The sequence below is a fragment of the Candidatus Krumholzibacteriota bacterium genome (assembly GCA_016931295.1).
Lineage (GTDB): Bacteria > Krumholzibacteriota > Krumholzibacteriia > Krumholzibacteriales > Krumholzibacteriaceae > JAFGEZ01.
Window position 1 is genome coordinate 1 of the sequence record JAFGEZ010000034.1, and the last position, 57,671, is coordinate 57,671.

The window sequence follows — 57,671 nt, forward strand, 5'->3', positions numbered from 1 at the left end:
AGGGAATGGGGCTGGGCGCCCCGATACGATCTCGAGCGGATGACCGCGGACATGCTGTCCACGCTCTCCGAGCGGCGGAAAAAGGGACTCATCGAATACGGAAGCGAGTGACCGAAAGGGAGGACGAGATGTTCACGATCAGAGAGGAACTGGCGAAGACGCTCGACGGCATCAGGGGCGAGGGCCTCTACAAGGTCGAGCGCGTGATCACCTCCGACCAGAAGGCGGACATCACCGTCGAGGGCGGCAGGCGGGTGATCAATTTCTGCGCCAACAACTATCTCGGTCTCGCGAACGATCCGTCCCTCATCGAAGCGGCGAAGAAGGCGATGGACACGCACGGACTCGGCCTCTCGTCCGTGCGCTTCATCTGCGGCACGCAGGACATCCACAAGGAGCTCGAGCGGAAGATCGCCGAATTCTTCGGCACGGACGACACGATCCTCTACGCCGCCTGCTTCGACGCGAACGGCGGTCTCTTCGAGCCGCTCCTCTCCGCCGAGGACGCCATCATCAGCGACGAGCTCAACCACGCATCCATCATCGACGGCGTCAGGCTCTGCAAGGCGAAGCGGTACCGCTACCGGAACAACGATATGGAGGACCTGCGCGCGCAGCTCGATCAGGCGAAGGCGGACGGCGCGAAACGGATCATGATCGCCACCGACGGCGTGTTCTCGATGGACGGTATCGTCGCCAGGATCGACGAGATCTGCGACATCGCGGAGGAAGGCGGCGCGATGGTCATGGTCGACGACTGCCACGGCACGGGCTTCTTCGGACCGACGGGGCGGGGCAGCGTCGAACACTGCGGCGCCCTCGGCAGGGTCGACGTCATCACCTCGACGCTCGGCAAGGCGATGGGCGGCGCCTCGGGAGGCTTCACGACGGGGCGGAAGGAGATCATCGATCTCCTTCGCCAGCGCTCCCGGCCCTATCTCTTCTCGAACACCGTCGCGCCCGCGATCGTCGGCGCCTCGATCAGGGCCTTCGAGATGCTCACCGAGGCGAGCGACCGACGCGAGACGCTCGTGAAGAACACGAGATACTTCCGCGAGAAAATGACCGCGGCCGGCTTCGACATCGTCCCCGGAGAGCATCCGATCGTTCCGGTGATGCTCGGCGACGCGAAACTGTCGCAGCGCATGGCCGACCGGCTGCTCGAGGAGGGGATCTACGTCATCGGGTTCTTCTTTCCCGTGGTGCCGAAGGGGAAGGCGCGCATCCGCGTCCAGGTGTCTGCCGCCCACTCGCAGGAGCACCTCGACCGGGCGATCGGGGCCTTCACGTCGGTCGGCAGGGAACTCGGCGTCGTCTCGTAGGGAGGGGGCGCATCCCGGCCGCGGGATACGCCCGTCCAACATGAATACCCTTGACTTTGGAGACTCGCGGAACAGTATGAATGTCCCTGGATGGAGCCGTTGCCGAACGACAAGGACGGCGGCGATACACCGCTCGAGGAGGTTTCGATGAGCGCCGAGTTCCTGACCACCCTGACCCGGATAATCCCCTGGGTCGGGATCGCCGGGCTGCTGATGGCCGTGATCACCTACTTCAACGTCAGACGGAAGCCCGCCGGATCGGAGTTGATGCAGAAGATCGCGGACAAGATTCACACGGGGGCGTTCGTGTTCCTGAAACGCGAATACTCGATCATCGCGGTCTTCGTGGTGGTCATCTTCGTCGTGCTGATGTTCGCGCTCAGCCTGCAGACCGCCGTCGCGTTCTTCTTCGGCGCCATCTGCTCGATGGCCGCGGGGCTGCTCGGCATGGAGGCGGCCACGAGAAGCAGCGTCCGCGCGTGCCAGGGGGCGAAGGACGGCGGGATCGGCCGCGCGCTCTCGATCGCGTTCAGCGGCGGTTCCGTCATGGGGATCAGCGTCGCGGCGCTCGGCGTCGTCGGACTCGGCTTCTATTTCCTGTTCACGAAGGATCCGCGGGTGATCAACGGGTTCGCGATGGGAGCGAGTTCGATCGCGCTCTTCGCGCGCGTCGGCGGCGGCGTCTACACGAAGAGCGCCGACGTCGGCGCGGACCTCGTCGGAAAGGTCGAGGCGGGGATACCCGAGGACGATCCGCGCAATCCCGGCGTCATCGCGGACAACGTCGGCGACAACGTCGGCGACACGGCCGGCATGGGCGCCGATCTCTTCGAGAGCTACGTGGGAAGCGTCGTCGCGACGATGGCCATAGCCGCGGCGATGAGCGGCGTCGACACGGTGAGGTGGATGGCCCTTCCCCTCGTGCTGATCGCGATCGGACTCGTCTGCTCGACGATCGGCATCTTCTCGATCTCGGTCCTCAAGAAGGCCGGTCCCCAGGCGGCCCTCCGCTACAGCGAATACTTCGCCGGCATCCTCTTCATCGGCGGGGCGTACATGGCGATCCGCCGGATCGTCGGGGTCATCGATCCCTTCTATGCGATCCTCGCGGGGATCGTGGCGGGTGTTCTGATCGGGATGGAGAGCGAGCACTACACCTCCGGCTCCCCGGTGCGGACGGTGGCGAGATCGAGCGAGACGGGGGCGGCCACGACGATCATCACCGGTCTCGCCGTCGGGTTCGAGAGCACCATCATGCCGATCATCACGCTCGTGGTGGCGATGTACGTGGCCTTCAACTACGGCGGCGGTCTCTACGGGATAGCGATCTCGGCGGTCGGCATGCTCTCGACGATCGGGATCGTCATGTCCACCGACTCCTACGGCCCGATCGCCGACAACGCCGGCGGTATCGCGGAGATGAGCAAGGCGGGGCCCGAGATCAGGAAGATCACCGACAAGCTCGACTCGATAGGCAACACGACCGCCGCGATCGGCAAGGGCTTCGCGATCGGCTCGGCCGCCCTGACCGCGCTCGCGCTCTTCAGCGCCTACACGCGCACGATCGGACAGGGGATGGGCGGCGATCAGCCGTTCGTCATCAATCTCACCGACGCGACCACGGTCATCGGTCTCTTTCTCGGCGCCGCGATGCCGTTCGTGATCGCCTCCTTGACGATCAAGGGAGTCGGCCGCGCGGCGAACAAGATGGTCATCGAGATCCGCAGGCAGTTCCGGGAGATCGCGGGGCTCATGGAAGGAACCGCCGAGCCCGACACGGAGACCTGCGTTGATATCGTCACCCGGTCGGCGCTCAGGGAGATGATCCTGCCGGGCGTCATCGCGATCGCCGCGCCGCTCTTCGTGGGGTTCGTCATCGGTCCGGCGGCCCTGGGCGGTTTCCTCGCCGGCGCGACGGCGACGGGCGTTTTGATGGGCATCTTCATGTCGAACGCCGGCGGCACCTGGGACAACGCGAAGAAATGGATCGAGGAGGGGAATCTCGGCGGCAAGGGAACGCCGGTGCACGCGGCCGCCGTCGTGGGCGACACGGTCGGCGATCCCCTGAAGGACACGACGGGACCGAGCATGAACATACTCATAAAGCTCATGTCGGTCGTCTCGCTCGTCTTCGCGCCGCTCCTGATCCGCTGAGGCGGGAAAGAGGCCCGGAAGGAATTCGAGGCGCCCCCGCGGAAATCTCTTGCGGGGGCGTTTCGCATACCCGATATTAGTTGAGTAAAAAGGTAGGTTATTGTCATGAGACAGGAGGCCCCATGAAGATCAGGACCATCTCATTGATGCTCATCGTCCTCGTTGCCGCCGCCGTGGGAGCGGTTGCCGGGGAGAAGGCGTCGTACTGCACGGTCTGCGGGTACGCGATCGACGCGAAGACGGCTGTCGAGAAAACTCGCGGCGACATGACGTTCCGCTTCTGCTGCGAGAGCTGCGCGGCGTGCTTCGACCGGCACGGCGACCGGATCGCCGCCGGCCGTTCCCTCGATCCCGTCTGCGGGATGGAGTTCGACCGGGCGAAGGGCGTTCGGGCGGTCGTCGGCGAGCGCGAGGTGTGGTTCTGCAGCGAGACGTGCCGCGATACCTTCGTCAAGACGCCGGAGAAGTACGCGAAGGCCTGTCTCGTCAAGTGCGAGAAGGGCGAGGCGTGCTGCGGCGCCACCGGCCCGAAGCGCGGATGCGGGGCCGATACGAAGAAGAAGGCGTCCGCAGGCTGCGGCGGATGCGCCGCCGACGGCTGCAAGCATCCCGGCTGACCGGGCGCACGATACGGCAGGACTCACACGGACCCCGGTCGCTCCGCCGGGGTCCTTTTTGCGTCTTGAACTCTCTCCGGGTGCTGGTATGATCGGTCCGGTCGGCAAGCGCTTCGCAGGCCCACCACGCGACGGATCGCCCTTCGAAAGGGGGAGATGACGATGGCGCTCACCGTCGGGATCGTCGGTTTGCCGAACGTCGGGAAGTCGACGCTGCTGAACGCCCTGGCGGACGCCGGGGCCGAGGCGTCGAACTATCCCTTCTGCACCATCGATTGCAACCGGGGGGTCGTGCCGGTGCCCGACGAGCGTCTCGAGACCCTCGCGTCGATCCTGCAGCCGAAAGAGGTGATTCCGGCGACGATCACCTTCGTCGACATCGCCGGCCTCGTCGAGGGGGCGAGCCGGGGCGAAGGACTCGGCAACCGCTTCCTGCACCACGTCCGCGAGGCGAACGCGCTGGCCCACGTCCTGCGGTGTTTCGCGGACGACGACGTCAGCCACGTGAGCGGGACCATCGACCCCCTTCGCGACCTGGACATCGTGGACACCGAGCTGTTCCTCGCCGATCTCGAGCGGGTGGAGAGCCGCATAGACAAGGAACTCGTCAAGGCGAAGGCGAAGAAGAAGGAGGAACTCCACGAGCTGGAATTCCTCAGGTCGGTCAGGGACCTGATCGCCGCCGGCGAACGCATCGACGAGACGGAGGTGAACGAATCGGTACGCCACGTCTGGGAGGATCTGCGGCTGTTGACCGCGAAACCCCGGATCATCGTGCTGAACGCGGGCGAAGAGGATCCGACAGGCGCGTCGAGCGAGGCCTGCAGGCGCGTCGCCGGTCGTTTCGGCGAGGGCGCCGTCTTCGTCGTCTCGGCGAAGCTCGAGAGGGAGATCGCCGCTCTTCCGCCGGGGGAACGAGGCGTCTTCATCGAGGAACTCGGTGTCGGCGCCGGCGCGCGCGAGCGCTTCATCCTGAAGTGCCACGACACCCTCGGCCTCGTCAGATACTACACCGCCGCCAACGACAAGCTCCAGGCGTGGTCCGTCCCCCGCGGCACGACAGCCCCGCGGGCGGCGGGGAAGATCCACACGGACATGGAGAGCGGATTCATCAGGGCGAAGGTGATGAGCTTCGAGGATCTCGTCGCATGCGGATCGGAGGCGGCCGTCCGCACGCACGGCCATCTCCGGACGGAAGGGCACGAGTACGTCGTCAAAGACGGCGACGTGATCGAATACCTCTTCAACCGGTAGGCGGCCGCGGTGGCTTCGCGAATGCACGGAACGATCGAACATCCCGCGGACATGGGCATCTTCGGCCGCGGCGATACCCTGGCCGTTTCCCTCGAGGAAGCGGCGCTGGCGATGTTCGAACTCGTCGTCGACGCCGAGGGCCTCGGAACGCCGACGGAACGGCTCCGCGTCTCCTGCGAGGCGGACGATCCAGCCGAACTGCTCCTCGAGTTCCTGAACACCCTCATCACGGCAGCCGACATCGCGGACCTGGTCTTCGTTTACGTCGAGATCCTTTCCATCGTGGAAGGGGAATCCGGGTGGCGCATGGAGGCGGATGCGTCCGGGATGCGGCGGAGCGCGTTCGAGGGGCGTCTTCTCGCGGAGGTCAAGGCGGCCACGCCGTGCGGGCTGCACGTCGGCCGGGATCGAAACGGAAGATGGGAATCGCGGTGCGTGCTCGATCTGTAGGAGGGACCCGGTGGGCCTGATCGACGTGAGGCAGATCAACGAATTCCTGTGGGAGATCCCGCGAAACGGTCCGATGCTCGTCCCCGGAAGGATCTACGCAAACCGGCGTTCGATGGAATTCCTTCTCGCCGAGAGCGGGCGGAACGCGTGGGACGCGTTGCGCCAGGTGAGGAACGTCGCCTGCCTGCCGGGCATCCAGACCGCTTCGCTCGCCATGGCCGACATCCATCCCGGATACGGGTTTCCGATCGGCGGCGTCGGCGCCTTCGACACGGGAACGGGCGTCGTGACGATCGCCGGCGTCGGGTTCGACATCAACTGCGGGGTCAGGGCGATGGCGGTGGACGTGGCGAGAAAGGAGGTCGAGCGGCGTCGGGAATCCCTTGCCGACGTGCTCTTCGCCCACGTGCCGGCCGGCGTCGGATCGACGGGGGACCTGCGACTCTCCGCCGCGGAAGTCGACGACGCGCTCGTGCGCGGAGCCCGGTTCTCCCTCGAACGGGGCTACGGGATTCCCGGGGACCTCGAGTACATCGAGGAGGGGGGCGTCGTCGACGGGGCGGACCCGGCCGCGGTAAGCGACCGCGCGAAAAAGCGCCAGCTCAGCCAGGTCGGAACGCTCGGCTCGGGCAATCACTACCTCGAGGTGCAGTACGTCGACGAGGTGTACGACGATCGGGCCGCGGCCGCCTTCAGACTGTCGTCCGGGACGGTCGTGGTGAGCATCCACACGGGGAGCCGGGCTCTCGGACACCAGATCGGCACGGATTACCTGAAGATCCTGCGACGTGCGAGCGAGAAGTACGGATTGCACGTTCGCGAGGCCGAGCTGGTGGGCGCGCCGATCGACAGCCCCGAGGGCCGGCGGTACATCTCTGCGGTCAATGCGGGGATCAACTGCGGATTCGCCAACAGGCAGGCGATCGCCGGTATCGTGCGGCGCGCCTTCCAGGGCTTCTTCTCGCTCGGCGACGAGGCGATCAGGACAATCTACGAGGTCGGTCACAACAACCTCAAGTTCGAGACGCATCTCGTCGACGGCGAAAGGAAGCGTCTTCTCGTCCATCGAAAGGGCGCGACGCGCGCCTTCGGGCCGGGTCGGCCCGAGGTGCCGGCGGCGTATCGCGAGGTCGGGCATCCGGTTCTCGTGGGGGGGACGATGGGGACCGCCTCCTTCGTTCTCGTGGGCACCGCGCGGGGGATGGAGGAGACCTTCGGCAGTTCCGTGCACGGCGCCGGGCGTCTCTTCTCGCGCAAGAAGGCGCTCGGGACGTGGCGGTCGGAACGGGTCATCGAGGATCTCGGACGCGAGGGGATCGTCGTCAGGACGCACGGCAAAAAGAGCGCCGCGGAGGAAGCGCCCGGCGCGTACAAGGACGTCGAAGATGTCGTCGCCGTGATGGAGGGGGCGGGTGTCAGCCGCCGCGTCGTCCGGTTGAGACCGATCATCTGCATCAAGGGCTAGGAAAGAACGCGGTTTCCCTCGACGCCGGGTTCCTTCCTATTCCAGGGGCTCCCACTCGGCCGTGCTTTCCAGGCGCAACCGGCACTTGCCAGACGAGACCCACCGGTTCTCGTGGTTGTAGCTCCAGCCCAGGTACTCTGAGTCGCCGCCGCCCTCGGTCGTCACGAGGAACCGGTTCGAGACGCCGCCGAAGGCCGCCGCCTGGTCGGCGGGCCATTCGCGGTCTCCCGCGTTCGCGTCGACCGGCACCCAGCCGTAGTTCGGCAGGTAGATCTCGTTCCACCGGTGGAAGACGTCGTCGTAGCTGGCGTCGTCTCCGCGGACGACGAGCGATCCGACGTAACGGGCAGGGACGCCCGCCGCGCGGCAGAGGGCGATGAAGCTGAAGGAGTACTCGGAACAGGAGCCGGTCTTCCTGCGGAGGACGGTAGGCGCCGTATTCCATCCGCCCGCGAGCTCGTATTCCATGTTGGCGATCAGGTACTGGTACAGCCTGCGCGCTTTCCAGTACGGGTTCGTTTCCCCGCCGACGATCGAATCGACGAGCGAGCGTATGAAGGGATGCCCGAGGTCGAATTTGGCGTCGTCCGCGAGATAGGCCTCGCGGATTTCCCGCGGCATCTCCTCTCCGACATCCCCGGGGAAGACGAACCAGCGGATCGCCGACGTCTCGATCTCGGCTTGCATGGCGACCTCGACCGACGAGGCGGCCGTCAGGTTCTCGAAGCGGAAGACGGCGACGCGCTGGCCCCAGCGGTCGGTCTCGAACCGGTCCGGCTCCGGAACGAAGCGGGGCGGCGAAAGGAGCGTCTGGTTCTCCCGATCGCGCGGCACCGCGTAGCAGACCTCGAGCGAGACGATCGTCCCCGGACCGAGGACGTCCGCCTCGGTGGTGAAATCGACGACGGCACGCCGGGGCGAGGAGATCGCGTATTGCCGGTCGTCGCGGACGACGAGACGGTAGAGGAGATCGTCCTCGTAATCCGCGCACACGAGTTCGCCGTCCATCCACGCGAGCCCCCAGGTGTACGGACCGGGGGCATCGAGCGTGACGAGCACGAGGCCGGAGGCCGGATCGACCAGGTATATCCGGTCGCGGATACGGTCGGAGCACCAGAGGCGCTCGCCGTCGAAGGCGAGCGAGCGGGAATCCGACGCCGGCGCCCGGAAGGACCGGATCGTCGTTCCGTCTCCCGGGTCGATACGGGCGATGACGTCGGTCCGGTTGTCGCAGATCCAGAGGTACGCTCCGTCCCATGCGATGCCGGTCGGGGACGGCGTGGGCGACTCGATGGACCGGACGGTGAATCCGTTCGACGGATCGGTCGCATAGATGCGGCCGTCGGCGGGATCGGTGCTCCAGAGGAGTTTGCCGTCCCATGCGAGACCGGAGGGGAAATAGCCGGGAGCGACGAGGGAGTCGAGAACGGCGCCGTTGGCCGGGTCGATCCCGTAGAAACGGTCCGTTGACCGGTCGGCGACCCACAGCCGGGAGCCGTCGAACGCGACCCCGGTCGGATGCGAGACGCGGAGGGGGATCGTTCCCGCCACGTCGCCCGGCGCCGCGGCGGCGGGAAGAGCGACCAGCAGGAGGGCCAGGAGAATGAATGACGGCGCGCCGGCGAGAAGCGCCGGACGAGAATCGATCTGTCCCATGTCCGCCTGTCCTTGTGAAGTTGGTTTTGACGATCCAATGACGATCGGGGAAATTGTATCGGAGAACGGTGCGGGCCGCAACCGGTTTCCGGCCGGCAGGTTCCTGACGCGGGAACTCCCGGTTTACACGGATTACCCTCTCTGCTAGAATGGGTTACGGAATGCGGCCCCGGGAGAGGAAGGCACGGCGGGAATGAAGAGACAAACGAGGGGATACGCGGCCGCGATCGTGGCGGTCGCGCTGTTGGCGAGGGGGGGCGTCGCGGCGGAGCGGGTCTGCGCCGCCGGCGGGATGGTCGTGTCCGCCTGTCCGATCGCGACGGCGGTCGGGGCGGAGGTCCTCGCGAACGGGGGAAACGCCGTCGATGCGGCCGTCGCCGTGGGATTCGCGCTCGCGGTCACCTGGCCGCCCGCAGGGAACGTCGGCGGTGGCGGCTTCATGGTGTTCCGCGGGGCCGGGGGAGAGACCGCCTTCTTCGATTTCAGGGAGACGGCGCCCCTCGGGGCGTCGAGAGACATGCACCTCGGTTTCGACGGAGAGCCGATCGACGCGGCGAGCCGCCTCGGGCACCGCGCGGGAGGCGTGCCGGGGACCGTCGCCGGGCTTGCCCTCGCGCACGAGCGCGCGGGGACGTTGCCCTGGAGTGAGCTTCTCGCCCCGGCCGTCCTGCTCGCGGAAGAGGGTTTCCGGGTGAGCGGGCATCTCGCCGCCTCTCTCCGAAGGCTCGATCCGTATATCGACCGGTTTCCCGGCCTCGCTCTCTTTCTCGGGCCGGACGGCCGTCTGCTGGACGAGGGATCGGTCCTCAGGAATCCCGATCTCGCAGCCGTGCTTCGCAGGATCGCCGACGGGGGCGCGGCGGGGTTCTACGACGGCGAGACGGCGCGGCTGATCGAGGAGGAGATGCTGCGGGGCGGCGGGCTCGTGACCCGGGAGGATCTTTGGCGATACCGGGCGATCGAACGTCGGCCGGTGGAGGGAACGTACCGCGGCAGACGGATCGTCTCGGCGCCGCCGCCGAGCGCCGGCGGGACAGCCCTCATCGAGATACTCAATATCCTCGAGGGTTTCGATCTCGCCGCCGACGGCCCTCTCTCCGACCGGGCAATCCACCGGATCGTCGAAGCGGAGAAGCGGGCCTTCGCCGACCGCGCAACGCACCTCGGCGACCCGGATTTCCGGCCGGTTCCCGTGGAGATGCTCTGTTCGAAGGAATACGCGGCAAGACTCCGGGAGGAAATCGGTCCAGAGGCGACGCCGTCGAGGCGGATCGCCGCGGCGGAAATCCCCGCCGGGGAGTCGCCGGAGACGACGCATTACTCCGTCCTCGACGCCGCGGGAAACGCCGTCGCCGTGACGACCACCCTGAACAGCTCCTTCGGATCGAAGACGGTCGTCGAGGGATGTGGGTTTCTCCTGAACAACGAGATGGACGACTTCTCGGTGAAACCGGGTGCGCCGAACCTCTACGGCCTGACGGGGGGGGAGGCGAACGCGATCGCCCCGGGAAAGCGGATGCTCTCCTCGATGACGCCGACGATACTCGTGGACGGCGACAGTGTCCTCGCCGTCCTCGGCACGCCGGGAGGATCGACGATCATCACGACCGTCGTCCAGCTCGTCGTCGATATCGTCGATTTCGGAATAAACGAGGCTGCCGCCGTCGCCGTGCCGAGATTTCACCACCAGTGGCTGCCCGATGTGATACAGTATGAGCGGGGCGCTTTCCCGCCCCCGATACGGACCGCACTCGAGGCCCGCGGACACAGCCTTCGCGAGCTCGACGATTCGATCGGCGACGCCCAGATCATCATCGCGGGAGACGGCTGCGCCTGCGGCGCGTCCGATCCGCGTGGCGGGGGCGCCGCGGAGGGTATCGACCCGATACGAAGGGAGACGACCAGATGAGAAAAGCGATCATAGTGACGACACTCGCGCTGCTCGTGGCCGCGACCGTGCCCGCTGCCGCCGCGGAACCGGATCCCTTCACCGTGCAACGCGTCTTCTGCCGTTTTCCGCTCGCCAGGGTGATTCCCCTCGACGACGGCAACGCCTGGGGAATGCTCTACGCGGACATCTACGGGAAGGTGCATCTGCGTCGCGCGACGACGGACGGCTGGAAAAGCGAATGGGAATGTCCCGGCCTCGGTTCCAAGGTGCGGAATTTCGTCCTGCGCGACATGGACATGGACGGATCCCCCGACATCGTCATCGCGACCTTCGGCGGGCGCATCCTCATCCACAACATGTACGACTACAGCGTCGACTGGGAGAACCTCGAGGACCGGTTCAACTCGATCGCCGCGTTCGAAGTCGCGAACATCGACGGAGATCCGCAGCCGGAAATGATCATTCTCGCCGACGGCCGGCTGCATATCCTCGACGGCAGGGACAAGAGCCGCCAGTGGATGAGCGAGCGGTCATTCGAGGCGACGGAGATCCTCGTCGAGAACGTCGACCAGGACGATCAGCTCGAGATCGTCTTCAACTCGGGGATCATACTCGATACCCGGTTCTTCAGCATCGAGCTCGAGTGGGGAAAGGCCTTCGGCGAACGGATCGCCGCCTACGACATGAACGATGACGGCGTGCCCGATATCGTCGGCGAATTCTCGGACTACTCCCTGCGCATCTTCGATGTACGAGCCAAGCGGGAGGTCTGGTGAGCATGGCCCTCTACGGCAAGATCCTGCGGATATTCGACGAAACGACGCTTCTCGCGGGCATCGGCGAACGCGACGGCCTGAAGCGTGGCGATCGCGTCGCCGTCGTCGAGCGGGGCGAGGAGATCGTCGAGCCGGAGACGGGGGAGTCCCTCGGCATGCTCGAGACGATCAAGGTCGAGCTCGTCGCCGTCGACGTCCAGGAGCGGATGAGCGTCCTTTGCACGACCGTCTCGGTCTCCGGCAGGGAGACGATGCCGCTGAGCGAGCGGATGGTCCGGGACTCGATGCCGGGAGACGCGCGCGAGCGGATGAATGTCGCGAGCGGCGCGAAAGCCGGACTGCCATCGGTTTCTGTCGTCCGTGCGGGGGACCTGCTGCGGGTCGTCGATACCGTCAACGGCCGTTGACGGTCCGGGGCGCGGCCGGGGATCGATCCCCGGCGGAATTTCCTGTTATTCGCTAAAATAGCACTTTATCGAGAGTGTTTCTTGTGATATACTACGCCCCATGTAAATAAGACAGTCGTACACCGTTGCAGGACAACAGGCAGATGACCGAAGGGGGGACACCTTGAAGAATACGCTAATGGCTGGTGTCGCCTGTGTTTTCGTGCTTGCCATGGTCGCGTCCGCGGATGCGATCACCTTCAAGCAGGAGAACTTTGCGCTGCTCGGGTCCGGTTCGTTGATGGATTCCCCCGTGCAGTTCAATGGCGACATTATCCAGGGAACGCTGGCTCCCGGGACGTTCTGGATCCGCCTCGACGATACGTCGTGGCCGTCGGACAATCCCGGTACGCCCGAGAACGAGCGTCTCGACTACGTATTGAGCCATTATTTCACCTATGACGCTACGCCGGGCAACGAGGGCTGGGACGGGTATTTCCCGCCGGCCGGGAGCGGCGAGCCCATGCCGAAATGGCGTTTCTATACCGTCGCCGGCGACACGCTCGGCGGGGACTGCAACAGTTTCGTCTTGACGATCCGCGACGTGGACGCCGACGGGATCGTCGACGAGGGTGAATACGCCAGGAAGGTGTTTTCCGCGAACTTCATCGCCTACATCAGTTACAGCGGGGGATGCTACAATTTCTTCTGCGGCGTCGGCAACTGCTCCGGCGCCCTCGACGTCACCGATCAGGAATCGCTGGAAGAGGAGCTGTACGTACCTTCGGCGACCTCGGCTTCCGGGAACATGATTCTCCGGGACGACAATTGTCACACCGCCACCGAGGCATCGAGCTGGGGCGGTATCAAGTCCATCTACAGGGACTGAGGACCGAGGCCGAAAGGACGTGATATGAGATGAAACATCTTCCTGCAATATTCCTGTTCTCCGCGATGCTGATCGCGCTGGTCGCGTGTCCGGCTTCTGCCCAGCTGCCCGACACGCTCCGGCTCGAATTCGACTTCGAGGGGATCGGAAATCTCGTCACCATGTCGCCTCCGGTCTACGCCGGGGACGTCACGTCGGGCGACCCCCTGGTCGCCGGCGGCACGTGGTGGGTCCAGATCGACGACGCCGGCTGGCCCGGAACCGCCGATCCCGCCGCCCGCTGGGAGTACATCTTCACGACCTTCTTCGTGTACGAGGGCTCGCCCTCGAACCACTGGAAGGCAACCTTCAACGACGTCACCCTTCCCGGGAAGCCCGTCTGGCAGATCGACGCGCCGAGCGGCACGCTCGGAGGCACGCTCGTCGTCGAGATCACGATTCCCGACTGGGACGTCGACGGGGTGCTCGATATCGACGAGCGCATGTTCTCGTTCTTTAACGGAACGATGATGGTGATGAAGTACGGGACGGGCGATTTCACGATTTACTGCGGCAGCGGATCCTACAACGGCACGGCGAGCAACGCCGATCCGGCGAACTTCGCGGACGATTTCGTGTCGGGCCACTGCCTGATGGACCTGGTCAATTGCGTGATCGGCGTCGAGCCGTCGTCGTGGAGCGCTCTAAAGACCCGTATGAGATAGCGGCGGTCAGTTCGGCTGGAACCCGATGGCGAGCCGCACCCACATCGCCGTCGGGGAGCCCTTTTCCAGCCCCGGCGAGAAGCGGATACGCCGGGCGGCCCTGACGGCCGCGCGGTTGAGGAGATCATGGGGAAGTCCGCGGGCGACATGCACCGCCTCGACTTCCCCTTTTTCATTCACGAAGACGAGCAGTTCCACCGTTCCCTCGATCCCGCGGGGAACGCCTTCCGGGTATTCGGGCCAGGGGATGTACAACGGTTTCGGTTCCACCGTCACGCGGCGGCGTCCGCCGCCGGCCCCGGGAGAACCGCCGCTGCTTCCTCCCTCGCGCGGCGCGATGTCGTCGGCCGGTTCCCCGAGCTCCGCGATGTCGAAGGTCTCGTCGACGGGATCCTCGGTGACGATCACGTTGTCGGTGATGACCGGTTCCGGCGTGTCGTCCGGCAGGGGGACGAGAGAGAAGGGACGGTCGAGGTAGCTGATGGACGTCGCATCCCCGTCGCCTGGAAGGTCGCGCCGGAAGACATCGAGCCACGCCGGCTTGAAGGAGACAACGAAGAGCAGGTGGATCAGCACGGCCGCGAGGACGATGACGAGCCAGGCGCCCCGGCTGCGCCGGGATCTCGGCCACCCCTGTCCTGTCCTCTCGGGCATGCCGTCCGGTCCCGTCTCCCGCGGCGTTTGCGCCGCGATCGAAAATAGTGTATTTTTCAACCGCCGTTACAGTATATAGTTTCATTCCGCCGAGTTCAAGTGGACGGAACGGGGTGAGCGCGTGACCCGGGGTACCGGCAGAAGGATGACCGTACCGAATCTCCTGACTTCTCTCCGCATTCTCATGGCGATAACGGCGGCCTGTCTGTTCGCCGGAACGGAGGCGACGGCGGTCGCCGCCCTGCTCTGCATCGCGGCCTCGATGCTCGACTGGCTCGACGGCTGGTACGCGCGGCGGTTCGGACAGACCACGGATCTCGGCGCCCATCTCGACCCCGCCGCCGACAAGATACTCGCCGGCGTGATCTACGTCGCGCTCGCGGCACGTTTCCGCTGGCCATGGTTCTCCTATCTCGTCGGCGTGATGGCTGTGAGGGAGGCGGCCGTCACCCTCTACCGGCTCGTCCGAAGGCGCCGCACGGGACATCTGATGCCGGCGAGCAGGCTCGGCAAGGCGAAGACGCTCGTCCAGTGCGTCGTCGGCGACGTTCTGCTCTTCTGGACCTTCGTGCGCCCCGGTACGACGCCGTTCTTCACGCGCGAGGTCTTCGCGTTGATGCTGCTGACGACAGTTCTCACCGTCGATTCCGGGCTTCGGTACCTGTTGCCGAGATGCCCGGACGGCAAGAAACGCTCGGTTACCGAACGGATCGCGCAGGCCGTCTTCGGCGTGCGCGCGAGGGAGTCGTGAGATGGATATCTACGAAGCGATACGGACGCGGACGAGCGTCAGATCCTATCTGCCGGATTCGATCGACGATGCCCGCCTCGGGCGCGTGCTCGACGCGGCGCGGCTCGCGCCATCCGGCAAGAACGGACAACCCTGGACCTTCATCGTCGTCCGGGATCCTTCGATCAGGCGTCGACTCGTCCCGGCATGCAAGGACCAGGCGTTCGTCGGGGAGGCTCCCGTCGTCGTCGTCGCCTGCGGGCGCGAGGAGCTGGCGTACCGGAAGATGGGGGGATACTGGAACAGCCTGCCCGTCGACATCGGGATCGCGTTCGAGCACCTGATGCTCGCCGCAGCGGCGGAGGGGCTCGGCACCTGCTGGATCGGGGCCTTCATCGAGGAGGATGTGCGGGAGATCCTCGGCGTGCCGGCGGACGTGAAGATCGTCGCGCTCACGCCCATCGGATATCCGGCCGCCGATCAAACGCCCCGGCCGCGGAAACCGATGGAAGAGATCCTCATGGAGAATCGCTGGGAGGAACGATGACCAGACCCATCGGCAGGACGATGTTCATCCTCTTGTTGATCGGAGCCTTCGTCTCCGCCCAGCAGGCGCGGGCGAACGAGTCCGTCTTCTCGAGGGCGCCGTCCCGGGCGCGAAACGACCTCTCCTCGCTCGTCGTGGACAACGGCCCGGACATGCAGGCCGTCGCGACGGCGACCTGGCGGGGGATGCCTCCCGACACGGTCGAGACGTACGACATCGAGCTCGAGGAGGACGAGGGGCCGGGATTGACGAAGGAAATCGTCATGTTCGCCATCATCGCCGCCGTGGTCGGCTACATGATCGTCACGCTCATCCAGCCCGACGACGACGAGACGTCGGTCGACGACGGAGGAAGCGGCAAGCCGACGCCGACCGCGACCCTCGCGATCCCGTTCGTTCGGTGACGACGAATTCCCCCGCTGCGTGCACGCTCTGATCAAAAACGGCGTCCTCCGCCGTCACGCCGGGAGCACGGGCGACCGGTTCGAGGCCGGGCGCATCTGTCCCCGAACCGTCGTTGACGTTTCGTTCCGTTTCCCCTCCCCCGAGAGAGAATGCAACCAGTCGTATGATTATGCGATGGTCGGCGCAGGTCAATTCGTTGTGGAATCGAGCGTTGCGCGTGAGGGAAGCACGGCACGATACTTGCGGAAGACCTGACGGGGCATTGCGTCCCGCACCGATCGGGCGAGGAGAAATGATGAACGTCGTCATCGAGGCGTTACCGGCGGAATACAGGGCGTTCAGCGAGGCCGTGCTCGCGTTCGGCAAGCTGTTGCTCCAGCGGCGGCTCTTTCCCGCCGGGCACCCGGCCGTCGACCGGACGGCCGAGGAGGCGCACCGGCGGATCGTCGAATTCATCGGGAACAGGGAGTCGGTATCCCTGAGGCTCGTCGATGGCACCGTCTGCTATCTCAACTTCGAACTGGGCGAGATCGACGGGCAGGACAAGGCGATCCACCTCCTCCGCGAGACGTTCAGGCGGCTTTCGGTCGGGGAGATGGAATTCAGCAGCGGTGTCCGGCCGGACGAACTCGTCGCGGTCGCGGAGATCTTCCTTGGATCGATACGACGGGACGCCGACGTCGAACTCCCCGAGGCCTGGTCGAAGGTGCGGCACGTCAAGATACGACACGGACGGGAGGGCGCGGCGTCGATGCTTCCCGTGCCCGCCGGACACGCGGCGCGGCGCGCAAGGCGGATCGCCGGACGGGAAACGCGGCCGAACGGGCGCGAGAGCAGGATGTCCCGCATCATCGACGGCGTGCTCGGCAGACTGGAGAAATTCCGCTCGCACGAGGGAAACATCGCCGGTCGGACGATCAGGGAACTCGTCGAGCGCGAGGGAGAAAACACGCCGGTCATCCTCCTTCTCAACTCGCTGAAGTCCTACGACGATTACACGTTCGCCCATTCCGTGAACGTCGCGGTCATCTCGGCGGCGGTCGCACGGCGGCTGGGAATGCCGCAGGCGGAGATCAGCAGCGTCGGCGTCGCCGCGCTGCTCCACGACATCGGGAAGCTCTACGTGCCGCGGTCCATCATCCACAAGGCGGGTCGCCTGACACCGGCCGAGTGGCAACTCGTGAAGAAGCATCCCGTCGACGGCGCGCGCATCCTCGCGGAAGAGGGCGTGGAGCAGAAGATACGCAGGGTCGCGTACGAACACCACCTGCGCTTCGATGGCCACGGTTATCCGACGGTCGGCGAAAACTACGAGCAGCTCACTGCGAGCCACATCGTCCGTATCGCCGATTCCTACGACGCACTGACGACGAAACGGGCCTACCGCAAACAGCTCAGCCCGTACGAGGCGATCAAGCTGATGGAACGGACGCGCGGCTCCGAGTTCCATCCCGATTGCATGGACATCTTCCTGAGGGTCCTCGGAAACCTGCCGATCGGCAGCATCGTGCGGCTGAATACGGGGGAAAGGGCCGTCGTCGTCGGCACGAACGCCGCACGGGGCGATCTGCCGATTGTTCGGCTCATCGCCGACGGCAATGGCGATACGGTGCACGACGGCGAACTCGTCGATCTCAACGACGGCTCGTCGGGAAAGAGGCGCCTCGCCGGGATCGACGAGAACGCCGTTCGCGACGTCGACGTGGGGCGGTATCTCGTGGAAGCGTAGAACGACCCAGGGCGGTCATCCTCACGTGTGTGCAGGCGATCACCCCGGGTCGAAGATGCGTCGCGCCCTACTTCAGCGTGCCGGGCGAACCGATCTGCTTCAGCGGGTCGTACACCGTCCAGGTGTACTGGATGTCCTTCGTTTTCGAATGAACGAGGAACTGCAGCTTCCCGCCGCTCTTGATCGGACGATCGCCGGTGCGGGCCGCGTAGTCCTCGCCGTCCGTGACGGCGACCCAGCCCTTCGGCGCGTAGACGTCGACGATCGAGGCGGACGGGTCGATGAGCTTGAGTCCGTAGATGCTCGTGCCCGTGGCGGCGACGTCGAGCCTGATCAGGTATGTGCCGTTCTCGAGCTCGGTCGTCGATCGGGCGATCGTGGCCGGGGCGGCGGAGAGGCTGGTGGCGGCGACGAGGGCAATGGCCATGATGAAAAGCACGCAGGGTTTGAGCTTAGCCATTTCCTTTCCCCCAATGATGTTACAAAGAATACCCGATGTAATTTACAAGAAAGCAGCTCTAGTGCGCTGTCGTTTACAGTGTTATTATACCACATTCCTTGCAACCGTGTCGAGGGCGAGAAGGATTTTCCCGGAAAAGAGGGCATCTCTGCCACGCGCCGTCGCCGCGCCGGGGCGCGCTTTTTCATAACATGCGGTAATGTATTATGTTACATGATCGCGCGCAGCGGTACGGCCGTTGCGACGCGATTTGGCCATACGCGTCGGGAGAGCGTTCGCATCTGCGCGGCCGACGCCGGTGGCATGTTCCTTTCATTCCTTGTCAGCCGTGTCGCGCGACGGGCGGCCGTCGCGCCGAAGGCAGCCGTAACGGACGTAACGACAGGAGCGCATGCATGTCTTCTTCCATCCTCATCGTGGACGACGAAGTGCATCTTGCACGGATACTGCAGTTCACGCTCGAACACGCGGGGTACGAGGTCCACACGGCCTTCGACGGCGAGGAGGCGCTTCATGCGGCGCGGAAGGAGAAACCGGATCTCGTCATCCTCGATCTCATGCTGCCGATCATCGACGGCTACGAGGTCTGCAATATCCTGAAGGGCGAAGAGGATTTCGCCCGGACGCCGGTGATCATTCTCTCCGCGCGCGATCTGTCGAGCGAAGAGATCGCCGGCGGGATACGCGCGGACCGTTTCATGGAGAAGCCGTTCAATTCGGTCGTGTTGATCGAGACGATCGAGGAGCTGCTGTCGGAAGCCGTCACCGGCGATTGATACCGATTCCCCCTACGCAGGCTGCATGAAGAGCGGATCCCCCGCGTCGTCCGCCGAAGCGCGCGCCCCGTCGGCGCCGGCGATCGACGAGCGCTTGCGCTCGATCATCTCGGCGATCCGTTCGTTTACCACCGAGGGATGCGCGTCCAGGAGGGCTTTGAGCGCCTCGTACTCCTCCCGCTCGCGATCGCGAAGCGCCTCGACCGTGTCGTCGAACCCGGCGGCGAATCCGGCGAAGGGCCCGTCGGCGTCGGCGGCCGTACGGGCGGGGAACTCGCCGCGTCCAAGCGCGTGGATTCCCCGTTCGACCGTCTCGAGCGGACGGAAGATCCTCGAGGTGACCAGGTGGGAGAGCAGGAAGAGGGAGGCCGCGAGGACGGCGCCGAACCCGAATGTGTTGACGATCAGCGATCCCTTGAGGCGGGATACGACCTCTTCGAGCTCGGGAATCTGGCTCGCGATGGCCGATTGTCCCGAGACGAGGCCGACGTAGAATGACATGCCGAAGGCGATCGCGACGACCAGCATGCTCCCCACGAGCAGGAAGCGGAAACGGGCGCGCAGGGCGGCGGCGAGGTCGCCGGAGGGCCGGCGGACGGGTCCGCGGGATTCGTCGATCATGTTCGTTTCCCCCTGGCGGTCGGCGATCGTCCGGTCGCCGGCCGATTTCCGTTCAGTTCGGGCGCGGCGGGCCGTTCCGTGGGCCCGCTGATCGAAGACCTACAACATCCGTGCCAGCGAGGGGGCTCACGGGCGGTCTGTGAAGAAATCGAGAGCCGAACGCAGTTCGTCGAGATCGATCTCGGTGTCCTTGCAGGGGCCCGCCGGGCGCGTGTTGGGCAGGCCGATCACGGGGATGACCGGTGCGATGTCCTGGATCCCCGAGACGAGATCGCGCTCGCAGGCGACGGCGACGATCGCTCGCGGTCGCGTCTCCTTGATGATCTTGCGGGCGATCGAGCCGCCGGGGGCCGTGTGGACGGCGACATCTTCGTATTCGCCGCAGATTCGCCGCGTCTCCAGAAGCAGATCCTTCCTGAGGCAGCGAGGGAGCAGGGTCAGCACGGGCCCGTCGCCGATCCCGCCGCGGACGAGCTGGTTGCTCACGCGGATGAAGGAATGGCTCAGGCGGTCGCGTGAGAGGCCGAACGGGGCGGCGAAACGAAGGGCGACGGGCAGGAGGAAGAAGAAGAGGTTCGCGCCCCTCGTGAGACAGATTCCCGTGTACACCGCCCGGCTTCGCAGCGCGGCGAGGAGAAGGAGATACCAGCAGAGCAGCAGCAGCGCCGCGGCGAAGACGAGGACCGTCAGGACGATCGGCCAGGGCCCGCCGAAGGCCTCGAACCGGGGAAGGACGAGATACCAGAACAGGAGGCCGAGGAGGATCAGGCCGATCAGTATGACGAGCGAGAGGAGCAGGAACGGCCGCTTGCCCGCCGACGCGTCGGCGTCGCCGGTACCGTCCCAGTCGGTCCATTCCTCGCCGAGGACCCGTTTGCGGTCGGTGCGCCTGTCGTCCGTGTCGCGTTCGTCGTTCATCGCATCGTTGTGGCGGCGATCTCCGCGCCGACGTGAAAAGAACCCTTGTGAATGTATCGGATCGGGCCGTAGTCTTCAACAGTTCTGTGCGGTATCGTCATGCCGAAACTTCGATCCGCGGGACGAGAAGGGAGCCGAGGATGAGCGACGGTCGGGCGCGAGCGTATCCTGCATTGGGGGCGGGTATCGTCGGCGTCTCGTTCGCCGCCATCTTCATCCGGCTCGCCGATGCGCCGCCGGCCGCGGTGGCGGCGCTGCGGCTCGTCTTCACCACGGTTCTCCTCGCCCCGGCGGCTGCCTTCGATCCGTCCTTCCGGCAGGAGATCGCCCGGCTCGACGGACGCGATCGCCTGCTGATCGCGTTCTCCGGACTGATGCTCGCACTCCATTTCGCGCTCTGGATCACCTCCCTGGCGATGACCGGCGTGGCGAGCAGCGTCGTCTTCGTGACGACGAATCCGCTCTTCGTCACCCTCTTCTCGATCATGTTCTTCGAGGAACACGTGCCGCGCGTCTTCTGGGCGGGACTGGCGCTGGCCGCGGCGGGGGCGGCCGTCATCGGCTGGGGCGACATCCCCGGCGCGCGCGTGACGGGGGACCTGCTCGCGATCGGCGGCGCAATCGCCGCGGCGGCCTATTTCCTCGTCGGCGGGCGCGTTCGGCGGCGCGTATCGCTTCTCACCTATGTCGTGCCCGTCTACGCGGTGGCCGCCGTCTGCCTGGTCGTCTTCGCCGCAGCGATGTCGACGCCGCTCGTCGGGCATGAACCGCGTGTCTACGTGTACTGCCTCCTGATGGCCGTCGTCAGCCAGATCGGCGGGCACACCCTCTTCAACTGGGCGCTCGGACGCCTCGGGACACGGATCGTGGCGGCCGCCACGATCGGCGAACCCGTCGGGGCGAGCCTGCTCGCGTTCCTCTTCCTGAAGGAAGTCCCGGGAGCGGCGGGATTCATCGGGGGTGGGCTGATCCTCGCGGGGCTCTACGTCTCCATCGCGCTCGGCGGGGCTGCGCCGGATCCCGCGATCACAGGCCGTCGATGATCGCGTTCACTTCCTGCACGAGACGGGGATCTCCCTGCCATGAGCGGGCGAATTCGACGAACCGCCGTTTCGCGGTTTCCATGTCGCCGCAGCGCATCAGCGCATGACCGAGGTAATAGAGGGTTCGGGGCGGCGTGTCTCCGCGGTCGGCGATCCCCGTCAAACTGGCGACGGCCTGCTCGTGCCGCCCCGTGGAGAGGTAGACGTAGCCGAGCTGGAGGATGAAGTCGGGATTTCCCGGTTCGAGCGCGAGCGCCCGCTCGAGGGCCTTCTCCGCCTCCGTCCAGCGGCCGAGCGCGATGTACGTATCGGCGAGGCCCTTCCACGCCCCGGGCAGCGAATCGTTCTTGTAGACGGCCAGGCGCAGGTTCCGTTCGGCCTCGCGGTAGTTTTCGACGGCATAGTGGGTCAGGCCGAGATGGAGAAAGAGGTCGTCGGAGGCGAGGCCCTGTTCCCGGGCCGATTGCAGCGTGACGAGGGCGTCCTCGTACATGTGCCGGGCGTACTGGACCTTGCCGAGGAGCACGAGGATCCGGGGATCTCCCGGCGCATACGTCATTGCCGAGACGAGTTGCCCGTAGGCTTCCTGGAAGTTCTCCTGGCGGTAATAGGCCTCGGCGAGGAAGAGATTGCCGTCGATATCGTTCGGCGACAGGCGAAGGGCGCGGGTCGCCCAGTTCTGCGCGGATTCGTAGTGCCCCGCTCCGAGCGTGACCGCAGCGAGGCCGAGGAGAGGCTCGAGGAAGTCGGGGTTCCTGTTGATCGCGCGTTCGTAGGATTGCTTTGCCTCGATGAATCTGCCCTGCAACTCGAGGCTCTTGCCGAGGCCGTAGTGGGTTTCCGGATCCTCCGGCGCGTTCGCCACCGCGGTGCGGAAATACGGTTCGGCGCCCGCGGGGTCGCCGAGGTCGATGAGAGCCATGCCGAGATTGTAGTTCGCGTCGGGATCCTCGGGCCGGTACTCGATGGCCTTTCTCCACATGTCGGCGGCGAGCTGCCAGTCCTCGTGCTCGGCTGCGTCGATGCCGAGGTTGTAGTACTCGATCGCCGGATCGGCGCACGAGGCGAAAAGAAGCACGATCGGGAGGAGGAGCGCGGCTCGGAGACCCTTCATGGAACTGACCCCTTTCGGCGGGGAAGACCCGGAACGCGGCACGATGTATTTGTAAGTGAATATTGTCAAACCGGGGGACGTGCTACAAGGGAAAAGAGCGGGAGCACTATGTCGCAACAATTACGACATCACGATATGCGAAGCGCTGACATAGTGACCCGAACGGAATGGATATCGGAAACAGGTAAATCACAACTCCAATTCAGGCTATGAGTTAATCATACTTTATCATTGACAATCGGGGTGATTCCTGTAGACTGGTTCACCAAACTTGCGTCCGCACCGGCCATGAAGAACGGCCCGACGGGCCGAAAAACAGGTGAGGGTGGCGACCTTATGATTGAAAACGAAACGGTTTACGAATCCAGCCTCGATCACGATTTCCTCGACGAGATCTATGCGCTTCCCGGCGGCCAGCAGATCAAGAAATGCATCCAGTGCGGCACCTGCAGCGGTTCCTGCCCGATGGGCTCGGTGATGGATCACGCGCCCCGGAAGATCTTCTCGCTCATCCGGGCCGGGTTCCGCGACGAGGTGCTCGATTCGAACACGATCTGGCTCTGCTCCTCCTGTTACACCTGCGCCGTCAGGTGCCCCAAGGAGATCAAGATCACCGACGTCATGTACGCGCTGAAGCGGCTCGCCGTGAAAGAGGGACGGACGCGCGGCAGGAAGGCCGTTGCACTGTCGCGGAATTTCGTCAGGATGGTCGACAAGTACGGTCGGAACCACGAGACGGAGCTCATGACGAGATACATCCTCGAAGCGGAGCTCTTCGGGGCCTTCCACTTCGTCTACCAGGGATGGGCGCTCTTCTCGAACGGGCGCCTTCCCCTGATGCCCAACCGGATGAAGAATATCGATCAACTCCGGAAGATACTGAAACGGGTCGACGAGCTGGGGGAGATCTAGATGAAGTACACGTACTATCCCGGTTGTTCAGTCCACGCGACGGCGAAGCACTACCAGGAGTCGATCGACGCGACGGCGCCGGCGCTCGGGATCGATCTCGAGACGCTCGACGACTGGAACTGCTGCGGCGCGACCGCCTACATGTCGGTCAGGGAGCTGATGAGCTTCGCGATCTCGGCGCGGAACCTCGCGCTCGCCGAGCCCTTCCACCGCGACGTGGTCACGCCCTGCAGCGCGTGTTACCTCGTGCTCAACAAGACGAACCACTATTTCGCGGATTACCCGGACCTCCGCAAGAAGATCGGCCAGGCGCTCGAGGCGGGGGGGTTGAGCTACAGCGGCAACATCCGCGTGCGGCATCTCCTCGACGTCTTCGTCAACGACGTCGGCGCCGAGACGATCGCCGGGCGGGCCGTGCGCCCGCTCGAGGGTCTCAAAGTGGCTCCCTACTACGGGTGCCAGATCGTCCGCCCCGAGGAGGGATTCGATGACCCCGACGATCCGCAGTCGATGGATCGCCTGATCGAGGCGTGCGGCGCGGAGTGCTCGCCCTTCCGGATGAAGACGAAGTGCTGCGGCGCGTCCCTGATGGGTACGGAGGAGAAACTCGCGCTGAAACTCTGCCGCGAGCTCCTCGAGGAGGCCGAGCGTTCGGGCGCGAACTGCATCGTCACGACGTGCCCCCTGTGCCAGATGAACCTGGACGTCTACCAGGGCAAGGTCAACAGGCTCTTCAAGACGAAATTCCGCCTGCCGGTCATCTATTTCACACAGATCGTCGGGCTGGCGCTCGGCATCGACGCGAAGAGGCTCGGCCTGCAACGCCTCGCCGTGAAGCCGACCGGGAACGTGAAGCGCATCTTCGAGGGAGCGTGAGATGTCAGAACGAATCGGTGTCTATATCTGCCATTGCGGGACGAATATCGCCGGAAAGGTCGACATCGGGACGCTCGTCGAACACACGAAGGGCCTCGCCGGCGTCCGGCTCGTCCGCGAGTACAAGTTCATGTGTTCGGATCCGGGCCAGGCGTTGATCCAGAAGGATCTCGAGGCGGGCACGATCGACCGCGTCGTCGTCGCCTCCTGTTCGCCCCTCATGCACGAGAACACGTTCCGAAAGGTCTGCGAGCGCTCCGGGCTCAATCCCTATCTCTTCACGATGGCGAACATCCGCGAGCAGTGCTCGTGGGTGCATCTCGACGGGGGATTGTCCACGGAGAAGGCGAGGGATCTCATCTCGGCCGCCGTGCACCGCGCCCGGTTCCTCGAGCCGCTCGAGAAGCGCGAGGTCTCGATCAACCCCCGGACGCTCGTCATCGGCGGAGGCATCGCCGGCATCCAGACGGCGCTCGATCTCGCCGACGCAGGCAAGCCGGTCGTCCTCGTGGAGAAGGAGCCCTCGATCGGCGGCCACATGGCTCAGTTCGACAAGACCTTTCCGACACTCGACTGCTCGGCGTGCATCCTCACGCCGCGCATGGTCTCCGTGGGGCAGCACGCGAACATCGATCTGCTCACCTGGGCGGAGGTCGAGGAGGTCAAGGGCTTCGTGGGCAACTTCACCGTGAAGGTGCGGAAGAAGGCCAGGTACGTCGATCCCCAACTCTGCAACGGATGCGGGACCTGCTGGGAGAAATGCCCCGGCACGCGCGTTCCGCGCAAGGGCAGCGTCCACGAGAAGCTCTCGCTCGGTCCGACGACCTCGATCTACATGCCCTTCATGCAGGCCGTTCCTCCCGTCCCCGTCATAGACACCGAGACCTGCATCCATTTCACGAAGGGCAAGTGCGGGATCTGCAAGGAGCAATGCGAGCGCGGTGCGATCGACTACGACATGAAGGACGAGATCGTCGAGTACGAGGTCGGCAACATCGTGATCGCCACGGGACACCAGGTCTTCGACCCCACCATCATCAAGCGGTACGGATACGGTTCCGTTCCGAACGTGCTCACCGCCCTCGAATTCGAGGTGCTGAACTGCGCGTCCGGATCGACGGGCGGCAGGATACTCATGGCCGACGGCTCGGAGCCGAAGTCGATAGGGATCGTCCACTGCGTGGGGAGCCGCGACCGCCACTATCACGAGTACTGTTCGCGCGTGTGCTGCATGTACGCGCTGAAATATGCCCACCTGATCAAGGAAAAGACCAACGCCGAGGTCTACGATTTCTACATCGACATGCGTTGCTTCGGCAAGGGCTACGAGGAGTTCTACGATCGCCTGCTCGGCGAGGACGTGCGCTTCATCCGCGGCAAGGTCGCCGAGGTCACCGAAGTGCCCGAGCGCTCGGCCGAGGAGGGAAAGCTGATCGTCTCGGTCGAGGACACGCTGCTCGGACTCGTCCGGCGCGTGCCCGTCGACATGGTCGTGCTCTGCACCGCCCTCGAGGCTCATGACACGCTGCCAGCCGTCGCGAAGATGTGCAGCGTGAGCATCGGCAGGGACGGTTTCATCATCGAGAAGCATCCGAAGCTCGGCCCGGTCGCCACGGCCACCGACGGCGTCTTCGTCTGCGGGACGAGCCAGGGCGCGAAGGACATCCCCGACACGGTGGCGCAGGCATCGGCCGTCTCGGCGGCCGTTTTGTCGATGATCACGAGGGAGAAGATCGAGATCGAGTCGGCGACGGCGGAGATCGACGAGGAGCGGTGTTCGGGGTGCCGCATCTGCAACAACCTCTGTCCGTATCTCGCCATCGAGTACGACGACGAAAAGGGCGTATCGAGGATCAACGAGGCGCTCTGCAAGGGATGCGGGACCTGCGTCGCCGCGTGCCCGAGCAACGCGATCACGGCGAAACACTTCTCGAACCGGCAGATCCTCGCGGAGATCGAGGGGATCCTGTCCGTTTCATGACGGAAGGGCGAGTGTGAGCGAGAACAGCTTCGAACCCAGGATCGTCGGTTTTCTCTGCAACTGGTGTTCGTACACCGGGGCAGACCTGGCCGGGACCGCGCGCGTCAAGTACGCGCCGAACATCCGCTCGGTCCGCGTGATGTGCAGCGGCAGGATCGAGCCGACATTCATCATCAAGGCCCTCTTCGAAGGGGCCGACGGCGTGCTCATCGCGGGGTGTCATCCCGGCGACTGCCACTACCAGGAGGGAAACTACAAGGCTCTCCGGCGGTACCGTCTTCTCAGGCGGATTCTCCCCGAATACGGCATCGATCCGGAGCGCATCCGTCTCGAGTGGGTCGCGGCGTCCGAGGGGGAGAAATTCGGACGGATCGTCGATGAATTCACCGAGCAGATCAGGTCACTCGGTCCCCTGCGCATCAAGGATGCCGTCTTCGAGAGCATGAAGGACGACGTCGTCGAGCACGAGGGGGAGGGCGCGGAGAATACGGGAGAGGGCGCATGAAGCTGAAAACCGGCATCTACTGGGGGGCCGCCTGCGGCGGCTGCGACGTGGCCGTGCTCGATACGCACGAGAAGCTCCTCGACATCGCGGACCACATGGAGTTCTTCCTCTGGCCGTGCGCGATGGATTTCAAGTACGAGGATGTCAAGGCGCTCGATGACGACTTTCTCGACATCGTCCTGTACAACGGCGCGATCCGCAACTCGGAAAACGAGGAGATCGCCAGGCTGCTTCGCCGGAAGGGGAAGGTCATGGTCGCCGTGGGCGCCTGCGCGCACATCGGCGGCATCCCGGGCCTGGCGAATTTCTACACGCGCGACGACATCCTCAAACGCGTGTATATCGATTCCCCCTCGACGACGAATGACGAGGGGACGCTCCCCGTCGAGCATTGGGCGAACGGTGACGAGAAGCTCGAACTGCCGCGTTTCTACAACACGGTGAAGACGCTCGACCAGGTGGTCGATGTCGATTATTACCTGCCCGGTTGCCCGCCCGTGCCCCAGCAGATCGTCAATGCCCTGACGGCCGTATGGGAGGGCGCTCTGCCCCCGAAGGGATCGATCATCGGAGCGGGCACGAAGACGCTCTGCGACGAATGCCCGCGCGTCAAGGAAGAGAAGATGATCCCGGCGATCAAGCGAACGCACATGATGATCCCGGATCCGGAGCGATGCCTGCTCGAGCAGGGGCTCGTCTGTCTCGGGCCGGTCACCCGCGAAGGCTGCGGCGCGCGATGCATCAAGTCCGGCGTGCCGTGCCGCGGATGCTACGGCCCGCTCGACGAGGTGCCCGACATGGGCATGAAGATGCTCAGCGCGCTGGCTTCGGTGCTCGAGCCGAAGGAATTGAAGGAGATCGACGAGATCGTCGACATGATGGTCGATCCGTTGAGGACCTTTCATCGTTTCAGCATGGCGGCATCCATACTGAGGAGGAAAAACACATGAAGCGCATCCAGATCGACCCCATCACCCGACTGGAGGGCCACGGCAAGATCGCGATCTTCATCGACGACGACGGTTCGGTGAAGAACGCATATCTACAGATCCCCGAGCTGCGGGGATTCGAGAAGTTCGTCGAGGGTCTCCCCGTCGAGGAGATCCCGAGGGTGATGCCTCGGATCTGCGGGGTTTGACCGGCCGCACATCATATGGCCTCGGGTAAGGCCGTCGACAACGTATACAACGTCACGATCCCGTCTCCGGCGAAGAAGCTGCGCGAACTCTATTACATGGCGCACTTCATCCACAGCCACGCGGCGCATTTCTACGCCCTCGGCGCCCCCGACTTCGTCGTCGGCCCGGACGCGCCGAAGGCGAAGCGGAACGTGCTCGGCCTGATCGAGAAGGTCGGGCTGGAGACGGGCAGGGAGGTCATCCGGCAACGGGCGATCTCGCAGGACATCCAGATCATCGTCGGAGGGCGCGCGACGCACCCCGTGTGGAACATCCCCGGCGGCGTGGCGAAAGCCCTCACCCCCGAGGAACGCGAGAAGCTGCGGCCGATGGCGCAGGACCAGCTCCTATTCGGGGAACTCGGGCTCAAGATCTTCGCGGACGTCGTTTTGAAGAACGAGGCGTACATGGACCTCGTTCTCGGCGACGGATACGAGCTGGTGACGAACTACATGGGGCTCGTCGACCAGAACAACCACGTGACCTTCTACGATGGCCGCGTCCGCGTGGTGGACACGATGGGCGAGGAGATCCTCACGTACACCGAGCCGGAGTACCTGGATCATATCGCGGAGCATGTCGAGCCGTACTCCTACCTGAAGTACCCGTACCTCAAGGCGCGCGGGTGGCACGGTTTCCAGGAGGGACAGGGGACGAGCATCTACCAGGCCGCGCCGCTGGCGCGCCTCAACGCCGCGGATGGCATGGCCACGCCGCGCGCGAACGAGGAATTCCAGAAGATGTTCGACACGCTCGGCGGGAAGCCGTCGCACAAGCTCATGGTGCACCACTGGGCGCGTCTGATCGAGCTCCTCTACGCCGCGGAACGCCTGATCGAGCTCGTCGAGGACGACGAGATCATCGATCCGAACGTCCGCGTCATCCCGTCGACGACGCCGAACGAGGGGGTCGGGATCATCGAGGCGCCTCGCGGGACGCTCACGCACCATTTCAAGACCGACGAGAACGGCATCGTCACCGAGGCCAACCTGATCGTCGGGACGACGAACAACAACGCCCCGATCTCGATGGCCGTGAAGAAGGCGGCGCAGAAGTTCATCGGGAAGGGCGGCGAGGTCACCGACGGGCTGCTCAACATGGTCGAGATGGCTTTCCGGCTGTTCGATCCCTGTTTCAGCTGCGCCACGCACAGTCTTCCAGGACAGATGCCCCTCGTGGTCGAGATACGGAACGAGGAGGGAGAACTGCTCAATTCGGTTTCGCGGTAGCGGGTCGATCGCGAGGGAGATGTTGGTGAATACGATCGTCGTCGGTATGGGGAACACCCTGCTCAGTGACGACGGGGCAGGCGTGTTCGTCGCGCGCGCGCTGGAGACGCGTCTCGAGGGAGCGGCCGAGGTGCGCGAATCCGAGACGATGGGACTCGATATCGTCGAGATGCTGCGCGGATACGACCGCGCGATCATCGTCGACACGATCATGCTCGAGGGGGAGGAACCCGGCACGGTCTTCCGCCTCACGGAAGAGGACATCCGGATCACGCCCCGCCTCGCGTCGGTTCACGACGTCGATCTCTTCACCTCTCTCGAACTCGGGCGCCGATTGCGGTTTCACATGCCGAGCGAGGTCGTTATATTCGCCGTGCAGGCGCGGGATCCGTACACCCTCTGCGAGGGGTGCCTGCCGGAAGTCGAACGGGTCCTTCCGGCGCTCGCGGACGAGGTGGCCGGCCTCGTGACGGGGCGTGGAAACGGGCGCGTCTCGATATCGCTCTCCGAAAGGAAGAACGGACGTGCATGAGGTCTCCCTCGCCCGGAACATGCTTTCCTCGGTGGAGGAGGCCGTCCGCCGCGAGGGGGGCGGAACGGTCAAGGTCGTGCACTGCAGGATCGGGGAACTCGCCGGCGTGAGCGTCGACGCGCTCTCTTTCGCCTTCGACGTCCTCTCCCGCGGCACGCCGGCCGAGGGCGGCCGGATCGAGTGCGAACGGATCCCCCTCAGGACGCGCTGCCGTGACTGCGGAAAGGAATTCGCTCCGGGCGAGGTCGTCCTCGCCTGTCCCGCGTGCGGGGGGCGGATGGATATCCGCAGTGGCAGGGAGATGGAAGTCGATTACATCCTCATGGACGAGGAGAACGGCGAGCGCACCTCGTGAGGAACGGGGGAGGACAATGCACCAGGTGAACGTCGGCGAGGACATGCGGGAACACAACCGCCGGATCGCCGCGGAGAACCGGGAGATGCTCCGGTCGCACGGCGTCGTTTCCCTCAACATCATGAGCGCGCCCGGAGCGGGGAAGACCTCGCTTCTCGTTCGCACGCTCCCCCATATCGGCGAGACGGCGCGGGTCGCCGTCATCGAGGGTGATCTCCAGACGAGCCGCGACGCGGAGCGCATCGCCGAGACGGGCGTGGCCGTGCACCAGATCACGACGGGAGAGGTCTGCCATCTCGACGCCGCGATGGTGCACTCGGCGCTTCACCGGATCGATCTCGATCTGCTCGACCTGATCCTCGTCGAGAACGTCGGGAATCTCGTCTGCCCGGCGGAATTCGATCTCGGCGTCGACGGGCGGGTGATGCTGCTCAGCGTCACGGAGGGCGACGACAAGCCGCGGAAATACCCCCTGATGTTCATGCAGTCGAGACTCCTCGTACTCAACAAGATCGATCTGCTGCCGCACGTCGATTTCGATGTCGCGCGGGCGTCGGGCGAGGCGCGGGAACTCAATCCGGATATCGAGATCATCGAGCTCTCCTGCCGCACGGGCGAGGGGTTCGAAAACTGGCTTTGGTGGCTCGACCGGTTTCGCAAGACGAACGGAGGCGCGTGATGTGCCTCGGCATTCCCATGCGGATCGTCGAGGCGGAGGGGCCCGAGGCCGTCGTCGAATCGGGAGGCGTGCGCAAGAACGTCCGGCTCGATCTCGTCGACGGGCTTCGCGTCGGCGACTACGTGCTCGTGCACACGGGGTACGCGATCGAACGGGTCGACGAGAAGGAAGCGCTCGAGACCCTCGATCTCATCAGGCAGGTCCACGAGGCCGGCAGGCGGGGCGCGATCGATCCCGAAAGCGGATCGATTGAACGGCCATGACGGACGATTTCCTCGAACGATTCCGCGATCCCCGGACGGCGGCGTCGATCGCACGTACGCTCTCCGGGGTGGTCTTGTCCCGTCCCGTGACGATCATGCACGTCTGCGGAACGCACGAGCACACGATCGCACGCGAGGGGATCAGGTCGTTTCTGCCGGACAGACTCCGCCTCGTGGCGGGGCCGGGGTGCCCTGTCTGCGTCTGCCCGGCGGGGGACATCGATCTCGCCGTCGCCGCCGCGCGACTGGACGGCGTGATCGTAACGACCTTCGGCGACATGTTTCGCGTTCCGGCCACCGACGGTTCCCTCGAGGAGATGCGGGCGGCGGGCAGGGACGTCCGGGTCGTCTACTCGCCGCTCGACGCGGTCGACCTCGCGCGCGAGCATCCCGAACGGGAGGTCGTATTCATGGCGGTCGGTTTCGAGACGACCGCCGGACCGATCGCCGCTTCGCTGCTCGCCGATCCTCCAAACAACTTCTCGATCATTCCATCGCTTCGGCTCGTGCCCCCCGTGATGCGGTTCCTGCTCGAGCGGGGAACGGGGCCGGTCGAGGGATTCCTCCTTCCAGGCCATGTCTCCACCGTGCTCGGACGCGCGGGGTACCGTTTTCTCGAGGAATACGGCGTTCCGGGGACCGTCGCCGGCTTCGAGTCGACGGACGTGCTGCTCGCCGTCCTCGATCTCGTTCGAGCGATCGAGGCGGGGCCCCCGTTCCGCGTGACGAACCTCTACAGCCGCGTCGTGAGCGAGGATGGCAACGCCCGTGCGAAGGAGACGATCTCGCGCGTCTTCACCGAGGATGACGCGTCCTGGCGGGGGATCGGCGTCATCCCGCGATCGGGACTCCGGCCGGGTCCTGGATTCGAGCGGTTCGACGCCGTCCGGCGGTTGGGTCTCGTTCGTCCCGCTCATGCCGTCGACGTTCCTCCGGGATGCCTGTGCCACCGCGTCATTCTCGGAGACGCCGAGCCGGAGGAATGCGGCCTGTTCGGCACGGCGTGCACGATCCGGCGGCCGGCCGGTCCCTGCATGGTATCGAGCGAGGGAACCTGCCGGGCCAGGTTCGAGTACCGGCGGGCGCGAAGAGGACCCGAAAAACGTTGACCGTGCAATCGGCGTACCGTAACCTGAAAAACCGTTGGGACGCTTCGAATATCCGGTGTTCGAGCCCGGTATGATTCTCCGGAAGCAGGGACGACCGGCGACGGCCGACCGTCCCGCCTCGGGGGGATCCGGGAAAGGAAGGAACCCATGCAGGTGTATTTCGGCAAGCGTCCGGTGTCGTTCACCGGGCGGGCGGTCCAGAGGATCGTCCTCGTCGTCGTCGCGATCGTCCTCGTCACGTCGGCGTTCTACTCGATCGGGGCCGACGAGGTCGGCGTGATCCAGCGATTCGGCAAGTACGTCAGGCAGACCGAGCCGGGTCTGCACATGAAGGTTCCATTCGGAATCGAGACGGTGCGGAAGGTCAAGGTCAAGAAGGTCTTCAAGAGCGAATTCGGGTTCCGGACGATTCGGGCCGACGTGCGCACGACGTACAGCCCGAAGAAGTTTCTCGAGGAGTCGCTCATGCTCACCGGTGACCTCAACGTCGCCGAGGTCGAGTGGATCGTCCAGTACAAGGTGAAGGACCCGTACAAGTTCCTCTTCAAGATGAAGGATCCGGTCGAAACGCTCCGGGCGATGTCGCAGGCCGTGATGCGGCGCATCGTCGGAGACAGGACCGTCTCGGAGGTTCTCACCGTCGGCCGCGTCGAGGTCGCGAAGGAGGTCGAGATCGGCCTGCAGCAGCTCCTCGACAACTTCGACTCTGGATTGCAGATCGTCACGGTGAAGCTCCAGGACGTCAATCCTCCCGAGCAGGTGAAGACGGCCTTCAACGAGGTCAACCGCGCGAAACAGGACAAGGAGAAGATGATAAACGAGGCCTGGGAGGACTACAACAAGCGCATCCCGCGGGCGAAGGGCGAAGCGGAGCAGATGATCGCCGAGGCGGAGGGCTACGCTCTCCGCCGGGTCAACCGCGCGATGGGCGACGTCGCCCTCTTCAACCAGGTCTACCGGGAGTACCGGACGGCCCCCGACGTGACGCGCCGGCGGCTCTATCTCGAGGCGATGGGCGAGGTGCTGCCGAAGATCAAGGAGATATACATCGTCGACGAGAAGCAGAAGTCGATCCTGCCGCTTCTCGAACTCGACGGTCGCCCGAAGGGAGGTGGTCAGTGATGAACGCAGGACGTTTCTTCGGGTTTCTCGCGCTCCTGATCATCGTCATCGCCGTGCTGTCGAACACCTTCTACACGCTGAGCGAATCGGAGCAGGCGATCGTCACCCAGTTCGGCAAGCCGATCGGCGGCGCCATCGTCAAGGCGGGGCTGCACGTGAAAGTGCCCTTCGTCCAGACGCTGCACCGTTTCGAGAAGCGGATCCTGATCTGGGACGGTTCGGCCGACCAGATCCCCACCTCCGACAAGAAGTACATATACCTCGATACGACGGCGCGCTGGCGGATCGTCGATCCGCTGATCTTCTACCAGTCGGTCGGCAACATACGCGGAGCGATGGGGCGCCTCGACGATATCGTCGATTCGGCCGCGCGGGACGTCGTATCCCGCTACCTTCTGATCGAAGTGGTCCGGAACTCCAACCGCATCCTCGACACGGAAATCGAGGAGACGGAGATCGACGAGGGGGGGACCGCATCCCTCGAACGGATCGAGGTCGGACGCGAGGAGATCACGAAAGAGGTGATCGCGCGCGCGTCGGAACTCGTGCCCCAGTACGGCATCGAGCTTCTCGACGTCCAGATCAAGGGACTCAACTACATCGAGGACGTGCGCAAGAAGGTCTACGAGCGCATGAACTCCGAGCGGCAGCGGATCGCCTCGAAATACCGCTCCGAGGGAGAGGGCAAGCGGGCCGAGATCGTCGGGATGAAGGAGCGCGAACTCAACCGCATCCAGTCCGAGGCGTACCGGAAGAGCCAGGAGATCCGCGGAGAGGCGGACGCGAAAGCGACGAGGATATACGCCGACGCCTACAAGCAGGATCCCGAGTTCTACTCCCTGCTCAAGACGCTCGAGATCTACCGCACGACGATCGGCGAGAACTCGCGAGCGATCCTCACGACCGACAGCGACATCTACCGCTATCTCAAGACGACCGGGAGGCGGTAACCGCTCTATCGCCGGGTGGCGCGCCGCCACCCGGCGATGCACCACATCCCCGCGCGGCACGGAGCGGCGGGATCGAAAGGGGGATGGCGTGACGACGATCGATCGCGTCATGAGGTTCTGTCTCGTCGCGGCGCTCGTCGCGGCGGTGAGCGTGCCGGGCGGGAACGCACGTGCCTGGAACCAGTCGGAGATCGACTGGCTGACCATCGATACCGAGCATTTTTCCGTTCATTACCACGAGGGGCTCGAGTGGAGCGCGGGCCGGGCCGCGGTCATCGCCGAGGAGGTCTACCGCGCACTCACCTGCTACTACGCATTCGAGCTGGATGACAGGGTCCACATCAACATCTCCGACAGGGCGGATCTTCTCGAGGGCGCGGCCTTCTATTACCTGAACCGGATCGACATCAACCCGACGGAACGCGAATTCCACTTCCGCGGCACGGCGGACTGGTTGCGGAACGTCATCACGCACGAGTTCACCCACATGGTGTCCCTCCAGCGGTCGATGAAATATCCACGGCGGATTCCCTCCTTCTTTCTGCAGGCCATTTCCTTCGAACGGGAGAAGCGCCCGGACGTCATCACCGGCTATCCGAATTTCCAGGGTTCGTTGCCCGTGCCCGGCGAGGTCGTTCCCAACTGGTTCGCCGAGGGAGTCGCCCAGTACCAGTGCGATGTCGCTCGCAACGACATCTGGGATTCGCATCGGGACATGCTTCTCCGGACAGCGGTCCTCAACCATCGCCTTCTGACGCTCGACGAGATGTCCGTTTTCGGCAAGGGAAGCCTCGATGCGGAGATGCTCTACAACCAGGGCTTCTCGCTCGTGCGGTTCATCTCGACCGAGTACGGGCGGGAGCGGATCCCCGAACTGATCGGAGCGCTCTCCCGGCCCTTCCGCGCGGGATTCGACGGCGCCTGCCGTGAAGTGCTCGGCATGGGGGAAGGCGAACTCTACGCGCGGTGGCGTGCGCGGATGGAGGTGGAATACGGGGCGACTGCGAAACGAATCGAGACGGCGGCACGCGAGGGCCGCACGATCGCCAACCCGGGCTTCATGAACCTGTTTCCGGTGCCCGATCCGCGTTCAGAAAGGATATTCTTCCTCTCGAACGGCGGGCGAGACTACGCCGGCACCGATCTCGTCGCGCTCTCTCCGGACGGCGGGATAGAGGAGGTCGCCGGTGATGCGTCCACGAGATTCGACGTGTCGCCTGACGGCGCCGCGATCTGTTTCGCTCGGCGGACGCGCGACAACGACCGCGGCTATCGATTCTACGACCTGTTCGTTTACGACACGCGGAGCGGAAAGACCCGGCGCTTGACGCGTTCACTGCGCGCCACCGACCCGGCTTTTTCGCCCGACGGCACGGGGATCGCATGCGTCGTCGATCAGGGCGGATCGCAGCGGATCGCCATCGTCGCCGCGGCGGACGGCACGGAACGCATCGTGACGCCTCTCGTTCCCGGGAGGCAGTATTTCGGCCTGTCATGGGGCGCGGGGGGGATACTCGCCTCGCGCTTCGACGGCGCGAGCAGGGATGTCGTCCTCGTCGATCCCTCGGACGGGACGGAACGGCCGCTCGCGGCGGGAATGGCGGACGAACGGGATCCGGTCGCGGACGGCGAAGGCGGATTCCTCTTCTCGAGCGACCGGACGGGCATCTTCAACATCTATCACCGCGGCTTGGACGGCCGTCTGACCAGGATCACGAATACGATCGGGGGAGCGTTCGCGCCGCGGATCGTCGGCGACGACCTTCTCTTCACCGCGTACGGCGACGACGGGTTCGAGATCAGGCGGCTCGACGGATGGCGTTCCGGTTCGGTCGCCGTCGAACCGGGCGAGGACGATGCGTTCCTGGTCGAGCGGCGGCGGCGATGTATCGCCGCGCCGTCGGGATGTCTCGGCGAGGCGGCGCGCGACTCGCTCGAACGGGCGGTGCGAGCCCAGGTCGACGAGAAACGATCCTTCAACCTGGGCTATTCGCCGCTGTATCTCTTTCCCTCGATCATGGTATACGACGGCTCGCCGCGGATAGGGCTCACGTTCGACGCGAGGGATATCATCGACAGGCAGTCCGTCTTCGCCACGGGTTCGATGAACGCGGACTGGGAGTTCGATGCCTACGCCGGGATCGAGATCCGCCAGTTCAAGCCCACCTTTCTTCTCGAGGTGTTCAGGAGCAGGAAATACTACGAGTTCTCCGCCCTCGAGCAGGGGAGACAGATCGAGTTCAGAACACGCTACGATCTCTGGGACGCCTTCTTCACCTGCCGGTTCGAACTGAAGAAGCCGGAGGCATACAGCCGGAAGGACGTCTCCCTCGTCTACAACCACGGCGAGTACGGTCTGAATATAGAGGCATGGGAGGTCTTCGATCAGGAGGTCGGCTGGAACTACTACAAGGCGAACGAGTACTCGGCGATGTTCGACTGGGTGTCGATCCGCAGGGAAATCGACGCGGACATCAATCCCCGCGCCGGCAGACGGTTTCACCTTGAAGCGGCCGTCGCCCGTGACAAGCTCTCGTCGGGGGAATTCGAGTACGTGTTCCAGCCGATCTACGACGAAAACGACTTCAACCGGTTCGAACTCGCCTGGGAGGAATACGTGCCGCTGCCGTTCTGGCGGCACGCGCTTTCCGTCCTCGTTCGCGGCGGGCACATCGACAATCCCGATGTCGACGATTTCTTCGATTTCTATCTCGGGAGCCGTGACGGCCTGCGGGGATACACCTACTACTCTCTCGGAGGCAAGAACATGGCGATGGGGCGGGTTCTCTATCGCTTTCCCATCCTGCGTGGCATCGACCGCCGGTTCGCGGTCATGCACTTCAGCTCGCTGTACGGCGGCGTCTTCGCCGAGGCGGGGCAGGCATGGGATGTCGGGGACCCCTCGTGGGACGAGGCGAAGCGGGATATCGGGTTCGACCTGCGGCTGAAAGGATTCACCTTCTACAGCTATCCGTTCGCCGCGTCCTTCGAGGCGGCATACGGCCTCGACGACGTGACGTACGCCGACCCGTTCAACTCGGAACTCGCCTTCTACGAGGGAAAGCAATGGAAATTCTACGGGAGCGTGCTGTTCGGTTTCTGACGGTACGGCCGAGGAGACGGGGATGCGGATCACACTCGCGGGATTCAATGTAGAGACGGCGTGGATGAAGGAGGGCGGAAGGCGGGGGGATCCGACGCCGGAAGTCATCTCCGCCTCCTATGCGCGGACGACCCGCGATCCCCGTTCGATCGACGAGATCCGGCGCGACGCGCGCGGCCAGGTGGAAAAGGCCAGGCGTTCGAACGAACGCATCGTTTTCGGGCTCGGGCATTCGTCGATCGCGGAGCATGCCGTCTTCAATTTCGACCTGACCGGCGTATCGCGGCTCGCCGTCGAGGCGGTCGAGCACTTCCGGCTCGCCTCGTTCACGGAAAAGTCCCAGCGCTACATCCGCCTCGGGCGCGACATCGTCACGCCGCCGGAAGTGCGGAAGGCGCGGCTCGCGAAGAGATTCGTCGCGGAGGCGGAGGAGTTGCACCGCACGTACGGCGCCCTCCTCGGACGTATCGTGAAATCAGGGAGGGAGGAAAGCGTGGCGCGGGAGGACGCGCGCTACGTCATGCCCCTCTCGACGGCGGCGCAGCTCGGGATGACCGTCAACGCGCGGGAGCTCGAGTACATGGTGCGATGCCTGTCGGCCGATCGACTCGGGGAGGTGAGGGCGATCGCCGCGGAATTGTCCAGACTGGCGAGGGCCGTCGCCCCGTCGCTCGTGCGCTACCCCGAGACGACGACGTACGTGCGGAATCGGCACGAGGCCCGCGAGGATATCGGCGACGGGATGACGGGTTCGGCGGGGGAGGCCGTGGCGGACGACGATCGCGTGCGGTTGATCTCGTGCACGCCGAAGGGTGACGAGACGCTCGCCGCGGCGCTGATCTTCGCCTCCTCGCGCTGCCCGTGGAAAGACGCGGCGGCGCGGGCGGCCCTGATCGGCCCCGACGGACGCGCCGAGATCGTCGCCCGGACGATGCGCGGCATCGAACCGTGGGATCCCGTCTGGCGCGAGTTCGAGGCCGTGCATCTTTTCTACGAGACGGTCGTATCGGCGTCCTGTTTCGCGCAGCTCAAGCGCCACCGCATGGCCACGATACTGCCCCAGCCGTACGATGCGACGCTCGGCATCTCGATTCCCCGGTCGATCCGGGAGGCGAGAGGCGTCGGGGAGATCAGGAAGGCGGCGGCGAGGGCCGTCCGACTCGCCGGCTCGATCGCACGCCGTTCGCCGGACGCGGCTCCCTACGCCTTCCTCAACGCCCACCGGAGGCGAGTGGCGATCGGCGTCAACCTCAGGGAACTCTACCACTTTTCGCGCTTGAGAAGCGATCGGCACGCACAGTGGGAGATCAGGGAGATCTCCGACCTGATGTGCCGGCTCGCCTCGCGGCGGCTTCCGGCCGGGTCGATGCTGCTCGGCGGCAAGGACGTTTTCGATGAGCGCCGCGCGTCTCTTCCGGGCGCCGGGGGAGGGGACGGCGGATGACCTGTCGCTTCCTCGATATCGTCAGGATGCGACGCAGCGTCCGCGCATACCGGCCCGACCCGGTGCCGAGGGAGCTGATCGAACGCTGTCTCGAGGCCGTGAGGTACGCCCCGACCGCGTGCAACAAGCAGGCGTGGCGCTTCTGGGTGACCGGCGGAGAGACGAAGGACAGGATCGTGGCCGAGGCGCTCGGCGGCATCGTGCCGAACCGGTGGGCGTCGACGGCACCGGTCATCGTCGCGGTCGCGATGCGGCTCAACGCCGTCACCTACCGGGCGGGCGCGTTCGTCAGGAAGATCGACTACCATGCGGTCGACGCCGGAATCGCCGGGGAGCATTTCGTGCTGCAGGCCGCCGAATGCGGACTGGGCACCTGCTGGATCGGCTGGTTCGACAAGAAGAAGGTCAAGCGCATCCTCGGCATCCCGACTAACTGGGACGTCCCCGCGCTCATCGCGCTCGGGTGGCCGGCGGAAGAACCGGCAGGCATGACGCGGGCGCCTGTCGCCGAGATCTCCGAGTTCCGCGGAGGTGACGGGGGATGAAGGCGGTGCGGCCGATCGCCCTCGCCTTCGTGATCGTCGCCGCGGCGCTCTGCGGGTCGATCCGTGCAGGGTCGCCGGCAATCGGCGCCGAAGATGCTCCCGGAATCCCGGCTTTTCCGCCGCCGTCGCGGATCGTCTCGCTCTCGCCGAGCACAACGGAGATACTCTTCGCGATCGGGGCGGGAGATCGGATCGTCGGCGTGACCCGGTATTGCCGCTACCCGGCCGAGGCCGCATCGATACGGCGGGTCGGCGGGTATCTCGATCCCAACTACGAGGCGATCGCCGCTCTCGAGCCGGACCTGGTCGCGATCCTGCCCGAACAGGAATCGATCAGGAATCTTCTCGGTCGTCTGGGCATTCGTTTCGTCATCGTCGACAACAAGCGGATCGAGGACATCGTCCGGTCGATCGGCACGCTCGGTGTCGTCTGCGGCGAACAGGAACGGGCGAAACGGCTCGTCTGCGGTATCGAGGAGCGCATCGAGGCGGTGCGACGCGGCGTGGCGGGGCGTCACCGTCCCCGGGTACTCGTTTCGGTCGAACGCGAGGTCGGCGCAGGCGTCGTCAGGGAACTCTACGCCGCGGGGCGCGGCGGCATCTACGACGAACTCGTCGAGCTCGCGGGCGGGGAGAACGCCTACCGGCGCGAAAGCCCCGCCTTTCCGCTCATCTCGGCGGAGGGGATCGTCAATCTCGATCCGGACGTGGTGATCGATCTCGTCCCCGACGTCGAGGGCCGCGGTATCGACACCGCGGCGGCCGCCGCCGACTGGGACGGCATTCCCGGATTCGGGAAGAAAAGACGGGTCTGCGTGGTGACGGCCGATTACGCGTTCATCCCGGGGCCGAGATTCCCACGGTTCCTCGAGGATCTCGCCGGCATGATCCACCCGCGAGATTCGACGGAGACGCGATGAAGACGCCGGCCATCGAGATCGAGAATCTCGGTTGCAGCCTGAACGGCAACCGGATACTCCGCGACGTCGATCTCTCGGTCGGTCGGGGGGAATACCTTTCCCTGATCGGTCCGAACGGCGCGGGAAAGACGACGCTTCTCCGCTGCGTCACCGGTCTCCTGGGGACATGGACCGGGTCGATACAAATCGGGGGGGAGCCGACACGGGACATGAAAAGAAAGCGGCTCGCCGCGATCGCCGGATTCGTTCCGCAGGCGGATTCCCGTCATGTGCCCTTCACCGTGGAAGAGTTCGTGCTGATGGGGCGGTATCCCCACCTCAGCCCTTTCACGGCCGTCGGTCACGGGGATCGGGCGGCGGTCTCGGACGCTCTCGAGAAAACCGGAACGAGCCGTCTCGCGGGCAGGCGGGTGGATTCGCTGAGCGGCGGGGAACGGCAGATGGTGATGATCGCGGCCGTGCTGGCGCAGGGGGCGTCGATTTTGCTCCTCGACGAGCCGACGACCTTTCTCGATCCCCGGCATCAGGCCTCGGTCAACGACCTGCTCCGGCGGCTTCATCGCGACGAGGGCAAGACGATCGTCACGGTCACGCATGACATCAACGCGGCCGCCCTGCTCGGGGACCGGGCGGCGATCCTCGTCGACGGCAGGATCGTCCATGACGGTCCGTCGGGGTCAGTCATGTCGAACGACATACTCGAGCCCGCCTACGGGACCCGGTTCATCTTCGCCGCCCACCCGCAGACCGGACGCCCGGTCATCGTTCCCCGAAAGGATGGCAGATGAGCGCGCATGGAGGGAGATTCGTCGCGATCGCGGGGCTCTTCGCGGCGATCGTCCTTCTTCTCGCGCCGTTCATCGGCATGGAGCGGATCGGGCCGTCGGATCTTTCCGGGGACGCCGACTCCACGGTAAAGGAAGATATCTTCTGGAAGATCCGCGTGCCGCGGACGATCACGGCGTTCATCGCGGGAGCCGCGCTCGCCATCGGCGGCATGGCTTTCCAGGCGATGTTCCGCAACGCGCTGGCGACGCCGTTCACGCTCGGCGTCTCGAGCGGCGCGGCCTTCGGCGCGGCGCTCGCCATCAAGACGGGGCTCGCATTCTCGTTCATGGGCCTGGCCGGCCAGTCGGCGAGCGCATTCGTCTGGGCGGTCGTATCGGTAACGATCGTCTATGGACTGACCCGGGTCAGGCACGGCTCGTCGACCGCGACGATGCTCGTCGCGGGGGTCGCGGTGAATTTCTTTTTCGCCAGCCTCATCCTCTTCATCCAGTACATGAGCGATTTCGAGCATTCCTTCCGCGTCGTCCGGTGGCTCATGGGGGGCTTCGAGATCGTCGGCTACGGGCCGGCTCTCGTGATGGCCCCGTTCGTCGTCGTCGGCGGATCCTGCGTCCTCGCGAGGGTCCGGGAACTCGATCTGCTGACCGTCGGGGAGGACCTGGCGGCGAGCAGGGGCGTCGACGTGAAAAGAACCAGGATGATCCTCTTCGTCGGCTCCTCCCTGATGGTCGGCGGCGTCGTTTCGGTGTGCGGCCCGATCGGTTTCGTCGGGATGATGAGCCCGCACATCTGCCGTATCCTCGTCGGGGCGGGCCATCGGGCTCTCGCGCCGGCGACCGTGCTGTTCGGCGGCGCATTCCTGGTGATCTGCGACACGCTCGCACGGACGGTCATCGCGCCGGCGGAGATGCCCGTCGGGATCGTCACGGCGCTTCTCGGCGGCCCCTTCTTCCTCTGGCTGCTCGTTTTCGGAACGGCGGGCGAACGGATACAGGAAAGCGGATGAGAGGAGTGCAAAGATCGTGAAACGTGACGTTCCGGGGAGGAAGGGGCAGATGGGCCGGATAGCGGCCGTCCTGAGGCGCATGCGGTGCACGGCGCCGGGCGTCGTCGCGGACGCGTTCCGCGAGTTCATCCGGCAGCGCTCGCTCGAAACGGGGGCGGGTATCGCCTATTTCGCGTTCTTCTCGCTGTTCCCGCTTGCCGTCTTCCTCTTCTCGATCCTCTCGTACGTGCTCGACGAGAAGACGATCATCACCGAGGTGATGCGGATCCTCGATCGCGCCTTCCCTGCGGGACAGAACCAGTTCGTCAGGCTCGTGGACGAGAATCTCGGCATCCTCTTCCGCGGTCGCGGTTCGCTCAGCATCATCGCCATCGTCGGACTCTTCTGGGCCGGCTCGAATGTCTTCGCGGTTCTCGTGAGGTACATCAACCTCGCCTGGGGCGCTCGCGCCGTGCCGCTGACCTTCATACGCAAGCGGCTCTTCGCCTTCGCCGGCATCGTTTCGCTCGCTCTCACGATCGTCGCCTCCTTCCTGTTGAACACCGCCGTCGACATCGTCTCGCAATTCGATCTTCCCTTCCGGCACGGGGAGAAACTCGCCGGTACGGCCGGCTGGACCTATTTCACGGACGCCGTGCCGTACATCTTCGGATTCCTGCTGCTTTCGGTGATCTATTACTGGGTGCCGAAGACGCAGGTCCGTCTGCGAGAGGCGTGCGGTGGGGCTCTCGCCGCGATCGTCGCACTCCGGCTTGCCTATGCGGGGTTCAAGTGGTCGATCGTCGCCGGGGTGCTCAACTACCGTGTCGTCTACGGTTCGCTCGCCACGGTGGTCCTTTCCCTCTTCTGGATCTACATCTGCAGTCTCGTCATACTGTTCGGCGCTCATCTCGGCGCGGCGATGTCCCGGTGTCCGGTCGGTCCTGCCGGGAGCGAACGGAACTTTTGACCGGCGGGCATACTTCCGGTACAATCCGCGAGGGACGCCGCTGCGGCGACCCGTAAAAAGGAGGGGAAGGATGCAGACCTACATCCTGCTGACGAAACTGACCACGGAGGTCAGTCGCCAGATGAAGGAGCGGGCGACGATCGGGCGCGCCTGGCTGGACCGCGTGAAGGAGAAGTGCCCCGAGGTCACGTTCGTCGCGCATTACGCACTTCTCGGCAGGTACGATTTCCTGGACATCTTCGAGGCGCCGGACGAGGAGGCGGCGGCGAAGGTGTCGATGATCAGCCTCTCGAACGGGGCCTTCCAGGCGGAGAGCCTGATCGCCATCCCGTACCGGCGGTTCCTGGAGCTCACGGAGGAGATCTGAAGGGCATGAAGAGTTTTCGCAGGGAGCTCTGGTTCGACGTCCCCGCGCGCAGGGCCTTAGTCAACATCACGCCGGAAGTGGAAGCCTGTCTCGCCGAGAGCGGGATCGTCGAAGGCCTGCTCCTCGTCAACGCCATGCACATCACCGCGTCGGTCTTCATCAACGATGACGAATCCGGATTGCACGCCGATTACGAGGAGTGGCTCGAGCGCCTCGCCCCGCACGAACCGGTGGAACGATACCGGCACAACCGCACCGGAGAGGACAACGGCGACGCGCATCTCAAGCGGCAGGTGATGGGGCGTGAAGTCGTGGTCGCCGTCACGGCGGGGCAACTCGATTTCGGACCGTGGGAACAAATATTCTACGGCGAATTCGACGGACGGAGGCGGAAACGCGTCCTGGTGAAGATCGTCGGCGAATAGATCGCGAGGGTCTTCGATCAAGCCGGGACGGTCGTCGTTCACGTCACGGGCACGGGGGCTCTCGTGGCGTCAGTCGCCGGATGAGGGCCGCCGGGCACTGCTCCGGGGCAATTTTTTAGTAATCTCTAACGCATAGTATAGCAATGAGTAACGTGGTTCGGATGTCCGGCGCAGAAACGAGGGGCTTGACTTTCCGGCAAGAATGTTAAATATTACGCATGTTACTGGATTAACATGTTGAGCGGTAACATGCGTTTCGATGGATGCCCGGGTGCGCTCGGGGCGCGAGGGAGGTCGATGTGCTCAAACCGGATCTCAACGCATTGACGCGACGCGAACGGCAGATCATGGAGGTCGTCTACCAGCTCGAGGAGGCGACGGCCGTCGAGGTGATGGAAGGCCTGCCCGACGCGCCGGTGAACGCGACCGTCCGCACGATGCTGAACGTCCTCGAGGAAAAAGGCTATCTTCGCCACACCGTCGAGAAGGGGCGGTACATCTATCACCCGACGATACCGTTTCGCAAGGCCCGCTCGACGCTTCTCGACAACGTGGTCGACACCTTCTTCAAGGGCGCCGAGGCGGACGCGGTGATCGCCATACTCGGGAAGGCGGATGCGAGGCTGTCGGAAGCCGAGCGGCGCCGGATCCTCGATCTCATCGAGGAATCACGCAGGGAGGGGAGGTAGGATGAACGCCCTCTCAAGGATCCTTCGGGACGTTTCGTGGATGCCCGTCATCGGTTTCCTCGCGGACGTCACGATAAAGAGCACCCTCGTTTGCGCGGCCGCGGCGTTCGTGAACGCGCTGCTGCTTCGCAGGGCATCGGCACATGCGCGGAACGCGGTATGGATCGCCACGATCGTCATCGTCTGCCTCCTGCCGCTCACGGCCGCCGTGCCGCCGGTCTGGCGCCTGCAGTTCCCGCCCCTCGACGGGCGGTCGTCGAGCGACCGGCAGGCGATCGAGGAACGACTCGCGCTCGTCGAGGGGCCGATCCCCGGAATCGACGGGTTGGACGGCGGAGCGAACGGGACGGTGAACGGCGCGGAGGGAACGTCGTTCGGCGAAAGCGGCTGGCAGGGGTGGATCGTTTTCGCGTGGTTTATCGGGATGGCGACGACGCTCGGGATCGCCATGGCGACGAAGAGTCGGATCGAGGGCCTCGCAAGGGCCGCGGTGGGAGCGGGAAGGTCGTGGGAGGCGCTCGCGGAGGAGGTTTCGGACGGACTCGAACTGAAACGCCGCGTGCCGTTGTACGTATCCGGCGAACTCCAGGCGGCCGTGACGATCGGAGTGTTCGACCCCGTCATCGTGTTGCCGGCGAGTTGCGACGGCTGGCCCGTGTCGCGAAGACGTTTCGTGCTTTCGCACGAACTGGCCCACGTGAAACGCCGTGACGGTCTCGTCGAGATCGCCGCGCTCGCGGCCGTCGTGTTCCAGTGGTTCAATCCCGTTGTGCGGCAGGCCGTCAGGCAACTGCGAATCGAACGAGAGAGAGACTGCGACGATGCGGTGATCAACGCCGGGGCGAGACCGTCCGATTACGCGATGATGCTCATGGACATCGCGGCGGACCTCGGCTCCTCCCCGCGACCGATCTGGCAGCTCTCGACCATTTCCCAGGGCTCCAGTCTGAAGGAGAGACTCATGTGCATTCTCGATCCCAAGATCGACAGGAATCGTTGTCGGAACGTGTCGACGGTTATCGCGTGCGTATTCATCGTGTCCATGCTGGCTCCGGCCGCGCTCTTCGGCCTGCGCTCGCCCGCCGTGCCCGCGGATGACGGCGCGCCAGTGGCGATCGCGGCTGCGGGAGCGCCCGTACCTGCCGCCGGCGACGAGAAGAAGATGACCGACGAGGAGCTCAAGAAGAAGCAGATGATGATGAAGAAGAAGACGCTGGAGTCGATCGAGGAGAAGTGGAAGCAGATCTCCGTGATCGAGAACTCCGCGGCGGCCATGGTCGCCAGGGCGATCGAAGAGGGCGGAATCGACAAGGGGAAGAAGCTCTTCAAGAAGCTGGCCGCCGACGAATCGGGCGACTACTACTTCGAGGAGAAGGAGTTCAACACGCTCGGCTACTATTACCTGTACGGGAAGAAGGTAGAGGAGGCGAACGCCGTCTTCGGCATGAACGCGAAGCGGCATCCCGATTCGTGGAACGTCTGGGACAGCCTGGCGGAGGCGCGGCTCGTCGCAGGCGACTACGAGGAGGCGAAGACCTTCTGCGAGAAATCGATCGCCATGAATCCGGAGAACGACAACGGGAAGAAGATGCTCCAGAAGATCGAGTACATGGAGCAGCAGCAGAAGAAGAAGAAGAAACAGGGGAGCGGAAACACGGAATAGACGCGAAGGCGCTGCGGACGGCCGCGGCCTGGCGAACGGACGCATGCAGGCGGGGAGGTCGTACGGCCTTCCCGCCTGTTTGCATCCGTCGGGAAAGCGCTCTTTCCCGAGAGGAGCGGTTGGTGTATCCTTCTGGCAACGGCTCCGGAACGGGAGGAGGAACGATGAAGATGATCCTGGTCGCCGTCGTCATGCTGGCGGGGATCTCGCTCCATGCATCGTCAGCGTCGTGTGGCGACGTGCATCGTCTCGCGGCCGAGGGAGATGTGGACGGGTTGCGTCGCATGCTCGACGACGATCCGTCCCTGGTGAGCCTGCCGGATGATGAATGGAAGGCGTTGCCGATACACTGGGCGAGTTTCGGAGGCTCGGCCGAGACGGTGCGATTCCTCCTCGAACGCGGCGCGGATACCGCCTCGATGGACGGCGACGGGAACGTGCCGGTCGATTTCGCCTTCATGCGGGGGGGCGAGGATGCTCTTCTCCAGCTCGTCGAATCGGGAGCGGATCTCTCCCGTGTCGATCGCGACGGGTTGACGCCGCTCGTACGGGCGGCATGGCTGGGATGGACGAGGGCCGTCGAGGCGATGATCGCCGCGGATCGTTCGCCGGGGGAGCGGACGGCGGCGGGGGACACGCCCCTGCACGGGGCGGCCTACGAGGGGCACCGGGCGACCGTCGAGCGACTGCTCGATCTCGGCGCGGACGCCGGTTCGACCAACGACGCAGGCGAGACGCCGGTCGACGAAGCGCTGAAGCGGGGCGAGGAGGATGTCGCGGCCCTTCTCCGAGATCGGGGAGGCGCCGTCGGAACGCAAGCAGGAAAGAGGCGTTTCGAGAGGAGACCCTGGAAGGGAGCGAGATCGGGTCGCTGCGAACGCCCGCGGCTCACCGTCGTCTACGACAACTACCCATTCCTCGAGGGATGCACCGAGGATTGGGGATTCTCCTGCCTCGTCGAATGCCCGGGCGCCACGATCATGTTCGATACGGGAGCGAGACCCGAGATCTTCATGCGGAATCTCCGTGTTCTCGGGATCGATCCGTCGTCGATCGACGCGGTCGTCATCTCGCACGAGCATCACGATCACACCGGCGGGCTCCGGGCGCTCATCGAGGCGGGATGCGAGGCGCCCGTTCTCGTCTGCCGATCGTTCTCCTACGGTTTCGTGCGTTCCGTCGAATCGCTTGGCGTGGAAGTGCTGACGCTCCAGGCTCCCTCGATCGTCGCGGATGGCGTCTATCTCACGGGGGAGCTCGGAGACGCGATACGCGAGCAGGCGCTTGTTCTGGACACCGGCGAGGCGTTGCACGTCGTCTGCGGGTGTTCGCATCCCGGCATCGTCCACATGCTCGAACACGTCGAAAGCACGTTCGGCGCGCCGCTCGATCTGGTCATCGGCGGATTCCATCTGATGAACGCCGGCGACCGCACGATCGATGGTATCGTCCGGCGGTTCGGGGAACTCGGCGTGAAGCGGCTCTCGGCGACGCATTGCACCGGCGAACGGCAGATCGGGTTGCTCCGCGAGGCCTTCGGCGACCGGTTCGTCGAGGCGGGCGTCGGGCGCGTCATCGAGCCGTGACACCGGCATCGGCGAACCGGTCGCGGAAAGCTCGACGCGATCCGGACCGGTTCCAATGAATCGACCTGCTCGATGAAACCGCAGGTCCGGGAGGCGTGGATTCCGCCATGGCGGTCACGGGAGACATCTTCGATCTCAAGAAGTTCGCCCTTCACGACGGCCCGGGGATCAGGACGACCGTCTTCTTCCGCGGCTGTCCGCTGTCATGCCCCTGGTGCCACAACCCGGAGGGACTCGGAGCGGGCAACGCAGCGGTCCGCCGGCGCCACGCGGCTCTCGACCCGGCTCTGCCCCCGGATCGCAACGTTGTCGGGCCGGCCGTCGAGGCGGAGACCCTGATCGCCGAGCTCATCAAGGACGAGGTCTTCTACCGTCAGTCCGGGGGGGGCGTCACGATGTCCGGAGGAGAACCCTTCGGCCAGCCGGCCTTTCTTGTCGAACTCCTCGAAGCGTGCCGGGGGGCGGGGCTTCACACGGCGGTCGACACCTGCGGGTACGCGCCATGGGAAGACATCGAGCGATCGCTGACGCTCGTCGATCTCTTCCTCTTCGACGTGAAACTCGCCGATGCCGCGGCGCATCGGCGGTACACCGGCGTATCGAACGTGCCGGTGGTAGAGAATCTCGGCCGGCTCGTCGCCGCGGGGGCGGACGTCCGGGCGAGGGTGCCGCTCGTGCCGGGGATCACCGATACTCCGGAGAATCTCGCCGGCGTGCGGCGCCTGCTCGTGTCGGTTGGCGGGGTGAGCGGAGTGGGATTGCTGCCCTACAACAAGCTCGGAGAGGACAAGCGGCGACGTCTCGGTCTGGCGACGGAGACCGGCCTCCTCGAGACGCAGGACGCCGACCGACTCGAGGAGATCGCCGGCTTGTTTCGCACGGACGGATTCGACGTCACGATCGGCGGGTGAACGGGATGAACGAACGGATTCGCGAACTCAGGAAACGCAGCCTCGAAGCGGCGCCCCGCATATCGATGGAACGGGCGCTCCTCCTCACGGCCTTCTACCGGAGTGGAGCGGCGGATGGCGAGTCCGTGCCGGTCGCGCGGGCGATGGCCTTCCGGTACCTGCTCGAGCACAAGAAACTGTATGTCGGTCGGGGGGAACTGATCGTCGGCGAGCGCGGTCCGGCTCCGAAGGCGACGCCGACCTTCCCGGAGATCTGCACGCATACGCTTGGGGATTTCGATATTCTCGATTCGCGCGAGAAGATCCCGTTCCGCGTCGACGCCGAGGCTCGACGCGCGCAGGCGGAAGAGATCATCCCCTACTGGTCGAAACGCTCGATCAGGGAACGGATCTTCGAGAGCATGGAGGATGACTGGATCGCGGCCTACGAGTCGGGGCTCTTCACGGAATTCCAGGAACAGCGGGCGCCCGGACACACGGTGCTCGACGACAAGATCTACAGACTGGGCTTCAAGGATCTCATAAAGAAGATAAGAAAATCCGCGCAACAACTTGATAAGAAATCTGATGCAGGCGCTTCTGCGCGAAGGGATGAGCTGCGCGCCATGGAGATCGCAGCCGAAGCCCTCATCGCGTATGCCGGTCGATACGCCGAATTCCTCAGGGAGCTCGCCGGGAGCGAGGAAGGTGAATTCCGGCGCGAGCTCGAGGAGACGGCAGTTGTCTGCGACCGGGTACCGGCCCGTCCGCCGCGCACCTTCCGCGAGGCGCTGCAGTACTACTGGTTCGTGCATCTCGGCGTGATCACCGAGCTCAACACGTGGGATTCCTTCAACCCGGGGCGTCTCGACCGGCATCTGTGGCCGTTCTACCGCGACGGGCTCGCGGACGGATCCCTGACGAAACAGGGCGCGCGGGAGCTTCTCGAGGCGTTCTGGGTGAAGTTCAACAACCAGCCGGCGCCGCCGAAGGTGGGCGTCACGGCGCAGGAAAGCAATACCTACACCGATTTCTGCCTGATCAATCTCGGCGGCGTCGATGAGGAGGGCGAAGACGCCGTCAACGAGCTGACCTTTCTCATCCTCGACGTCATCGAGGAGATGCGGCTCCTGCAACCGGGTTCGATGATCCAGGTGAGCAGGAAGAATCCGGACCGGTACCTGCACCGTGCGCTCCGGATCGTCAGAACCGGTTTCGGCCAGCCATCCGTCTTCAATACCGAGGCGATCGTCGGGGAGCTTCTCCGCCAGGGGAAGAGCCTCGTCGACGCGAGAAACGGCGGCGCGAGCGGTTGCGTGGAGACGGGGGCATTCGGCAAGGAGAGCTACATTCTCACCGGGTACCTGAACCTGCCGAAGATACTCGAGATCGCCCTGCACGACGGCATCGACCCGCGGCGGAAAACGCGGGTCGGACCGTCCACGGGGACGCCGGCATCCTTCGCGTCCTTCGACGATCTCTACACGGCGTTCGAACGCCAGCTCCGTCACGTCGTCGACGTCAAGATACGGGGAAACCGCGTTATCGAGCGGCTCTGGGCGGCGTACCTTCCGGCGCCCTTCATGTCCCTGCTCATCGACGACTGCATCGAGCGCGGCAGGGATTACAACGACGGCGGTCCACGCTACAACACCTCCTACATCCAGGGCGTGGGACTCGGTTCGATCGCCGATTCCCTCAGCGCGATCCGATTCCAGGTGTACGACAGGCGAAGGCTGGAACTCGCGGATCTCGTCGCGGCTCTCGACGCCGATTTCCTGGGGCGGGAAAACCTGCGCGCCCTGCTTCGCGAGGAGACGCCGAAGTACGGCAACGACGAGGAATATGCCGACGGGCAGGCGCTGCGCGTCTTCGAGAGCTTCTTCGACGCGGTCGACGGAAAACCGAACTCGAGAGGCGGATCATTCAGGATCAACCTGCTGCCGACGACGAGCCATGTCTACTTCGGCAGCGTCACCGGCGCCCTTCCGGACGGCCGGAAGGCCGGCGAGCCGCTCTCCGAGGGGATCTCCCCCGTACAGGGGATGGACAGGAAGGGTCCGACGGCCGTCCTCAGGTCGGCGTCGAAGATCGACCACATCCGCACGGGTGGCACCCTGCTCAACCAGAAGTTCACGCCGGCACTCCTCGACGGACCGGAGGGAATCGAGAAGATCGGACATCTCGTCAGGTCCTTTTTCGCCATGAACGGCCATCACGTGCAGTTCAACGTCGTGAAGGCCGAGACGCTCCGGGCGGCCCAGCGGGAGCCGGAGAAACACGCCGATCTCATCGTCCGCGTCGCGGGATACAGCGATTACTTCGTCGATCTCGGAAGGGATCTCCAGGACGAGATCATCCGGCGCACCGAGCACGGGGCGGATGCGTGATCGAGTCGGCGGAACGGTTCGTCACACCATCTTCACCACGACGACGGTGATGTCGTCGTTCCGTTTCGCCCGGCCGGCGAAACCCATCACGTCGTCCATGATCCGGTCGCGGATCCCGTGCGCGTCGAGGCCCTCGACGTCGATGTCGGCGAGCGCGCGCCGCAGCGCCTCGACCCCGTAGTAACCCCCGGACATGTCGACGGCGTCGGTCAGGCCGTCCGAATAGAGGAGCAGGACATTGCCGCGTTCGAGCGGCGTGATCCTCTCTTCGTAGACCGTCTCGGGAAAGGCTCCGAGGGGAAAACGCGCGCCGACCGGCTCGATCGTCTCGATGCGGCCGTTCCGCCTGAGAAGCGGATCGTTGAAGCCGGCGTTCGAGAACGTGAAGGTCCCGTCGACGAGATCGAGCGACGCGAGACACATCGCGGTGTACATGCGCGAGCCCGTCTTTTCGTGCAACGGGGGATTGAGGCGCGTCATGAGCTTCGCGGGCGACGCTCCGTCGCCGGCCCGGGAGGAGAGCATGCCGCTCGACATGACGGCGATCATCGCGGCCTGCATGGCCTTCCCCGAGACGTCGCCGACGGCGATGCCGAAGCGGCGATGCTCCTCGTCGATCCAGAAGTAGTCGTAGAAATCGCCGCCGACCTCGTTCGCCGGTATGCAGACGCCCGAGATCTCGAAATGCTCGAGGATCGGATCCGCGTGCGGCATGATGGACATCTGCGCTTTGTGGGCGGCGTCGAGCTCTCCCGCCATGCGGACGTTACGCAGGCGGCGCCTGTAGAGGAGAGCCATGACGGCGAGGAGCGTCGTGACGACGAGTATGCGGAACCACGCTGTCCGCCAGTACGGCGGAGTGACGCGAACGGTGATCGCCACGCCCTCTTCGTTCCAGACACCGTCGTTGTTCGAACCCTTCACGTGGAAGACGTAGCGACCCGGCGAGAGCGTGGTGAAGGTGGCGAAGCGGCGGCTCGCGTCGGTATCGATCCACTCGTCCTCGAGTCCCTCCATCCGGTAGGTATAGCGGTTCTTGCTCGGCGCGGAGTAGTCCAGCGCGGCGAACTCGAACGAGAAGACGTAGTCGCGATGGGAGATGACGAGTTCCGGGATGCTTGCGATCGGCCGGTCGAGGACGACCTCGCGGTTGAGCTTCCGGAAGGAGGTGATGACGACGGGAGGGACGTGGGTGTTGTCGACGATGTCGGCGGGGAAAAAGGAGTTGAATCCGTTGATGCCGCCGAAGAACATCTCACCGGATGACGAACGGAAAAAGGAGCCCCCGTTGAACTCGTTGCTCTGCAGGCCGTCCTCGACCGTGTAGGCCGCCGACATGCCCGTGCGGGGATCGAATCTGCAGATACCGCTGTTGGTGCTCAACCAGAGCATGCCCGCTTCGTCCTCGAGAATCCCGTAGATGGAATTGTCCGCGAGCCCGTGGCGTTCGGTGTATCTGCGGACGGTGCCGCGCTCGGGATCGAACCGGTTGAGGCCGCCCCCCCAGGTGGCCACCCAGATGGCGCCGTCTGCGGATTCGTGGAGGGCGAAGATATGGTTGTTTCCGAGGGATGTCGTGTCTCCGGGTATCGTCCTGTAGCTCAGGAAACGCCCGGTCGCGGGGAAGAAGCGATTGAGGCCGCCCCCCTCGGTTGCGACCCAGTACCGGTTTTGCTTGTCGACGAGGACCGTCCTGACGTAGTCGTTCGATATGGTCGTCGTGTCGGCGGGATCGTTCCGGTAGACATCGAACGAACCGCTCGATCGGTCGAGCCGGCAGAGACCACCCCCGTAGCAACAGATCCAGAGTTCGCCGTCGGGTGCTTCGAATATACCCTTGATGCGGTCGTTCCCGAGGCTCGATGGGTCGTTCGGATCGTGCCGGTAGACGGTGAAGTTGCCGGTGGACTCGTTGAACCTGCAGAGGCCTCCGCCGTCCGTGCCCGCCCAGAGGGTGCCATGGTTGTCGATGAAGATGGAGCGGACGATGTCGTTGCTCAGGCTGTGCGGATCGTCCGGGTCATGGAGGTAGGTGCGATAGCGCGTGCGCGAGGGATCGAGGACGTTGAGGCCGCCGCCATGTGTGCCGATCCAGAGACGGCCGCGATCGTCCTCGCAGAACGACCAGATGATCCCCTGGTCGAGATCGCGGTTCGGCGACGGGTAGTACGAGAACCGGCGCTGTTTCCGGTCGAAGCGGTTGACGCCCCCGCCGTAGGTGCCGATCCAGAGGACGCCGGAGTCATCCTCGAAGATATCCTGTATCTCGTCATAGTTGATGCTCTCGGGATCGCCGGGGTCCGGCCGGTGGTGGATGAAGATCCCTTTTTCGCGGTTGAGCAGATCGAGTCCGCCGCCGTTCGTGCCGATCCACAATTCGCTGTCTCTCGTTTCGTGGAGGGCGAAGATCTGGTCGTGGGCGATCGAGGATGCAATTCCCGGATCATGGCGGTGATGCTCGAAGCGCCCGGTCTCGCGGTCGAGAACGTCGAGGCCGCCGCCGACCGTGCCGATGAACAGGGTGCCGTCGCCCGTTTCCAGGATCGCCTTGATCGTATCGGAGGCGATGCACGCCGGATTCGCCGGGTCGCGGCGATAGCGCTTTGCATGCAAACTCGCCGGATCGAGCTGGCAGAGTCCGCCGCCGTTCGTGCCGATCCAGATGTCTCCGTCCAGCGTCTCGTGCAGAGAGATCACCCAGTTTCCGCCGGCGGTCACCGGTTCGCCGTCGATGGGAATACGGCGGAAGCGGTCGCGGTCTGGATCGTACCGGTCGAGACCGCGTTCGGTGCCGACCCAGATCGTACCCGAGCGGTCCTCGTAGACGACGTTGACCGAGTTGTGGCTGATTGTCGTGGTGTCGCCAAGGACGTGCATGTATCGGTAGAATCGCCCGGTTGCCGGTTCGTAGCGGGTGAGCCCCCCCTGGAACGAGCCCGCCCAGATCGCCCCGTGACGGTCGGCGCAGATCGAGAGGATGTGATTGTAGGAAAGGCTGTTCTCGTTCTCCGGGTCGTGGCGGAGGACGATGAAGTCGTACCCGTCGTAGCGATTCAGACCGTCCTCGGTGCCGAACCACATGAACCCGCGCGAATCCTGTGCGATCGTCGAGACGATGCTCTGGGACAGGCCGTTCTCGATTGAAATGGCGTCGAAACGAGCCGAACGTCTCGCGCCGGCCGAGGCGGGGGACGGCGTCGTCACCGCGAGAATGGCGGCGGCGAGGATGTACGCCGCATGACCGGGAAGAACCTTCATATACCGCGCCTCCACTTTGATATACAATGAACAGGGCCCCGATGTTGCATGCCGTATTGTACCCGCGGATCGCCTGCAGGTCAATATCGCTCGATCCGTGCAGGGCGGTGGGGGGGTGGGAGTGCTCCGAGGCCGGAATCGGCGCCCCGGACCGGGCGGATGAGCGTTTTCAGGCGACGATCGCAGGTGCACGTTGACAACGCCTGCGAATTGCTGTACAATATGCGACGTTCTAACTCGTTACAAATGAAAGGAATTCGCAACCATTCCAATCTGCTAACGAATCGACGTATTTTCATGCATGGACGATCACCCGCGGCGTTCGTCGCCGCCATGCTGCTGCTCCTGCTGGCCGTGCACGTGGCTGTCGCCTCGCAGGATCTCGGAACGCTCGCGCGGAACGGGTTCCTCTACGACGACAGTTTCTACGCGTTCAAGATCGCGCAGAACATCGCAGCCGGAAGCGGATCCACATTCGACGGGATCCACCCGACGAACGGATTCCAGCCCCTCTACGTCTTCCTTCTCGTCCCCGTCTACCTCCTCGCGGGGAACGATCTCGTTCTGCCGATCTACGTCGCGCTGGCGATGCTCGCCGTCTTCACGAGTCTTACCGCCCTGTTCGTCTACCGGATATCGAGGCGATACGTTGGAGCGGCCGCGTCGCTCGCCGCGGCGCTCGTCTGGGGTTTGTCGCCGATCGTCATAAAGCAGAGCGCGAACGGGCTCGAGACGGCCGTCGCCGCGTTCATGATCGCCCTTTCCGTCTGGTTCTACATCGAACGCGTCCGCCCCGCCGAGCGTCCGACGGCCGGCAGGTATCTCGCGCTCGGCTCATTGCTCGGGCTCACCGTTCTCGCCCGGATCGACGGCGGCCTGCTCGTCCTCGTCATCCTGCTCGACCAGCTCGTGCTCTTCCGCCGCCGCCGCATAGGGGCGAGACGCGCGTATTCGCTGCTTTTCGTACCGCTCGGCGTCATGCTCTGCTACGGGCCGTGGCTCGCATACAGCATCGTCGAGTGCGGATCCCCCCTCCAGGACAGCGGGGCGGCCACCCGGTTCCTGTCGCTCGCGTACACCTCCTATTTCCACCAGGGCCCGGAGAGTCTCGCGATGACGGGGCCCGACGGGGCCTTCGTCTTGAAGCACGTGACCCATGCGGTTTCCGTTCTCAAGGTGATTCCGCCGGTCCATGTCCTCTTTCGCTCGATCGACCGGCTCGGCGCCTCGCTCGGTGCCGGCGGGTTCTTCCACGGGGCGGGGAACGTGTTCGGCGCGCTCGTGCTTCTCGGCGCGGGGGCGGCGATCGCCCGCTGGCGACGGGACGAGCGGCGCTCGAGGAGGCGGGAGCTCGATTTCCTGCTCCTCTACTCCGTGCTCCTCGTCGCCGCGTACGCGACCTACATCTTCGGCGTCTTCTATTTCCTGCGTTACTTCTATCCCGTCTACCTGGTCGCATGCCTCTACGGGGCCTTCCTTTTGCAGGACCTCTTCGATCTCGTCAGGGAACGGCGGGCGTCGTTCCGGCGGTTTCTCGTGGTCGCCGGAGCGGTCTATGCGACGCTCTTCCTCTTCTTCTCCTTCTCACAGGCTTTTCGGTCGCATCCAGTCTATCCCTTCTACGATCTCTCGCGCTGGGTGGACGAGCACACGACGCGGAACGAGACGATCGGCGTTTTCCAGTGCGGAACGATCGGCTATCTCTCCGGCCGGACGACGATCAATCTCGACGGCAAGGTCAACCGCGACGCATACGCCGCCCTCAGGGAGGGACATCTCGGCCGCTACATCCGCGAGGAGGGGATCGATGTCGTGCTCGACCACCGGCGCATCGTCGAGCTCTTTCTCGGATACACGCCCGAGAGGATGAAGGGGGCATGCACGCCCGTCGACGGCGAAGGCGACGGGCACCCGTGCGGATGGGTCGCCTACCGGCCCTTCTCCGGTGCGCGGACCGCGGGCGGCGGACACCCTCCAGGCGCGACGACCGCCACCGACGCCTTCGCGCCGGCAGACTGATCGAGGATCGCGATCCCGTGTCGATTGCATTCCCGCGGCGAACGATCGCCGACGCATCGATGAACGATGGGCCGATATTGCGCCTCCTTCGCCGGTGTTGTATCTTCCATCAGGATCCCCCACCGGAAAGGACGAGATGAGATTCCTGCTCGCGCTTTTGCTCGTGCTCGCGCCTGCGTGCGCCTCGGACGGTGGTGTCGAGGGCCCGGACGACGACCGGGGAGGAGAGGTCGACGGGCCCGCGGTGACGAGGAGCGAGGCGGTTCTCGGCGCCGACCGGTACGCGCTCGTCCGCTGGACGATGACAGAGGAGAACAGGCGGGGGACGGCGTGCGGCGGTCTGTTCGTGAGCGATTACACCGTGGGCGACCGCATCGGGATGGGATACAAGTGGGGCGGCTGGGATGACGTGGAGACCTTCCTCGTCAAGATGGGGGAGGGCCACGCAACAGGCACGGGGGGGTACGTCGACTACGACGTCGTTCCATTCGACTGCGTCGCGGGGATCTCCTGCACGGGGCTCGTCTCGCGCGCGTGGCGGCTCGACCACAAGCACACCCTCGACTATCCCGCCAGTCCGGACATTCCCCGACAGCTCGACGACATCACGCGCCCCGTCGCCGACGTCGACTTCCGTTCGCGTGAACGGGGGGACCTCCGCAGGGGTGACGCCCTGATGAACGCCACGCATGTCATGCTCTTCCTCTACGTCACGCGCGACGGCTATCCGGTGGTCATCGATTCGCGGAGCGAGGGGGTCGCGCTCCGCAAGACGTCGTGGGGCTTTCTCGACGCGTACGGGTACGAGGCGATCCGTTACAACAACATCGTTGACGGCCCGCCGCCGCGGGGTACCGTCGAACGGCCCTTCGCGGTCTCGTCGCGAAACGGGCGCTTCCACGCGCGGGGCAACACGAGGGATGCCGTATCGATGCGCATCGATTGGTACCCGACCGATCCGTCCAGGAGGGAGCAGGGGCCCGAGAACGTCTACCTGCTCGATCTCGACCGCGCGAGTGAGGTGACGATCGAGATCTCGGAAGACCGCCGGGCGCGGATCGACAACGACGTCTTCCTGCTGTCATCGACGAGGACAGACGGGGATCGCCGCGCGGTCGACTGCATCGCGGGAGACGATCGCCGCATCTCCCGCGCGCTCGGGCCTGGACGGTACTGGATCGTCGTCGACAGCGGATGGGATCTGCCCGGGGAATATCTGATCGATGTGGCCTGGTGACCGGAGCCGGGAAAACGGGACTCAAACATTCAACCGCTAATTGGATATGGTGCCGGAGCCGGGAATCGAACCCGGATGGGCTTGCGCCCGGGGGATTTTGAGTCCCCTGCGTCTACCAGTTTCACCACTCCGGCACACG

General features: G+C 64.9%; 53 protein-coding genes and 1 tRNA gene. 46 read left to right on the forward strand and 8 right to left on the reverse strand.

All coding sequences use genetic code 11. From position 1 onward, the window contains the following. Positions 1-128 precede the first annotated feature (128 nt). The 6 genes from kbl to JW876_08515 all read left to right on the forward strand — a co-directional run bounded on the left by kbl (position 129) and on the right by JW876_08515 (position 7,262). Positions 129-1,322: a glycine C-acetyltransferase gene (kbl, locus tag JW876_08490; GenBank protein ID MBN1885545.1), complete on the forward strand. Its 1,194-nt coding sequence runs from the start codon at positions 129-131 to the stop codon at positions 1,320-1,322. 147 nt (positions 1,323-1,469) lie between these two features. Beyond that, entirely contained in the window at positions 1,470-3,476 is a 2,007-nt protein-coding gene (locus JW876_08495) for a sodium-translocating pyrophosphatase (protein MBN1885546.1), read from the forward strand. Between the two features lie 122 nt (positions 3,477-3,598). Continuing rightward, positions 3,599-4,093 (forward strand): hypothetical protein, encoded by a 495-nt coding sequence (locus tag JW876_08500; GenBank protein MBN1885547.1) that lies wholly within the window; start codon positions 3,599-3,601, stop codon positions 4,091-4,093. 162 nt (positions 4,094-4,255) lie between these two features. Further along, positions 4,256-5,347: a redox-regulated ATPase YchF gene (gene ychF, locus JW876_08505; GenBank protein MBN1885548.1), complete on the forward strand. Its 1,092-nt coding sequence runs from the start codon at positions 4,256-4,258 to the stop codon at positions 5,345-5,347. Between the two features lie 9 nt (positions 5,348-5,356). Beyond that, positions 5,357-5,797, forward strand: coding sequence for an archease (locus JW876_08510; protein MBN1885549.1), 441 nt, complete (start codon positions 5,357-5,359; stop codon positions 5,795-5,797). A 73-nt stretch (positions 5,798-5,870) separates the two neighbouring features. Next, positions 5,871-7,262, forward strand: coding sequence for an RtcB family protein (locus tag JW876_08515; GenBank protein MBN1885550.1), 1,392 nt, complete (start codon positions 5,871-5,873; stop codon positions 7,260-7,262). Positions 7,263-7,298: 36 nt separating this feature from the next. Here JW876_08515 and JW876_08520 read toward each other — a convergent pair whose 3' ends face one another. Beyond that, complete coding sequence (locus JW876_08520; protein MBN1885551.1) at positions 7,299-8,918, reverse strand: transglutaminase; 1,620 nt, start codon at positions 8,916-8,918, stop codon at positions 7,299-7,301. A 193-nt stretch (positions 8,919-9,111) separates the two neighbouring features. Here JW876_08520 and ggt point away from each other — a divergent pair, with 193 nt between their 5' ends. The 5 genes from ggt to JW876_08545 all read left to right on the forward strand — a co-directional run bounded on the left by ggt (position 9,112) and on the right by JW876_08545 (position 13,564). Beyond that, positions 9,112-10,827, forward strand: a complete 1,716-nt coding sequence (ggt, locus tag JW876_08525) for a gamma-glutamyltransferase (protein MBN1885552.1) — start codon at positions 9,112-9,114, stop codon at positions 10,825-10,827. Next, entirely contained in the window at positions 10,824-11,585 is a 762-nt protein-coding gene (locus tag JW876_08530) for a hypothetical protein (GenBank protein MBN1885553.1), read from the forward strand. Before ggt ends, JW876_08530 begins: the two co-directional genes overlap by 4 nt. Then, complete coding sequence (locus tag JW876_08535) at positions 11,582-11,992, forward strand: hypothetical protein (protein MBN1885554.1); 411 nt, start codon at positions 11,582-11,584, stop codon at positions 11,990-11,992. The genes JW876_08530 and JW876_08535 overlap by 4 nt, the downstream gene beginning before the upstream one ends. A gap of 163 nt (positions 11,993-12,155) precedes the next feature. Then, a complete protein-coding gene (locus JW876_08540) occupies positions 12,156-12,860 on the forward strand; it encodes a hypothetical protein (protein ID MBN1885555.1) in 705 nt (234 codons plus the stop codon). Between the two features lie 29 nt (positions 12,861-12,889). Further along, positions 12,890-13,564 carry a hypothetical protein gene (locus tag JW876_08545; GenBank protein ID MBN1885556.1) on the forward strand — a complete coding sequence of 225 codons (675 nt, stop codon included), beginning with the start codon at positions 12,890-12,892 and terminating at the stop codon, positions 13,562-13,564. A gap of 6 nt (positions 13,565-13,570) precedes the next feature. Here the strand turns inward: JW876_08545 and JW876_08550 are convergent, their stop codons facing one another. Beyond that, positions 13,571-14,218 (reverse strand): TonB family protein, encoded by a 648-nt coding sequence (locus JW876_08550; protein ID MBN1885557.1) that lies wholly within the window; start codon positions 14,216-14,218, stop codon positions 13,571-13,573. 145 nt (positions 14,219-14,363) lie between these two features. Between JW876_08550 and JW876_08555 the strand changes: the two genes are divergently transcribed. The 4 genes from JW876_08555 (at position 14,364) to JW876_08570 (ending at position 17,629) form a co-directional block, all read left to right on the forward strand. After that, a complete protein-coding gene (locus JW876_08555; GenBank protein MBN1885558.1) occupies positions 14,364-14,969 on the forward strand; it encodes a CDP-alcohol phosphatidyltransferase family protein in 606 nt (201 codons plus the stop codon). 1 nt (position 14,970) lies between these two features. After that, a complete protein-coding gene (locus JW876_08560; GenBank protein ID MBN1885559.1) occupies positions 14,971-15,495 on the forward strand; it encodes a nitroreductase family protein in 525 nt (174 codons plus the stop codon). Next, complete coding sequence (locus tag JW876_08565) at positions 15,492-15,899, forward strand: hypothetical protein (protein ID MBN1885560.1); 408 nt, start codon at positions 15,492-15,494, stop codon at positions 15,897-15,899. Before JW876_08560 ends, JW876_08565 begins: the two co-directional genes overlap by 4 nt. A gap of 296 nt (positions 15,900-16,195) precedes the next feature. Beyond that, on the forward strand, positions 16,196-17,629 hold the full coding sequence (locus JW876_08570) for an HD-GYP domain-containing protein (protein ID MBN1885561.1): 1,434 nt from the start codon (positions 16,196-16,198) through the stop codon (positions 17,627-17,629). 67 nt (positions 17,630-17,696) lie between these two features. Here JW876_08570 and JW876_08575 read toward each other — a convergent pair whose 3' ends face one another. Beyond that, on the reverse strand, positions 17,697-18,089 hold the full coding sequence (locus JW876_08575) for a hypothetical protein (GenBank protein ID MBN1885562.1): 393 nt from the start codon (positions 18,087-18,089) through the stop codon (positions 17,697-17,699). A 395-nt stretch (positions 18,090-18,484) separates the two neighbouring features. Between JW876_08575 and JW876_08580 the strand changes: the two genes are divergently transcribed. Beyond that, a complete protein-coding gene (locus JW876_08580) occupies positions 18,485-18,865 on the forward strand; it encodes a response regulator (protein ID MBN1885563.1) in 381 nt (126 codons plus the stop codon). 12 nt (positions 18,866-18,877) lie between these two features. Here JW876_08580 and JW876_08585 read toward each other — a convergent pair whose 3' ends face one another. After that, positions 18,878-19,486 (reverse strand): hypothetical protein, encoded by a 609-nt coding sequence (locus tag JW876_08585; GenBank protein ID MBN1885564.1) that lies wholly within the window; start codon positions 19,484-19,486, stop codon positions 18,878-18,880. A 126-nt stretch (positions 19,487-19,612) separates the two neighbouring features. Continuing rightward, positions 19,613-20,404, reverse strand: a complete 792-nt coding sequence (locus JW876_08590; GenBank protein ID MBN1885565.1) for a DUF116 domain-containing protein — start codon at positions 20,402-20,404, stop codon at positions 19,613-19,615. A gap of 140 nt (positions 20,405-20,544) precedes the next feature. Here JW876_08590 and JW876_08595 point away from each other — a divergent pair, with 140 nt between their 5' ends. Further along, positions 20,545-21,447, forward strand: a complete 903-nt coding sequence (locus tag JW876_08595) for a DMT family transporter (protein ID MBN1885566.1) — start codon at positions 20,545-20,547, stop codon at positions 21,445-21,447. Here JW876_08595 and JW876_08600 read toward each other — a convergent pair. Next, positions 21,431-22,561 (reverse strand): tetratricopeptide repeat protein, encoded by a 1,131-nt coding sequence (locus JW876_08600; GenBank protein MBN1885567.1) that lies wholly within the window; start codon positions 22,559-22,561, stop codon positions 21,431-21,433. The genes JW876_08595 and JW876_08600 overlap by 17 nt on opposite strands. Positions 22,562-22,897: 336 nt before the next feature. Here JW876_08600 and JW876_08605 point away from each other — a divergent pair, with 336 nt between their 5' ends. The 27 genes from JW876_08605 to JW876_08735 all read left to right on the forward strand — a co-directional run bounded on the left by JW876_08605 (position 22,898) and on the right by JW876_08735 (position 51,018). Then, complete coding sequence (locus JW876_08605) at positions 22,898-23,473, forward strand: 4Fe-4S dicluster domain-containing protein (GenBank protein MBN1885568.1); 576 nt, start codon at positions 22,898-22,900, stop codon at positions 23,471-23,473. Continuing rightward, positions 23,474-24,349, forward strand: coding sequence for a CoB--CoM heterodisulfide reductase iron-sulfur subunit B family protein (locus JW876_08610; protein ID MBN1885569.1), 876 nt, complete (start codon positions 23,474-23,476; stop codon positions 24,347-24,349). It begins immediately after the preceding gene. A 1-nt stretch (position 24,350) separates the two neighbouring features. Next, the gene (locus JW876_08615; GenBank protein MBN1885570.1) at positions 24,351-26,330 is read left to right on the forward strand and encodes a CoB--CoM heterodisulfide reductase iron-sulfur subunit A family protein; all 1,980 of its coding nucleotides are present in this window, start codon (positions 24,351-24,353) and stop codon (positions 26,328-26,330) included. Positions 26,331-26,343: 13 nt separating this feature from the next. Then, complete coding sequence (locus tag JW876_08620; protein ID MBN1885571.1) at positions 26,344-26,835, forward strand: hydrogenase iron-sulfur subunit; 492 nt, start codon at positions 26,344-26,346, stop codon at positions 26,833-26,835. Then, positions 26,832-27,785 (forward strand): oxidoreductase, encoded by a 954-nt coding sequence (locus tag JW876_08625; protein MBN1885572.1) that lies wholly within the window; start codon positions 26,832-26,834, stop codon positions 27,783-27,785. Before JW876_08620 ends, JW876_08625 begins: the two co-directional genes overlap by 4 nt. Continuing rightward, entirely contained in the window at positions 27,782-29,242 is a 1,461-nt protein-coding gene (locus JW876_08630) for a Ni/Fe hydrogenase subunit alpha (protein MBN1885573.1), read from the forward strand. Before JW876_08625 ends, JW876_08630 begins: the two co-directional genes overlap by 4 nt. Positions 29,243-29,267: 25 nt before the next feature. After that, positions 29,268-29,774, forward strand: a complete 507-nt coding sequence (locus JW876_08635) for a hydrogenase maturation protease (GenBank protein ID MBN1885574.1) — start codon at positions 29,268-29,270, stop codon at positions 29,772-29,774. Next, positions 29,767-30,129, forward strand: a complete 363-nt coding sequence (gene hypA, locus JW876_08640; protein MBN1885575.1) for a hydrogenase maturation nickel metallochaperone HypA — start codon at positions 29,767-29,769, stop codon at positions 30,127-30,129. The genes JW876_08635 and hypA overlap by 8 nt, the downstream gene beginning before the upstream one ends. 16 nt (positions 30,130-30,145) lie before the next feature. Continuing rightward, positions 30,146-30,808: a hydrogenase nickel incorporation protein HypB gene (hypB, locus tag JW876_08645; GenBank protein ID MBN1885576.1), complete on the forward strand. Its 663-nt coding sequence runs from the start codon at positions 30,146-30,148 to the stop codon at positions 30,806-30,808. After that, positions 30,808-31,071 (forward strand): HypC/HybG/HupF family hydrogenase formation chaperone, encoded by a 264-nt coding sequence (locus JW876_08650; GenBank protein MBN1885577.1) that lies wholly within the window; start codon positions 30,808-30,810, stop codon positions 31,069-31,071. Before hypB ends, JW876_08650 begins: the two co-directional genes overlap by 1 nt. After that, entirely contained in the window at positions 31,068-32,180 is a 1,113-nt protein-coding gene (hypD, locus tag JW876_08655) for a hydrogenase formation protein HypD (protein ID MBN1885578.1), read from the forward strand. Before JW876_08650 ends, hypD begins: the two co-directional genes overlap by 4 nt. A gap of 147 nt (positions 32,181-32,327) precedes the next feature. Then, positions 32,328-33,302 (forward strand): FtsH protease activity modulator HflK, encoded by a 975-nt coding sequence (gene hflK / locus JW876_08660; protein ID MBN1885579.1) that lies wholly within the window; start codon positions 32,328-32,330, stop codon positions 33,300-33,302. Then, positions 33,302-34,252, forward strand: coding sequence for a protease modulator HflC (gene hflC, locus JW876_08665; GenBank protein ID MBN1885580.1), 951 nt, complete (start codon positions 33,302-33,304; stop codon positions 34,250-34,252). Before hflK ends, hflC begins: the two co-directional genes overlap by 1 nt. Positions 34,253-34,340: 88 nt before the next feature. Beyond that, positions 34,341-37,355, forward strand: a complete 3,015-nt coding sequence (locus JW876_08670) for a hypothetical protein (protein ID MBN1885581.1) — start codon at positions 34,341-34,343, stop codon at positions 37,353-37,355. Between the two features lie 22 nt (positions 37,356-37,377). Then, positions 37,378-38,799: an FAD-dependent thymidylate synthase gene (locus tag JW876_08675; protein ID MBN1885582.1), complete on the forward strand. Its 1,422-nt coding sequence runs from the start codon at positions 37,378-37,380 to the stop codon at positions 38,797-38,799. Further along, positions 38,796-39,344 (forward strand): nitroreductase family protein, encoded by a 549-nt coding sequence (locus JW876_08680; GenBank protein MBN1885583.1) that lies wholly within the window; start codon positions 38,796-38,798, stop codon positions 39,342-39,344. The genes JW876_08675 and JW876_08680 overlap by 4 nt, the downstream gene beginning before the upstream one ends. Beyond that, positions 39,341-40,264, forward strand: coding sequence for an ABC transporter substrate-binding protein (locus tag JW876_08685; GenBank protein MBN1885584.1), 924 nt, complete (start codon positions 39,341-39,343; stop codon positions 40,262-40,264). Before JW876_08680 ends, JW876_08685 begins: the two co-directional genes overlap by 4 nt. Beyond that, positions 40,261-41,052 (forward strand): ABC transporter ATP-binding protein, encoded by a 792-nt coding sequence (locus JW876_08690; GenBank protein ID MBN1885585.1) that lies wholly within the window; start codon positions 40,261-40,263, stop codon positions 41,050-41,052. The genes JW876_08685 and JW876_08690 overlap by 4 nt, the downstream gene beginning before the upstream one ends. Continuing rightward, the gene (locus JW876_08695; protein ID MBN1885586.1) at positions 41,049-42,059 is read left to right on the forward strand and encodes an iron ABC transporter permease; all 1,011 of its coding nucleotides are present in this window, start codon (positions 41,049-41,051) and stop codon (positions 42,057-42,059) included. Before JW876_08690 ends, JW876_08695 begins: the two co-directional genes overlap by 4 nt. Before the next feature lie 49 nt (positions 42,060-42,108). After that, the gene (locus tag JW876_08700; GenBank protein ID MBN1885587.1) at positions 42,109-43,008 is read left to right on the forward strand and encodes a YihY/virulence factor BrkB family protein; all 900 of its coding nucleotides are present in this window, start codon (positions 42,109-42,111) and stop codon (positions 43,006-43,008) included. A gap of 70 nt (positions 43,009-43,078) precedes the next feature. After that, positions 43,079-43,375, forward strand: a complete 297-nt coding sequence (locus JW876_08705; protein ID MBN1885588.1) for a GYD domain-containing protein — start codon at positions 43,079-43,081, stop codon at positions 43,373-43,375. Positions 43,376-43,380: 5 nt separating this feature from the next. Further along, the gene (locus JW876_08710; protein MBN1885589.1) at positions 43,381-43,800 is read left to right on the forward strand and encodes a YjbQ family protein; all 420 of its coding nucleotides are present in this window, start codon (positions 43,381-43,383) and stop codon (positions 43,798-43,800) included. A gap of 299 nt (positions 43,801-44,099) precedes the next feature. Beyond that, on the forward strand, positions 44,100-44,489 hold the full coding sequence (locus JW876_08715) for a BlaI/MecI/CopY family transcriptional regulator (protein MBN1885590.1): 390 nt from the start codon (positions 44,100-44,102) through the stop codon (positions 44,487-44,489). Position 44,490: 1 nt separating this feature from the next. Further along, a complete protein-coding gene (locus tag JW876_08720) occupies positions 44,491-46,152 on the forward strand; it encodes a hypothetical protein (protein MBN1885591.1) in 1,662 nt (553 codons plus the stop codon). A 164-nt stretch (positions 46,153-46,316) separates the two neighbouring features. After that, positions 46,317-47,738, forward strand: coding sequence for an ankyrin repeat domain-containing protein (locus tag JW876_08725; GenBank protein MBN1885592.1), 1,422 nt, complete (start codon positions 46,317-46,319; stop codon positions 47,736-47,738). A gap of 107 nt (positions 47,739-47,845) precedes the next feature. Next, positions 47,846-48,649, forward strand: a complete 804-nt coding sequence (locus JW876_08730; GenBank protein ID MBN1885593.1) for a glycyl-radical enzyme activating protein — start codon at positions 47,846-47,848, stop codon at positions 48,647-48,649. 5 nt (positions 48,650-48,654) lie between these two features. Then, the gene (locus tag JW876_08735; GenBank protein ID MBN1885594.1) at positions 48,655-51,018 is read left to right on the forward strand and encodes a glycyl radical protein; all 2,364 of its coding nucleotides are present in this window, start codon (positions 48,655-48,657) and stop codon (positions 51,016-51,018) included. Positions 51,019-51,039: 21 nt separating this feature from the next. Here JW876_08735 and JW876_08740 read toward each other — a convergent pair whose 3' ends face one another. Then, complete coding sequence (locus JW876_08740; protein MBN1885595.1) at positions 51,040-54,276, reverse strand: SpoIIE family protein phosphatase; 3,237 nt, start codon at positions 54,274-54,276, stop codon at positions 51,040-51,042. A gap of 297 nt (positions 54,277-54,573) precedes the next feature. Here JW876_08740 and JW876_08745 point away from each other — a divergent pair, with 297 nt between their 5' ends. Both JW876_08745 and JW876_08750 read left to right on the forward strand, forming a co-directional pair. Beyond that, positions 54,574-56,295 (forward strand): glycosyltransferase family 39 protein, encoded by a 1,722-nt coding sequence (locus tag JW876_08745; protein ID MBN1885596.1) that lies wholly within the window; start codon positions 54,574-54,576, stop codon positions 56,293-56,295. Positions 56,296-56,431: 136 nt separating this feature from the next. After that, positions 56,432-57,532 carry a hypothetical protein gene (locus JW876_08750; protein MBN1885597.1) on the forward strand — a complete coding sequence of 367 codons (1,101 nt, stop codon included), beginning with the start codon at positions 56,432-56,434 and terminating at the stop codon, positions 57,530-57,532. Positions 57,533-57,579: 47 nt separating this feature from the next. Here JW876_08750 and JW876_08755 read toward each other — a convergent pair. Next, positions 57,580-57,666 (reverse strand) — tRNA-Leu (locus JW876_08755). Positions 57,667-57,671: the final 5 nt, after the last annotated feature.

Coding starts and splice junctions, on each gene's coding strand:
- JW876_08615 (MBN1885570.1), top strand. CDS start 24,351: ATGTCAGAACGAATCGGTGTCTATATCTGCCATTGCGGGACGAATATC.
- JW876_08545 (MBN1885556.1), top strand. CDS start 12,890: ATGAAACATCTTCCTGCAATATTCCTGTTCTCCGCGATGCTGATCGCG.
- JW876_08555 (MBN1885558.1), top strand. CDS start 14,364: ATGACCGTACCGAATCTCCTGACTTCTCTCCGCATTCTCATGGCGATA.
- JW876_08710 (MBN1885589.1), top strand. CDS start 43,381: ATGAAGAGTTTTCGCAGGGAGCTCTGGTTCGACGTCCCCGCGCGCAGG.
- JW876_08650 (MBN1885577.1), top strand. CDS start 30,808: ATGTGCCTCGGCATTCCCATGCGGATCGTCGAGGCGGAGGGGCCCGAG.
- JW876_08585 (MBN1885564.1), bottom strand. CDS start 19,486: ATGATCGACGAATCCCGCGGACCCGTCCGCCGGCCCTCCGGCGACCTC.
- JW876_08680 (MBN1885583.1), top strand. CDS start 38,796: ATGACCTGTCGCTTCCTCGATATCGTCAGGATGCGACGCAGCGTCCGC.
- JW876_08685 (MBN1885584.1), top strand. CDS start 39,341: ATGAAGGCGGTGCGGCCGATCGCCCTCGCCTTCGTGATCGTCGCCGCG.
- JW876_08590 (MBN1885565.1), bottom strand. CDS start 20,404: ATGAACGACGAACGCGACACGGACGACAGGCGCACCGACCGCAAACGG.
- JW876_08565 (MBN1885560.1), top strand. CDS start 15,492: ATGACCAGACCCATCGGCAGGACGATGTTCATCCTCTTGTTGATCGGA.
- JW876_08605 (MBN1885568.1), top strand. CDS start 22,898: ATGATTGAAAACGAAACGGTTTACGAATCCAGCCTCGATCACGATTTC.
- JW876_08745 (MBN1885596.1), top strand. CDS start 54,574: ATGCATGGACGATCACCCGCGGCGTTCGTCGCCGCCATGCTGCTGCTC.
- JW876_08675 (MBN1885582.1), top strand. CDS start 37,378: ATGCGGATCACACTCGCGGGATTCAATGTAGAGACGGCGTGGATGAAG.
- ggt (MBN1885552.1), top strand. CDS start 9,112: ATGAAGAGACAAACGAGGGGATACGCGGCCGCGATCGTGGCGGTCGCG.
- hypB (MBN1885576.1), top strand. CDS start 30,146: ATGCACCAGGTGAACGTCGGCGAGGACATGCGGGAACACAACCGCCGG.
- JW876_08530 (MBN1885553.1), top strand. CDS start 10,824: ATGAGAAAAGCGATCATAGTGACGACACTCGCGCTGCTCGTGGCCGCG.
- JW876_08735 (MBN1885594.1), top strand. CDS start 48,655: ATGAACGAACGGATTCGCGAACTCAGGAAACGCAGCCTCGAAGCGGCG.
- JW876_08720 (MBN1885591.1), top strand. CDS start 44,491: ATGAACGCCCTCTCAAGGATCCTTCGGGACGTTTCGTGGATGCCCGTC.
- JW876_08705 (MBN1885588.1), top strand. CDS start 43,079: ATGCAGACCTACATCCTGCTGACGAAACTGACCACGGAGGTCAGTCGC.
- hflK (MBN1885579.1), top strand. CDS start 32,328: ATGCAGGTGTATTTCGGCAAGCGTCCGGTGTCGTTCACCGGGCGGGCG.
- JW876_08700 (MBN1885587.1), top strand. CDS start 42,109: ATGGGCCGGATAGCGGCCGTCCTGAGGCGCATGCGGTGCACGGCGCCG.
- JW876_08740 (MBN1885595.1), bottom strand. CDS start 54,276: ATGAAGGTTCTTCCCGGTCATGCGGCGTACATCCTCGCCGCCGCCATT.
- JW876_08690 (MBN1885585.1), top strand. CDS start 40,261: ATGAAGACGCCGGCCATCGAGATCGAGAATCTCGGTTGCAGCCTGAAC.
- ychF (MBN1885548.1), top strand. CDS start 4,256: ATGGCGCTCACCGTCGGGATCGTCGGTTTGCCGAACGTCGGGAAGTCG.
- JW876_08750 (MBN1885597.1), top strand. CDS start 56,432: ATGAGATTCCTGCTCGCGCTTTTGCTCGTGCTCGCGCCTGCGTGCGCC.
- hypD (MBN1885578.1), top strand. CDS start 31,068: ATGACGGACGATTTCCTCGAACGATTCCGCGATCCCCGGACGGCGGCG.
- JW876_08500 (MBN1885547.1), top strand. CDS start 3,599: ATGAAGATCAGGACCATCTCATTGATGCTCATCGTCCTCGTTGCCGCC.
- JW876_08580 (MBN1885563.1), top strand. CDS start 18,485: ATGTCTTCTTCCATCCTCATCGTGGACGACGAAGTGCATCTTGCACGG.
- JW876_08600 (MBN1885567.1), bottom strand. CDS start 22,561: ATGAAGGGTCTCCGAGCCGCGCTCCTCCTCCCGATCGTGCTTCTTTTC.
- JW876_08570 (MBN1885561.1), top strand. CDS start 16,196: ATGAACGTCGTCATCGAGGCGTTACCGGCGGAATACAGGGCGTTCAGC.
- JW876_08725 (MBN1885592.1), top strand. CDS start 46,317: ATGAAGATGATCCTGGTCGCCGTCGTCATGCTGGCGGGGATCTCGCTC.
- JW876_08515 (MBN1885550.1), top strand. CDS start 5,871: ATGCTCGTCCCCGGAAGGATCTACGCAAACCGGCGTTCGATGGAATTC.
- JW876_08575 (MBN1885562.1), bottom strand. CDS start 18,089: ATGGCTAAGCTCAAACCCTGCGTGCTTTTCATCATGGCCATTGCCCTC.
- JW876_08625 (MBN1885572.1), top strand. CDS start 26,832: ATGAAGCTGAAAACCGGCATCTACTGGGGGGCCGCCTGCGGCGGCTGC.
- JW876_08560 (MBN1885559.1), top strand. CDS start 14,971: ATGGATATCTACGAAGCGATACGGACGCGGACGAGCGTCAGATCCTAT.
- hflC (MBN1885580.1), top strand. CDS start 33,302: ATGAACGCAGGACGTTTCTTCGGGTTTCTCGCGCTCCTGATCATCGTC.
- JW876_08495 (MBN1885546.1), top strand. CDS start 1,470: ATGAGCGCCGAGTTCCTGACCACCCTGACCCGGATAATCCCCTGGGTC.
- JW876_08550 (MBN1885557.1), bottom strand. CDS start 14,218: ATGCCCGAGAGGACAGGACAGGGGTGGCCGAGATCCCGGCGCAGCCGG.
- JW876_08520 (MBN1885551.1), bottom strand. CDS start 8,918: ATGGGACAGATCGATTCTCGTCCGGCGCTTCTCGCCGGCGCGCCGTCA.
- kbl (MBN1885545.1), top strand. CDS start 129: ATGTTCACGATCAGAGAGGAACTGGCGAAGACGCTCGACGGCATCAGG.
- JW876_08610 (MBN1885569.1), top strand. CDS start 23,474: ATGAAGTACACGTACTATCCCGGTTGTTCAGTCCACGCGACGGCGAAG.
- JW876_08730 (MBN1885593.1), top strand. CDS start 47,846: ATGGCGGTCACGGGAGACATCTTCGATCTCAAGAAGTTCGCCCTTCAC.
- JW876_08695 (MBN1885586.1), top strand. CDS start 41,049: ATGAGCGCGCATGGAGGGAGATTCGTCGCGATCGCGGGGCTCTTCGCG.
- JW876_08595 (MBN1885566.1), top strand. CDS start 20,545: ATGAGCGACGGTCGGGCGCGAGCGTATCCTGCATTGGGGGCGGGTATC.